The organism is Ferrimonas pelagia (assembly GCF_039543565.1).
GTDB lineage: Bacteria > Pseudomonadota > Gammaproteobacteria > Enterobacterales > Shewanellaceae > Ferrimonas > Ferrimonas pelagia.
The window spans coordinates 57,672-114,881 of the sequence record NZ_BAABJZ010000012.1 but is presented as its reverse complement, the minus strand read 5'-3'; the positions used below and the strand labels follow the sequence as shown (position 1 = coordinate 114,881).

Annotated in this window: 54 protein-coding genes and 1 pseudogene (1 of these 55 cut by a window edge); 19 read left to right on the top strand and 36 right to left on the bottom strand. The window is 58.1% G+C overall.

The genetic code is table 11. The features are described from left to right. Positions 1-217 precede the first annotated feature (217 nt). The 4 genes from ABEA08_RS05260 to epd form a co-directional block, all read right to left on the bottom strand. Positions 218-934, bottom strand: a complete 717-nt coding sequence (locus tag ABEA08_RS05260; RefSeq protein ID WP_345334002.1) for a DUF481 domain-containing protein — start codon at positions 932-934, stop codon at positions 218-220. 174 nt (positions 935-1,108) lie between these two features. Further along, entirely contained in the window at positions 1,109-2,176 is a 1,068-nt protein-coding gene (gene fba, locus ABEA08_RS05255) for a class II fructose-bisphosphate aldolase (protein WP_345334000.1), read from the bottom strand. A gap of 88 nt (positions 2,177-2,264) precedes the next feature. Beyond that, positions 2,265-3,443: a phosphoglycerate kinase gene (locus tag ABEA08_RS05250; RefSeq protein WP_345333998.1), complete on the bottom strand. Its 1,179-nt coding sequence runs from the start codon at positions 3,441-3,443 to the stop codon at positions 2,265-2,267. A 37-nt stretch (positions 3,444-3,480) separates the two neighbouring features. Next, a complete protein-coding gene (epd, locus tag ABEA08_RS05245) occupies positions 3,481-4,494 on the bottom strand; it encodes an erythrose-4-phosphate dehydrogenase (protein WP_345333996.1) in 1,014 nt (337 codons plus the stop codon). 222 nt (positions 4,495-4,716) lie between these two features. Between epd and ABEA08_RS05240 the strand changes: the two genes are divergently transcribed. Both ABEA08_RS05240 and ABEA08_RS05235 read left to right on the top strand, forming a co-directional pair. Further along, entirely contained in the window at positions 4,717-5,406 is a 690-nt protein-coding gene (locus tag ABEA08_RS05240; RefSeq protein ID WP_345333994.1) for a pseudouridine synthase, read from the top strand. 113 nt (positions 5,407-5,519) lie between these two features. Beyond that, the gene (locus ABEA08_RS05235) at positions 5,520-6,353 is read left to right on the top strand and encodes a CvfB family protein (RefSeq protein ID WP_345333992.1); all 834 of its coding nucleotides are present in this window, start codon (positions 5,520-5,522) and stop codon (positions 6,351-6,353) included. A gap of 97 nt (positions 6,354-6,450) precedes the next feature. Here ABEA08_RS05235 and ABEA08_RS05230 read toward each other — a convergent pair whose 3' ends face one another. The 19 genes from ABEA08_RS05230 to rpsB form a co-directional block, all read right to left on the bottom strand. Further along, positions 6,451-8,394, bottom strand: a complete 1,944-nt coding sequence (locus ABEA08_RS05230; protein ID WP_345333990.1) for a cation:proton antiporter domain-containing protein — start codon at positions 8,392-8,394, stop codon at positions 6,451-6,453. A 24-nt stretch (positions 8,395-8,418) separates the two neighbouring features. Further along, positions 8,419-9,774, bottom strand: a complete 1,356-nt coding sequence (gene tilS, locus ABEA08_RS05225; RefSeq protein WP_345333988.1) for a tRNA lysidine(34) synthetase TilS — start codon at positions 9,772-9,774, stop codon at positions 8,419-8,421. Continuing rightward, positions 9,765-10,724: an acetyl-CoA carboxylase carboxyl transferase subunit alpha gene (gene accA / locus ABEA08_RS05220; RefSeq protein ID WP_345333986.1), complete on the bottom strand. Its 960-nt coding sequence runs from the start codon at positions 10,722-10,724 to the stop codon at positions 9,765-9,767. The genes tilS and accA overlap by 10 nt, the downstream gene beginning before the upstream one ends. 39 nt (positions 10,725-10,763) lie before the next feature. Next, positions 10,764-14,261: a DNA polymerase III subunit alpha gene (gene dnaE, locus ABEA08_RS05215; protein ID WP_345333984.1), complete on the bottom strand. Its 3,498-nt coding sequence runs from the start codon at positions 14,259-14,261 to the stop codon at positions 10,764-10,766. Positions 14,262-14,379: 118 nt separating this feature from the next. After that, the gene (gene rnhB, locus ABEA08_RS05210) at positions 14,380-14,958 is read right to left on the bottom strand and encodes a ribonuclease HII (RefSeq protein ID WP_345333982.1); all 579 of its coding nucleotides are present in this window, start codon (positions 14,956-14,958) and stop codon (positions 14,380-14,382) included. Then, on the bottom strand, positions 14,946-16,112 hold the full coding sequence (gene lpxB / locus ABEA08_RS05205; protein WP_345333980.1) for a lipid-A-disaccharide synthase: 1,167 nt from the start codon (positions 16,110-16,112) through the stop codon (positions 14,946-14,948). Before lpxB ends, rnhB begins: the two co-directional genes overlap by 13 nt. Before the next feature lie 21 nt (positions 16,113-16,133). Next, the gene (lpxA, locus tag ABEA08_RS05200) at positions 16,134-16,904 is read right to left on the bottom strand and encodes an acyl-ACP--UDP-N-acetylglucosamine O-acyltransferase (protein ID WP_345333978.1); all 771 of its coding nucleotides are present in this window, start codon (positions 16,902-16,904) and stop codon (positions 16,134-16,136) included. Positions 16,905-16,908: 4 nt separating this feature from the next. Next, positions 16,909-17,358, bottom strand: a complete 450-nt coding sequence (fabZ, locus tag ABEA08_RS05195) for a 3-hydroxyacyl-ACP dehydratase FabZ (RefSeq protein WP_345333976.1) — start codon at positions 17,356-17,358, stop codon at positions 16,909-16,911. Positions 17,359-17,379: 21 nt separating this feature from the next. Further along, positions 17,380-18,417 carry a UDP-3-O-(3-hydroxymyristoyl)glucosamine N-acyltransferase gene (gene lpxD / locus ABEA08_RS05190; protein WP_345333974.1) on the bottom strand — a complete coding sequence of 346 codons (1,038 nt, stop codon included), beginning with the start codon at positions 18,415-18,417 and terminating at the stop codon, positions 17,380-17,382. Between the two features lie 3 nt (positions 18,418-18,420). Then, a complete protein-coding gene (locus ABEA08_RS05185; RefSeq protein WP_345333972.1) occupies positions 18,421-18,924 on the bottom strand; it encodes an OmpH/Skp family outer membrane protein in 504 nt (167 codons plus the stop codon). 54 nt (positions 18,925-18,978) lie between these two features. Further along, positions 18,979-21,480 carry an outer membrane protein assembly factor BamA gene (gene bamA, locus ABEA08_RS05180; RefSeq protein WP_345333970.1) on the bottom strand — a complete coding sequence of 834 codons (2,502 nt, stop codon included), beginning with the start codon at positions 21,478-21,480 and terminating at the stop codon, positions 18,979-18,981. Positions 21,481-21,511: 31 nt separating this feature from the next. After that, a complete protein-coding gene (rseP, locus tag ABEA08_RS05175) occupies positions 21,512-22,855 on the bottom strand; it encodes a sigma E protease regulator RseP (protein WP_345333968.1) in 1,344 nt (447 codons plus the stop codon). Further along, positions 22,855-24,045 (bottom strand): 1-deoxy-D-xylulose-5-phosphate reductoisomerase, encoded by a 1,191-nt coding sequence (gene ispC / locus ABEA08_RS05170; protein ID WP_345333966.1) that lies wholly within the window; start codon positions 24,043-24,045, stop codon positions 22,855-22,857. The genes rseP and ispC overlap by 1 nt, the downstream gene beginning before the upstream one ends. A 3-nt stretch (positions 24,046-24,048) precedes the next feature. Then, positions 24,049-24,897, bottom strand: a complete 849-nt coding sequence (locus ABEA08_RS05165) for a phosphatidate cytidylyltransferase (RefSeq protein ID WP_345333964.1) — start codon at positions 24,895-24,897, stop codon at positions 24,049-24,051. A 55-nt stretch (positions 24,898-24,952) separates the two neighbouring features. After that, the gene (uppS, locus tag ABEA08_RS05160; protein ID WP_345333962.1) at positions 24,953-25,714 is read right to left on the bottom strand and encodes a polyprenyl diphosphate synthase; all 762 of its coding nucleotides are present in this window, start codon (positions 25,712-25,714) and stop codon (positions 24,953-24,955) included. A gap of 91 nt (positions 25,715-25,805) precedes the next feature. Continuing rightward, entirely contained in the window at positions 25,806-26,363 is a 558-nt protein-coding gene (gene frr / locus ABEA08_RS05155) for a ribosome recycling factor (RefSeq protein ID WP_345333960.1), read from the bottom strand. A 30-nt stretch (positions 26,364-26,393) separates the two neighbouring features. Continuing rightward, positions 26,394-27,119, bottom strand: coding sequence for a UMP kinase (gene pyrH / locus ABEA08_RS05150; protein ID WP_345333958.1), 726 nt, complete (start codon positions 27,117-27,119; stop codon positions 26,394-26,396). A 71-nt stretch (positions 27,120-27,190) separates the two neighbouring features. Continuing rightward, the gene (gene tsf / locus ABEA08_RS05145; RefSeq protein ID WP_345333956.1) at positions 27,191-28,063 is read right to left on the bottom strand and encodes a translation elongation factor Ts; all 873 of its coding nucleotides are present in this window, start codon (positions 28,061-28,063) and stop codon (positions 27,191-27,193) included. Between the two features lie 104 nt (positions 28,064-28,167). Continuing rightward, positions 28,168-28,896, bottom strand: a complete 729-nt coding sequence (rpsB, locus tag ABEA08_RS05140; RefSeq protein ID WP_345333954.1) for a 30S ribosomal protein S2 — start codon at positions 28,894-28,896, stop codon at positions 28,168-28,170. 246 nt (positions 28,897-29,142) lie between these two features. Between rpsB and map the strand changes: the two are divergent. From map to dapD, 3 genes and pseudogenes are all read left to right on the top strand, one after another. Then, positions 29,143-29,961, top strand: a pseudogene (map, locus tag ABEA08_RS05135) (type I methionyl aminopeptidase); the annotation flags it as partial. Positions 29,962-29,986: 25 nt separating this feature from the next. Beyond that, the gene (glnD, locus tag ABEA08_RS05130; protein ID WP_345333952.1) at positions 29,987-32,560 is read left to right on the top strand and encodes a [protein-PII] uridylyltransferase; all 2,574 of its coding nucleotides are present in this window, start codon (positions 29,987-29,989) and stop codon (positions 32,558-32,560) included. 22 nt (positions 32,561-32,582) lie between these two features. Further along, positions 32,583-33,407 carry a 2,3,4,5-tetrahydropyridine-2,6-dicarboxylate N-succinyltransferase gene (gene dapD / locus ABEA08_RS05125; protein WP_345333950.1) on the top strand — a complete coding sequence of 275 codons (825 nt, stop codon included), beginning with the start codon at positions 32,583-32,585 and terminating at the stop codon, positions 33,405-33,407. A gap of 46 nt (positions 33,408-33,453) precedes the next feature. Here dapD and ABEA08_RS05120 read toward each other — a convergent pair whose 3' ends face one another. The 5 genes from ABEA08_RS05120 to ABEA08_RS05100 all read right to left on the bottom strand — a co-directional run bounded on the left by ABEA08_RS05120 (position 33,454) and on the right by ABEA08_RS05100 (position 37,680). Further along, positions 33,454-34,785: an IS4 family transposase gene (locus ABEA08_RS05120; RefSeq protein ID WP_345333948.1), complete on the bottom strand. Its 1,332-nt coding sequence runs from the start codon at positions 34,783-34,785 to the stop codon at positions 33,454-33,456. Between the two features lie 108 nt (positions 34,786-34,893). Next, positions 34,894-36,315 (bottom strand): PTS transporter subunit EIIC, encoded by a 1,422-nt coding sequence (locus ABEA08_RS05115; RefSeq protein WP_345333946.1) that lies wholly within the window; start codon positions 36,313-36,315, stop codon positions 34,894-34,896. Beyond that, the gene (locus ABEA08_RS05110; RefSeq protein WP_345333944.1) at positions 36,315-36,791 is read right to left on the bottom strand and encodes a flavodoxin; all 477 of its coding nucleotides are present in this window, start codon (positions 36,789-36,791) and stop codon (positions 36,315-36,317) included. The genes ABEA08_RS05115 and ABEA08_RS05110 overlap by 1 nt, the downstream gene beginning before the upstream one ends. A gap of 169 nt (positions 36,792-36,960) precedes the next feature. After that, a complete protein-coding gene (locus tag ABEA08_RS05105) occupies positions 36,961-37,278 on the bottom strand; it encodes a pseudouridine synthase family protein (RefSeq protein WP_345333942.1) in 318 nt (105 codons plus the stop codon). A 66-nt stretch (positions 37,279-37,344) separates the two neighbouring features. Beyond that, positions 37,345-37,680, bottom strand: coding sequence for a YqcC family protein (locus tag ABEA08_RS05100; RefSeq protein ID WP_345333940.1), 336 nt, complete (start codon positions 37,678-37,680; stop codon positions 37,345-37,347). Between the two features lie 90 nt (positions 37,681-37,770). Between ABEA08_RS05100 and ABEA08_RS05095 the strand changes: the two genes are divergently transcribed. From ABEA08_RS05095 to ABEA08_RS05085, 3 genes are all read left to right on the top strand, one after another. Further along, positions 37,771-38,790, top strand: a complete 1,020-nt coding sequence (locus ABEA08_RS05095; protein ID WP_345333938.1) for a DUF3549 family protein — start codon at positions 37,771-37,773, stop codon at positions 38,788-38,790. 1 nt (position 38,791) lies between these two features. After that, entirely contained in the window at positions 38,792-39,202 is a 411-nt protein-coding gene (locus ABEA08_RS05090; protein WP_345333936.1) for a DUF3301 domain-containing protein, read from the top strand. Between the two features lie 651 nt (positions 39,203-39,853). Next, positions 39,854-40,075, top strand: coding sequence for a hypothetical protein (locus ABEA08_RS05085; RefSeq protein WP_345333934.1), 222 nt, complete (start codon positions 39,854-39,856; stop codon positions 40,073-40,075). Positions 40,076-40,761: 686 nt separating this feature from the next. On the opposite strand, the gene ABEA08_RS05080 is transcribed toward ABEA08_RS05085, so the two are convergent. Further along, complete coding sequence (locus ABEA08_RS05080; protein ID WP_345333932.1) at positions 40,762-41,385, bottom strand: GNAT family N-acetyltransferase; 624 nt, start codon at positions 41,383-41,385, stop codon at positions 40,762-40,764. An 80-nt stretch (positions 41,386-41,465) separates the two neighbouring features. Here ABEA08_RS05080 and ABEA08_RS05075 point away from each other — a divergent pair, with 80 nt between their 5' ends. Then, the gene (locus ABEA08_RS05075) at positions 41,466-41,699 is read left to right on the top strand and encodes a DUF2789 family protein (RefSeq protein WP_345333930.1); all 234 of its coding nucleotides are present in this window, start codon (positions 41,466-41,468) and stop codon (positions 41,697-41,699) included. Positions 41,700-41,706: 7 nt separating this feature from the next. On the opposite strand, the gene ABEA08_RS05070 is transcribed toward ABEA08_RS05075, so the two are convergent. Continuing rightward, complete coding sequence (locus ABEA08_RS05070) at positions 41,707-42,090, bottom strand: DUF3192 domain-containing protein (RefSeq protein WP_345333928.1); 384 nt, start codon at positions 42,088-42,090, stop codon at positions 41,707-41,709. A 157-nt stretch (positions 42,091-42,247) separates the two neighbouring features. Here ABEA08_RS05070 and ABEA08_RS05065 point away from each other — a divergent pair, with 157 nt between their 5' ends. The 3 genes from ABEA08_RS05065 to ABEA08_RS05055 all read left to right on the top strand — a co-directional run bounded on the left by ABEA08_RS05065 (position 42,248) and on the right by ABEA08_RS05055 (position 45,027). Beyond that, on the top strand, positions 42,248-42,547 hold the full coding sequence (locus ABEA08_RS05065; RefSeq protein ID WP_345333926.1) for a hypothetical protein: 300 nt from the start codon (positions 42,248-42,250) through the stop codon (positions 42,545-42,547). 75 nt (positions 42,548-42,622) lie between these two features. Further along, positions 42,623-43,405: a Zn-ribbon-containing protein gene (locus tag ABEA08_RS05060; RefSeq protein ID WP_345333924.1), complete on the top strand. Its 783-nt coding sequence runs from the start codon at positions 42,623-42,625 to the stop codon at positions 43,403-43,405. Between the two features lie 101 nt (positions 43,406-43,506). After that, positions 43,507-45,027 carry an aldehyde dehydrogenase family protein gene (locus ABEA08_RS05055; protein ID WP_345333922.1) on the top strand — a complete coding sequence of 507 codons (1,521 nt, stop codon included), beginning with the start codon at positions 43,507-43,509 and terminating at the stop codon, positions 45,025-45,027. A 4-nt stretch (positions 45,028-45,031) separates the two neighbouring features. Here the strand turns inward: ABEA08_RS05055 and syd are convergent, their stop codons facing one another. Further along, positions 45,032-45,664 carry a SecY-interacting protein gene (gene syd, locus ABEA08_RS05050; protein WP_345333920.1) on the bottom strand — a complete coding sequence of 211 codons (633 nt, stop codon included), beginning with the start codon at positions 45,662-45,664 and terminating at the stop codon, positions 45,032-45,034. A gap of 67 nt (positions 45,665-45,731) precedes the next feature. On the opposite strand from syd, the gene queF reads away from it, so the two are divergent. Then, the gene (gene queF / locus ABEA08_RS05045) at positions 45,732-46,583 is read left to right on the top strand and encodes an NADPH-dependent 7-cyano-7-deazaguanine reductase QueF (protein WP_345333918.1); all 852 of its coding nucleotides are present in this window, start codon (positions 45,732-45,734) and stop codon (positions 46,581-46,583) included. Between the two features lie 175 nt (positions 46,584-46,758). Here queF and ABEA08_RS05040 read toward each other — a convergent pair whose 3' ends face one another. Continuing rightward, a complete protein-coding gene (locus ABEA08_RS05040) occupies positions 46,759-47,616 on the bottom strand; it encodes an HDOD domain-containing protein (RefSeq protein ID WP_345333916.1) in 858 nt (285 codons plus the stop codon). 138 nt (positions 47,617-47,754) lie between these two features. Between ABEA08_RS05040 and trhP the strand changes: the two genes are divergently transcribed. From trhP to ABEA08_RS05025, 3 genes are all read left to right on the top strand, one after another. Beyond that, positions 47,755-49,098 carry a prephenate-dependent tRNA uridine(34) hydroxylase TrhP gene (gene trhP, locus ABEA08_RS05035; RefSeq protein WP_345333914.1) on the top strand — a complete coding sequence of 448 codons (1,344 nt, stop codon included), beginning with the start codon at positions 47,755-47,757 and terminating at the stop codon, positions 49,096-49,098. Positions 49,099-49,100: 2 nt separating this feature from the next. Then, positions 49,101-49,352: a YfhL family 4Fe-4S dicluster ferredoxin gene (locus ABEA08_RS05030; protein WP_345333912.1), complete on the top strand. Its 252-nt coding sequence runs from the start codon at positions 49,101-49,103 to the stop codon at positions 49,350-49,352. 87 nt (positions 49,353-49,439) lie between these two features. Next, positions 49,440-50,738, top strand: coding sequence for an anaerobic C4-dicarboxylate transporter (locus ABEA08_RS05025; RefSeq protein WP_345333910.1), 1,299 nt, complete (start codon positions 49,440-49,442; stop codon positions 50,736-50,738). A gap of 40 nt (positions 50,739-50,778) precedes the next feature. Here the strand turns inward: ABEA08_RS05025 and ubiT are convergent, their stop codons facing one another. Next, positions 50,779-51,180, bottom strand: a complete 402-nt coding sequence (gene ubiT / locus ABEA08_RS05020) for a ubiquinone anaerobic biosynthesis accessory factor UbiT (RefSeq protein WP_345333908.1) — start codon at positions 51,178-51,180, stop codon at positions 50,779-50,781. A 146-nt stretch (positions 51,181-51,326) separates the two neighbouring features. Here ubiT and ubiU point away from each other — a divergent pair, with 146 nt between their 5' ends. After that, a complete protein-coding gene (gene ubiU, locus ABEA08_RS05015) occupies positions 51,327-52,322 on the top strand; it encodes a ubiquinone anaerobic biosynthesis protein UbiU (RefSeq protein ID WP_345333907.1) in 996 nt (331 codons plus the stop codon). Between the two features lie 10 nt (positions 52,323-52,332). Further along, positions 52,333-53,232, top strand: a complete 900-nt coding sequence (locus ABEA08_RS05010; protein ID WP_345333906.1) for a U32 family peptidase — start codon at positions 52,333-52,335, stop codon at positions 53,230-53,232. Between the two features lie 10 nt (positions 53,233-53,242). Here ABEA08_RS05010 and ABEA08_RS05005 read toward each other — a convergent pair whose 3' ends face one another. After that, positions 53,243-53,905, bottom strand: a complete 663-nt coding sequence (locus ABEA08_RS05005) for a hypothetical protein (RefSeq protein ID WP_345333904.1) — start codon at positions 53,903-53,905, stop codon at positions 53,243-53,245. Between the two features lie 327 nt (positions 53,906-54,232). On the opposite strand from ABEA08_RS05005, the gene ABEA08_RS05000 reads away from it, so the two are divergent. Further along, positions 54,233-55,768, top strand: coding sequence for a methyl-accepting chemotaxis protein (locus ABEA08_RS05000; protein WP_345333902.1), 1,536 nt, complete (start codon positions 54,233-54,235; stop codon positions 55,766-55,768). A gap of 77 nt (positions 55,769-55,845) precedes the next feature. On the opposite strand, the gene ABEA08_RS04995 is transcribed toward ABEA08_RS05000, so the two are convergent. Together ABEA08_RS04995 and proB are read right to left on the bottom strand one after the other, a co-directional pair. Next, positions 55,846-57,102, bottom strand: coding sequence for a glutamate-5-semialdehyde dehydrogenase (locus ABEA08_RS04995; RefSeq protein ID WP_345333900.1), 1,257 nt, complete (start codon positions 57,100-57,102; stop codon positions 55,846-55,848). Then, positions 57,099-57,210 carry the 3' portion of a glutamate 5-kinase gene (gene proB, locus ABEA08_RS04990; protein ID WP_345333898.1) on the bottom strand. The gene runs 1,001 nt beyond the window's last position, so only the last 112 of its 1,113 coding nucleotides appear in the window; the start codon falls outside the window, past its right edge; its stop codon occupies positions 57,099-57,101. Before proB ends, ABEA08_RS04995 begins: the two co-directional genes overlap by 4 nt.

Sequence of the window (57,210 nt, the reverse complement as noted above, 5' to 3'; positions counted from 1 at the left end):
AGCAGAGTTCCCAGGGTAAGACACGCGACCTTCACACTTATGCCTGCCGCATTTACGTCCACAGCTTCCGTGTAAGTATTGGGCTTTGAAGATATGGGCCTTCTCACCCACTGTGACCGCCTCTTATCAAGGCACTGCGTGCCATGCCTGGCACACCCATCGCAAAAAGCGCGCCGTTCGGCGCGCTTCTCTCAAACCAATCACATCAAGGCAAGACTCAGAACTTGTACAGCAGGGTCGCCGCCAGCTCAGTATCCGTGCTCTGCTTGCCGTCAACCGGATCGGAGTTGTGCTTGACGTTATAGCCCAGCTTCATCGCCAAATTCCCCACCAGACTGGCACTGACCGAGGTCTCGCTGCGACTGATGGTCGCCCCGCCAAACGCGATATCGGAGGTGAATAACTGCTTAAACTCGGCATTGGGTGAAAATTGCCACCAATACTCGATCTTGGCACGGGCGATCACATCCGATTCGTTATCGGCTCCCGGATTTTCATCCTGATCGACCTTCTTATAGCTGTAACCGGGACCGATCTCACCCACCAGGGTCATGTCGGTTTGCTGAATGAAGCGGTAGCCGTAACCGGCGGCAACCGTCAAAACGTAATCGTAGCCGGAAAATTTATCGATCTCACCACTGCCCATCCCGAAGAAATAGTGACGTCCTGCCTTGGGATAATTGGTTTGCGCTAACGCATAATAGCGCTCGGCCGAGCGGGTGTCGGTATCCTCGGCATACAAGGCTTCCAGCAGATATTGATTGGTAAATTCGCCAACCTCATGAGTGCTGTCGATCTTAGCCTTAATCGACGTGGTCTCGGTATTCCCCGTCACTATGGTCGCGCCCAGCTCCGCCGCGCCCTCGAGCGCCGCTTGAGCTGTAACCGACGCCCAGGTAAACGCCACTGCGGTGGCCAGCTGTACTTTATTCATGCTTACTCCCTGCAATCCATCATTACGCTAGTGCTGCATGCGCCCTATCTCGGTCAAACGAAGGGGCTCCACTGTCCCGCCTCAACCAGACGCAACAACATGGTAACAAAGACCCATCCACCAGGCATAAAAAAACGCCCACGAATGGACGTTTTTTTTCAAACTCTCAGCCGGTTATAGGTTTACTTTCGGATCCAGCTCACCGGTCTGATAGCGCTTATACATGGCCTGCAGTGACAGAGGCTTGAGCTTGGAGCCCTGACCAGCACAGCCGAAGGCCTCATTACGCAGCTCACAGATCTGCGCCATCGCTTCCATCGACTGCTTAAGGAACTTACGTGGATCAAACTCCGCCGGATTCTCCGCCAGGAACTTACGCACCGCCCCAGTGGAGGCCAAACGCAGATCGGTATCGATATTGACCTTACGCACACCAAACTTGATCCCTTCCACGATCTCCTCGACCGGAACGCCATAAGTCTCCGGGATCGCACCGCCGTATTGGTTGATCACCTGCAACCACTCCTGCGGCACCGACGAGGAGCCATGCATCACCAGATGGGTATCGGGGATCCGCGCGTGGATCTCTTTGATGCGATCGATCCGCAGCACATCGCCGGTCGGCTTCTTGGAAAACTTGTAAGCCCCGTGGCTGGTGCCGATGGCGATCGCCAGTGCATCCACCTTGGTCGCCGAGACAAAGCGCGCCGCCTCTTCCGGATCGGTCAGCAGCTGATCTTCACTGAGCACCCCTTCGGCGCCGACGCCATCCTCTTCACCGGCCATCCCGGTTTCCAGGCTGCCCAAGCAACCGATCTCGCCCTCTACCGACACCCCGCACGCGTGAGCAAACGCCACAGTGCGCTGGGTCACCTGCACGTTGTAGCCGTAATCGGCCGGGGTTTTACCATCTTCACGCAAAGAGCCATCCATCATCACCGAGCTAAAGCCCATCTGGATCGAACGCTGGCACACGTCCGGCGAGGTGCCGTGATCCTGATGGATACACACGGGCACATCCGGATACTGCTCCAGCGCGGCGGTCATCAGATAGCGTAAAAACTGAGGCCGGGCATACTTACGCGCCCCGGCCGAAGCCTGAACGATCACCGGTGAGTCGGTCTTTTCCGCAGCCTGCATGATGGCACGCATCTGCTCCAGATTATTCACGTTGAACGCAGGTACACCGTAGTTATGTTCAGCCGCATGGTCGAGCAATTGGCGCAAAGAGATCAAAGCCATAAGTGTCTAACTCCGTGTAAGATAAACGCCCTACCGAGTAGGATAGAGAACAAAAAGGCCGGCTAAAAAGCCGGCCTTGAGTAGTACGTTACTCCGCTGCGCGCGCTTGCAACATGGCAACCGCGGGCAGGGTTTTGCCCTCCAGGAACTCTAGGAAGGCGCCACCGCCAGTTGAGATATAGGAAACTTTGTCAGCAATATCATATTTATCCACTGCCGCTAGGGTATCACCACCGCCAGCAATGGAGAAGGCATCAGACTCAGCAATCGCCTGAGCGATGCGCTTGGTGCCTTCACCAAACTGATCAAACTCAAACACGCCAACCGGGCCGTTCCAGACGATAGTCCCTGCATTTTTCAGGATCTCAGCCAGAGCCTCGGCACTGTCCGGACCAATGTCGAAGATCATGTCGTCTTCGGCGGTGTCGGCAACCGCTTTCAGGGTCGCTTCGGCGCTTTCGGAGAAGGCCTTACCACACACCACGTCGGTTGGTACTGGGATATCGCCACCATTGGCCTTGGCATCCGCCGTCAGCTTGTTGGCCTGTGCGATCAGATCGGCTTCGTACAGAGACTTGCCAACCGGGTGGCCGGCAGCCGCAATAAAGGTGTTGGCGATCCCGCCACCCACGACCAGCTGATCGACCTTAGTGGACAGAGACTCCAGCACGGTCAGCTTGGTCGATACCTTGGAGCCGCCAACGATGGCAACCATCGGGCGAGCTGGGTTGTCCAGCGCTTTGCCCAGCGCGTCCAGCTCACCGGCGAGCAGAGGACCTGCCGCGGCTTGCGGCGCAAACTTACCCACACCATGGGTGGATGCTTGGGCGCGGTGCGCGGTACCAAACGCGTCCATCACGAAGATGTCACACAGGGCCGCGTAAGCCTTGGACAGCGCCTCGTCGTCTTTCTTCTCACCTTCATTGAAGCGTACGTTCTCAAACACCACCACTTCACCGTCAGCCAGCTCAACGCCGTTGAGGTAATCTTTTTCCAGACGTACCGCTGCATCCAGCTTGTCGTTCAGGTAGTTGGCTACTGGCGCCAGCGAAAACTCTTCGGCGTACTCACCTTCGGTCGGACGACCCAGATGCGACATGATCATCACCTTGGCGCCGGCTTTCAGGGCGTGCTCAATGGTTGGCATGGACGCGCGCAGACGCGCATCGGAGGTAACCACACCGTCTTTTACCGGCACGTTCAGATCCTGACGGATCAGAACGCGTTTACCGGCCAGATCCAGCTCGGTCATCTTCAAAATGTTCATGGATGTTTCCTCAAGTTTGTAAGTGAATCGAATTCTTTTATTGTTTTGTCATCGCCAATGCGGTGTCGAGCATGCGGTTAGCAAATCCCCACTCGTTATCACACCACAGCAGTAGCTTGACCAGGTGCCCATCGGACACCCGGGTCTGGGTCCCATCCACCACGCAGGAGTGGGGATCGTGATTAAAATCACTGGAGACCAAAGGGGCCTCGGTGTAATCCAGCAAGCCTTTTAATGGCCCGTGCGCCGCAGCGCGCTGCAGCAGCTGGTTAACACTGGCGATATCGACCCGCCGTTTCAGGGTCAAGGACAAGTCCATCGCGGTCACGTTGGTGGTCGGCACCCGCACCGCAATGGCTTCTAATTTATTGTGCAGCGCGGGCAGGATCCGCTCGATCCCCCGCGCCAATTTGGTGTCCACCGGGATGATCGACTGACTGGCCGCCCGAGTCCTGCGCAGATCCTCATGATAGGCATCGATCACCTGCTGATCGTGCATCGCCGAATGGATGGTGGTGATCGCCCCCCGCTCGATGCCAAAGGCCTCATGCAGCAAGCTCAGTACCGGCACCGAGCAGTTGGTGGTACAGGAGGCATTGGAGACGATCCGCTCCCTCCCAGTCAGCCGCTGGTGATTAATGCCATACACCACCGTCGCCTCCACCGCACTGTCCGCCGGATGCGCGATCAACACCTTACCCGCGCCCGCGTGCAAGTGTGCCTCACACTGCGCCGCCGTTTTAAGCACACCGGTACACTCCAACACCAGATCCACCCCCAACGCCTGCCAGGGCAGCTGCGCGGGCTCCGGCTGATGCAGCAACGCGATCCGATCCGAGCCAATATGCAGGCAGCCCTCGCTGACCGACACGGGCTGACCGAACCGACCGTGGGTGGTATCAAATTGGGTCAGATGGGCGATCGCCGCCGGGGTGGCCAATTCATTGATGGCCACCACAGTTATCCGCTCCTGCAGTCCCCGTTCATACAGGGCCCTCAGGGCAGAGCGGCCTATCCGGCCAAATCCATTGATCGCAACGCGCAGAGTCATAACAGCCTTGTTGTATGGCAGCGAGCGGCACAGCAGTGCGCCGTTCGGATCCGGGACGATACTACACTCTCGCCAGGGAGTCAGTGTGAAGCGGGCGTCATTTTATCCCAGTTTTGGGCAGCGCCCCAAGGCATTCGACCCTTGTGATCGGGTAAAATGGCCGGTGAACCTCATAAATGCGAACTTCAACTCACACCCATTCACCAGCGGATACAGACCCTCATGCGACTCGATCGACGACTTTGCCAGCATCCTCAGTGGAATCGACGCCATGTTCAGTTGCTGCTGGCCCGCGGCGAGGTTCAGCTCAATGGCCAACCGTGCCGCGACGGTACCCGCGCTATTAGCCCCTATTGCCGCATCGAAGCGGGCGGTGAGCTCATCCAGTCGGGCCAAGTGGCGCACTACCTGATGCTCAATAAACCGGCAGGATACCTCAGCGCCACGTCGGATCCACAGCACCCAACCGTCATGGAGCTGCTGCCACCAACGCTGGCGGCGCAACTCCATATTGGCGGGCGGCTGGATCGGGCCAGTACCGGGCTGTTGATCCTCACCAATGACGGGCTCTGGTCCCGGCGCCTGACCGCGCCTGAGTTAAAGAAACCTAAGACCTACCGAGTGACGCTGGCAGAGCCGATCCACCCGGACACCGCCCGCGTCTTCGCCGAGGGGATCCACTTCCCCTATGAGGGGATCACCACCAGTCCGGCTCAGCTCGAGCAACTCGAGCCCTGTGTTGCCCGTCTGACCATCTATGAGGGACGCTACCACCAGATCAAACGGATGTTCGGTCGCTTCCGCAATCCGGTTGTTGCTCTGCATCGGGAGAGCATGGGTCCGCTGCAACTGGGGGATCTCGCCGAGGGGGGATCTCGTCCACTGAGCCAAGACGAGATCGCCGCCATTTAAGGCTGACGGTATCAGAGACATAGCAAGCCAACTATCTTAAAAGACAGCGAACAGGGGAACGGGTATACTCTGCGCCCTTAAAATCACTTCATGTACTGCGACTCGGGGACATCATGGTCAAGATCGGACAAACCAACACCCTTACCGTCACCAAACTGGTGAGCTTCGGCCTCTATCTGGACGGCGATGATCTGGGTGAGATCCTGCTGCCAAAGAAAGTGGCCCCAAAAGACGCCAAGCCCGGCGACGCGCTGGAAGTGTTCATCTATCTGGACTCGGAAGATCAGTTCATCGCCACCACCCGCAAGCCAAAGGCACAGGTGGGCGAGTTTGTTAGCATGAAGTGCATCGAAAACACCCGCGTCGGCGCCTTCCTCGACTGGGGTCTGGATAAAGATCTGCTGCTGCCGCACAACCAGCAAAAGCGCCCGGTGGAAGTCGGTCAGTACACCATGGTGCACCTGTACGTTGACGAGCACACCGACCGCATCGCCGCCAGCGCCAAGATCGACCGCTTCCTCGACGTCACCCCGGCCGAGTACGCCGAGAAAGAAAAAGTCAGCGTGGTGATCGCCGGTAAATCCGACTTGGGTTACAAGGCCATCGTCAACAACGCCCACTGGGGCGTGATCTACTACGACACGGTATTTCGAGATCTGAAGATCGGCCAGCGCATGCCTGGCTACATCACCAAGGTACGCGAAGGCGGCCGTTTGGACGTGAGCATTGCCCCGACGGTGGAAAAGCAGGTGGATCGACTGGGCCAGCAGATCCTCAGCTACCTGGAGAAGCAGCCGAACCGTTTTGCGCCGCTGTACGACAAGACCGATGCTGACACCATCAAACGCGTGTTTGGCGTCTCCAAGGGCGTGTTCAAGCGCACCATTGGTAGCCTGTACAAGCAGGGCCACATCACCATCCTCAAGGATGGCATCGAGCTGAAATAACCCAAGCTGACGGCCCCCAAGCCGGTGCGAGCCGACTTGGGGGCAAGAACCCCGCCAATCGCACTCCTTTCAGCTCATCCGCCTCAGTGCGGACGGCTCAGTAGCCGTCCAGCAAGCGACGTTCGGCCCGCTCCATTTTGTTTGGGGGACCTTGCAACAACAGCGTATCCCCGCTGAGCAGGGTCAATTCCGGCGTCAAGGCTTGCCGTTGCTCGGCGCGGATCACCGCTTCGATGCTGATCTGCCAGCGCTCGAGCAACACCTCATTCAAGCGTCGCCCCACCGACCAGGCATCGGTCGACAGGGTCACCGCATGCAACTGTTCGGGGTTGAGCTCCTCACCGGTAAAGAAGCCATGCAAGGTTCGGTAATGACGCCGGCGCTCCCGCTCCAGCCGCTTTAAGATGATCGGCAGCGGCACATCCAATCGATAAAGCACTTGCGACACTAACATCAAACTGCCCTCCAGCGATTCCGGTATGACCTGATCGGCTCCAGCATCGCGCAACGCCTCCAGTGTGGCGTCATCCCGCGTCCGCACCAAGATCGGCAATTGCGGCGCCAACGTGCGAATGCAATCGAGCTGATTGAAGATGGTGCGTCGGTTGTCAAAGGTGATCACCGCCATCTTGGCCTGTAGGATCCCGGCGTCTTTCAGGATCTCGCCGCGGCGGCCATCGCCAAACAGCACCGGCTCGCCCCCCAGCCTGGCCTCCCGCACCCGCACCGGATCCAGATCCACCGCCAGATAGCCGATCCCCTCGCGCCGTAAAAACCGGGCTAAGGTCTGACCGACCCGGCCATAACCGAGCAAGAGCACATGATCCGATATCCCCTTGTGCTCTTGGGGCGCCGCCTCGGCCGTCAACCTCTCGCCGCCACCCAGCAGCGCCTTCGCCAGATCAATGCAACGATTGATCAGCGCCGGGGCCAGGCTCATCGACAACACCCCAGTGACCACCAGCAGGTTGGCCAACGTCGGCTCCAGCACCTGCCAGGTCAGGGCCAAACCGATAAGGATAAAGCTGAACTCACCGATCTGGGCTAAACAGAAGCCGGTGGCCATGGCGTCCTTGATCTTCTCACCGCCAAGTCGGGCCAACAGGGTGATCACCAGCGCCTTAAACAGCATCACCGTCGGCAGTAGGATCAGCAACATCAGCCAGTGCTCGGCCACCAACGACAGATCCAGCAGCATGCCGACCGAAACGAAAAACACCCCCATCAGCAGATCCCGGAAGGGACGGATATCGGCTTCCAGTTGTTGCCGGTACTGACTTTCGCCCAATAGCATGCCCGCCAGAAAAGCCCCCAGCGCCATCGACAGCCCCAACCATTGCGTAATAAAGCCGGTCGACAAGGCCACCACCAGCGTGGTCAGCACGAACAGTTCATCAGAGCGCGAGCGCGCCACCTCATCGAAGATCCGCGGCAACAAGAATCCCCCCGCCCACAACAGCCCGGTAAACACCGCACCGGCTTTGAGCAGCGCCAGGCCCAGCTCCAGCAGCAATTCGCTGCCGACGCTGTCTGAGCCCAACATGGGGATGGCGATCAACAATGGAATGACGGCGAGATCCTGAAACAGCAGCACACTGACCGACAGCTCGCCGTGGCGCCGATTGAGCCAGCCCAGCTCATCGAGCTGCTTGAGAACAATGGCGGTGGAAGACAGCGCGATCGCCGCGCCGATCACGATGGCGGCACGCAACTCGCTGCCCAAGGCGATCGCCACCAAGCCAGCAAGGATCCCGGTGATCAATACCTGGGCCGATCCCAGCCCAAACACCCGGCTGCGCATCGCCCACAGGCGGGGCAAGGAAAACTCCAGCCCGAGCGAAAACATCAAAAAGACAATGCCAAGCTCAGCCACCAAGTGGATCTGCGCCTGAGTCAGCCACGCCAGCCCCTGCGGCCCAGCCAACAGGCCCAAGCCCAGCCAAGCCAGGATCACCGGCAGCCCCAAGCGGCGCACCAAACCGATGGCGATGATCGCCATGGTGGCCAGCAACAGACCGACGCCCAACCAGCTATCCTGCATCCGAGACTCCTTGTGACGGTTTTCCTAGCTCATTTCGTCTTGCCGTTGTGGGATCACCCCCGGTCCCTCTTGGCACAGCGCATCCTGCTCAAGCCAATAACCGAGGGCCGCTACCACCTTATCATCGTAACAGAGCATCGCCACCTGCGATCGCAGCCAAGGCGGTACCCGATACTCCTGCCACAGCTTCTTCAACGGTCGAGAGCCACTGCGGCCAGCGGGCCGCAAACGGGTGGTACCCGGCAAGCCATAACGTACCGTCAGTCGCTGCTGCTCGGCCGGTGGTTGTAACCGCGGCCCCGCGGACGCCGACTGCAAACGCCAGCACTCGCCGTTGGCAAGGCACTGGGTCTGCCAGGGTTCATCTTCACACGGCAAGGCCGGCTCAGCGCTGAGCAGATAGAGGCCGTCGAGGTAGCGTCGAACCGACCACCCCGCCCAGTCCACCTGAGGCTGACTGTCGGCCCGCGCCTGCCAGATCCGCTCGATCTGCGCCAATTGCAGTCGGCTCGGCATCAAGGCACCTTGCTGCGCCAACCAGTAGCGCACCAGGTTGTTGCGCCGCAGTACGCTAAGCTCGGCAGAGCGAGCCAGGCTGAGCCCATCCGCCGGCAGTTGGCAGCGCGCCAGATCCGTCGCGGCCAACTCGTCGCACAGGGATTGCTGCTCGGCACACAATACCGCACTGCGGGCCAAGCTGGTCTTCACGCCCGGCCATCGCGCCTCCAGCTGCGGCAGGATCCGATGACGCAAAAAGTTGCGGTCAAAGCGAAGATCCGCGTTGCTGTGATCCTCAATATGACTCAGCGCCATCGCCGCCGCAGCTTGCTCGATCGCCCGGCGTGGCAAGCCTAGCCAGGGCCGCATCAATCGTCCGGCGCCAAAAGGCTGGCTTGGCGCCATGGCCGACAGCCCTTTAGGGCCACTGCCCCGTTTCAACGCCAACAGCAGGGTTTCCGCCTGATCATCTAAGTGATGCCCGGTCAGCAGAACATGCTGCGGGTCGATATGGGAAAGGAAGGCCTGGTATCTGGCGTGGCGCGCTGCCGCTTCCACACTGATCCGCGGGCCAAGCTGCAACTCAACGCGGTGCACCGTCAAGGGCAAGCCAAGTTGCTCGGCACTGGCCTGACAGTGTTGCACCCACTGCTCGGCGTCGTCGGATAAGCCGTGGTGAACATGCAGCAAATAACAGGGGATCTGAGGGTGATCCCGCTGCCAGCCGGCAAGCAGTGTCGCCAACAGCTGGGAATCGACACCGCCACTAAACGCTAGCCAGATGGCGGTGGGGGCCGCCTCAGCCAGCGCCTGTGACAGCGCAGAGGAGAGCGCAGCACAAAGTGGGGACTCAGGCTGCGCACATGACTCGGTTAGCGGCAATAGCCATACCCCATCAGCCGCTCATAACGCTGCTCCAGCAGCGTATCAATGGACAGCTCCTGCAGCGCCAACAGATCATCCTCAAGCCGGATCTTCAGGTTCGCCGCCATCGCCATCGGATCGCGATGGGCGCCGCCCATCGGCTCAGCAACCACATGGTCCACCAATCCCAGCTCATGCAAGCGCGAGGCGGTGATCCCCATCGCTTCCGCCGCTTTGGGCGCCTGGGCCGAGTCCTTCCACAAGATCGAGGCACACCCTTCCGGCGAGATCACCGAATAGGTGGAGTATTGCAGCATGTTGACCCGATCGCCCACACCGATGGCCAGAGCGCCACCTGAGCCCCCTTCGCCGATCACGGTACAGATGGTCGGCACCTTCAGGCCTGACATCACCAACAAGTTCTTGGCGATCGCTTCTGACTGGCCACGCTCCTCCGCGCCCACGCCCGGATAGGCGCCCGGGGTATCGATGAAGGTCATGATCGGCAGCTTAAAGCGCTCAGCCATCTCCATCAGGCGCAACGCCTTACGGTACCCTTCTGGTCGCGGCATGCCAAAGTTGCGGCGGATCTTCTCTTTGGTATCTCGCCCCTTCTGCTGGCCGAGCACCATCACCGGCTGGCCATTGAAGCGGGCGGTCCCGCCAACGATCGCTTCGTCGTTGGCGTAAGCCCGATCGCCGGCAAACTCATCGAATTCCGTGAACAATAGATCGATGTAATCCAGGGTATAGGGGCGCTGGGGATGCCGCGCCATTTGCGACACCTGCCACGGCTCCAGATCGGCAAACACCTTGCTGGTCATGGCGCTGCGTTTTTGCTCAAGCTGTTCGATCTCCTGTGCCAGATCGACATCCAGATCGCCGTTTTGCGACACCTTACGCAGCTCTTCTATCTTCGCCTGCAGCTCCGCGATGGGCTGCTCAAACTCCAAAAAATCCAGACTCATATTCCTACTCGCTTCTTGGGGCACGGGACACCCCGGCGGTTAAAAGGTTAAGTTGACGCGCGCCTGCCCCAGCAGCTTCTCCAGCGCCAGCAGCAGCTCATCACCGGGCATCACCCGGTAGCGGTCCCCTAATTCAAATACACCGTGAGCATCCGGGCGCTGGTACTGGATCTGTACCGGGCAGCCGCCGTTACCATGCTCACTGATTAATGTCTTTAGCTGGGCCAGGGTCTCGGCTCCGGCCTGCTGTTGATCCATCTGTAGTACCAGCGCGCGGGCATAACGCTCACGGGCCTGACCAATGTCCAGCACTTCTCTGGCGGACATCTTATTGCCCCCGCTGAACTGATCAAAGCTGACCTCTCCCTCAACCACCAAAATTCGGTCCGTTCCGAGCAGATCCTGGTACTTCTCAACGCCTTCCGAGAATAACATGACTTCAAGGCGACCAGACTTATCATCGATGGTAAAGATCCCCATCTTGCTGCCGCGCTTAGTGATCATGATACGAGAGGCGATCACCAATCCCGCCGCCCGGATGGTCTTACCGCGGCCGGTCGGGCTTACATCCTTAAGGCGACCTGTGGTGAATTTCTTGAGCTCTTTGAGATATTGATTGATCGGGTGACCGGTCAGGTAGAGTCCCAGCGTCTCCTTCTCCCCGTCCAGCCACTCCTTATCCGACCACGGCACCGCCTGAGCAAAAGCGTGGTGCGCCTGCTCCGCATCCGGCGTCAGCGAGCCAAACATATCGTCTATGCCCTGCGCGCTGTTGCGGGCATTTTGCGCCGCCGCCTTGATCGCCTCGGGCAGCGTCGCCATCAGCGTCGCCCGGTGCGGTGCCCCATCCGGCAGGCGCGGACCTAAGTTGTCCAGCGTCCCGGCCAGCACCAACTTCTCGATGGTGCGGCGATTGACCTTTTTCAGATCGATGCGGTTGCAGAAATCGAACAGATCGGTGAAGTTGCCGCCCTGCTCGCGCGCAGCGAGGATCTCCTCGACCGGGCCTTCCCCCACGCCCTTAATGGCGCCAATACCATAGACGATCTCCTCTGCCTCATTGACATTGAACTTGTACAGACCCTGGTTCACATCCGGCGGCAGCACCGGCAATCCCATACGATCGCACTCGTCCACCAAGGTCACCACCTTCTCGGTGTTGTCCATATCTGCCGACATCACCGCCGCCATAAAGTAGGCCGGATAATGCGTCTTCATCCACAGCGTCTGGTAAGACACCAGAGCATAGGCGGCGGAGTGGGATTTGTTAAAGCCGTAACCTGCGAACTTTTCTACCAGATCGAAGATTTTCATCGCCAGTTCGCCGTCGATGCCATTGTTTTTGGCACCTTCCTCAAACGTGGCACGCTGCTTTTCCATCTCCTCAGGCTTTTTCTTACCCATGGCCCGGCGCAACATATCGGCGCCACCCAGGGTGTAGCCGGACAGGACCTGGGCGATCTGCATCACCTGCTCCTGATAGAGAATAATGCCGTAGGTGGGCTCGAGGATCTCCTTGAGCGACTCATGCTGCCAGGTCGAATCCGGGTAAGACACCTCTTCGCGGCCGTGCTTACGGTCGATAAAGTTATCCACCATGCCCGACTGCAGCGGTCCCGGACGGAACAGGGCCACCAGAGCGATCATGTCTTCGAAGCAATCCGGCTTCAGTCGGCTGATCAGCTCCTTCATGCCGCGGGATTCGAGCTGGAAGACGGCGGTGGTTTCCGAGCGCTGCAGCAGATCGAAACACTTCTTGTCCACCAGATCGATGCTCTCGATCCGCACCGGCTCCTTACCGGCCTTCAGCAGTGCAGGATTGAGCATATCCAGCGCCCACTGGATGATGGTCAGGGTCCGCAGACCCAGAAAATCAAACTTCACCAGACCGGCGGTTTCCACGTCGTTCTTATCGAACTGGGTCACCGGGTTCTTGCCTTCATCGTCGCAGTACAGCGGGGCGAAATCGGTGATCTTGGTCGGCGCGATCACCACGCCACCGGCGTGTTTACCGGCGTTTCGGGTGGTACCTTCCAGCTTACGGCAGATATCGATAAGGGCTTTCACCTCCTCATCTCTGTCGTAGGTTTCCTGTAACTGAGGCTCGACATCGAACGCCTTGGCCAGGGTCATGCCCGGCTCGCCGGGGATCAGCTGAGTCAGGCGGTTCACAAAGCCAAAGGGGTGGCCCAAAACTCGGCCCACGTCCCGTACCACCGCCTTGGCCGCCATGGTACCGAAGGTGATGATCTGCGACACGGCGTCGCGCCCATACAGCTCGGCGGTGTGATCGATCACCTCATCGCGGCGATCCATACAGAAGTCGACATCGAAATCGGGCATGGAGACCCGCTCCGGGTTCAAGAAGCGCTCGAACAGCAGATCGTATTCCAATGGATCCAAGTCGGTGATCTTCAGCGCATAGGCCACCAAAGAACCGGCACCCGAGCCCCGGCCAGGCCCCACCGGGATATTGTTATCCTTAGACCACTGGATAAACTCCATTACGATCAAGAAGTAACCTGGGAAGCCCATGTTATTGATCACTTCCAGCTCGATCTTAAGGCGCTCATCGTACTCGCCCCGCACCTCGGCGCGCTTGGCCTCATCCGGAAACAGGAACTCGAGCCGCTCCTCCAGCCCCTCTTCCGAGACCTTAACCAGAAAGTCTTCGATATTCAGATCGCCGGTGGGAAAGTCCGGCAGGAAGTATTCGCCCAAACGCACTTTAACGTTACAGCGTTTGGCGATCTCTACGCTGTTCTCCAATGCCTCTGGGATATCGGCAAACAGCTCGCACATCTCCTGCTCCGTACGCAGGTACTGCTGTGCCGAATAACGCCGTGGGCGGGTGGCGTTGTCCAGTGGGAAACCATCGTGGATACACACCCGGATCTCGTGATTATCGAAATCCTCAGGCGCCTTAAACACCACCTCATTGGTGGCCACCAAGGGCAGATCTAACTCAGCGGCGAGCGCCACCGCTTGGTGCAGATAGGCTTCCTCGTCGGGACGGCCGGTGCGCAGCAGCTCCAGATAGTACCGATCAGCAAAATGGGTCTGGTAGAAGCGAGCTAGCTCAAGCGCCATCGCCTGATTGCCCTTGACCAGGGCCTTACCCACGTCGCCCTCTCGGCCACCCGAGAGTATGATCAGTCCTTCGTTGTACTTCTCCAGCCACGCCTTATCCAATACCGCGCGACCGCCAACATGGCCCCGTAGGTAGGCCTCACTGATCAGCTCCGTCAGGTTGGCATAGCCGGCATTGTTCATCGCCAAGACCGTCAGGCGCACCTGCTCGTCACCCAATTGCGGCACCAACATCCAGAAATCGGCACCGATGATCGGCTTAACCCCGTTCTTGTGCGCCGCGCCCAAAAACTTCACCAGACCACACAGGTTGGTTTGATCGGTCAACGCCACGGCGGGCATCCCCATCCCGGCCACGGCATTGATCAGCGGGCCGGTCTTCATCAGACCATCCACCATGGAAAAGTCGGAGTGAACGCGTAGGTGAACAAACTTTGGATCGGTCATGGACAGCTCTTGCCAGCAACTGGCGTTAGGTGACAAAGGGCGCCAAGCGCCCCATTAAAAACAGAAAGTCAGATATCGCATTATGGCGAAGATCTTGAGGATTGCACCCGGCGCCCGCTCAGGACTCCAGCCCCAGTGCACGACGCACCGGTTTAAAACTGCGCCGGTGCTCGGCGATGGCGCCGTGCTCAAGCAGCGCCGCCATGTGATCCTTGGTGGGGTAGCCCTTATGCTTGGCGAAACCGTATTGCGGGTAGCGCGCATCCAGCGCCACCATCTCCCGATCCCGCACCACCTTGGCCAAGATCGAAGCGGCGCTGATCGCAGGCTCCTTGTCATCGCCCTTGATCAGGGCTTCCGCCGCCAAGCCACCGAAGTCCGGACACCGATTACCATCGACCCGAACCAAGCTCGGCGTCACCGCCAGACCGGCCACCGCACGCTGCATCGCCAGCATGGTCGCGTGCAGGATATTGAGCTGATCGATCTCCGCCACGCTGGCACGGGCGACGTGCCAAGCCAGCGCCTTTTCACGGATCTCATCAAACAGCAGATTACGCTTCTTTTCCGACAATTTCTTGGAATCCGCGAGCCCGAGGATCGGGTTGTTGGGATCGAGGATCACCGCAGCGGTGACCACATCCCCCACCAGCGGGCCGCGGCCGACTTCGTCGACACCGGCGATCAATTCATGCATGTTTCAGCCTCGTTAGGGCGCGGAGCCACCAAAGCCAACACCGCGTCCGCCGCGCGTTCAGACGCATTGCGGCGCAGCTCGTGGTGCAACTCGGTAAACCGCGCGATCAATGGGGTCGGATCCATCGACAACTTCGCTTCCACTTCCGCCACCAGTTGCTCAACGGTGCAATCGTACTGGATCAGCTCCGGCACCAGATCCTCACCGGACAACAAGTTGGGCAGCGCCACCTTATCCACCGACATCATCGCCTTGGCGATATGGTAGGTCATCGGTGAGACCTTATAGCCCACCACCATCGGTCGCTTGACCAGCATCGCCTCCAGTGTGGCCGTCCCCGACGCCAGCAGGATGGCATCTGCTGCCATCATGGCCGTACGGGATTGCCCGTCCACCAACACCAGCTTAGGTGCGTGCTCGGACTCAGCCAGCAGGGCTTCCATCTGTGTCCGGCGATGTTCATTGGCCAGCGGCACCACGATGGTCAGCTGGGGATCGGCCAGCTGCAACCGCGCGGCCGTTTCGATGAAGATCGCCCCTAAGCGACTCATCTCGCCACCACGACTGCCCGGCAGCATCGCCAGCACCTTACCCTGCTCGGGCAAGCCCAGTTGTTGCCGGGCCGGTAGCGGCTCAGACACCAGCGGGATGGTGTCGGCCAGGGTATGGCCGACAAACTCGCAGCTGACGTCGTATTTATCGTAAAACGCCTTCTCGAACGGCAGCAACGCCAGGACCTGATCGGTGGCCGCGTCGATCTTGAAGATCCGCTTCGGCCGCCAGGCCCAAACCGAGGGGCTGACGTAATGTACGGTGGGGATCGCCGCGTCTTTGAGCAATTTTTCAATGCGCAGGTTGAAGTCCGGCGCGTCGATCCCGACAAATACGTCCGGCTTAAGCTCGGTCAGGCGGGCAACCAGCGCTTTTTTGATCGCCAGCAGCCGTGGCAGGCGTCCCAGCACCTCGACCAGGCCCATCACCGCCAACTCCTCCATCGGAAACCAGGAGTCCATGCCCTGCTCGATCATCAAGGGTCCGCCGATCCCGACAAAGCGGGCGTCCGGATGGCGGGCTTTGATCGCCTTGATCAAACCGGCACCTAAAATATCGCCGGAGATCTCTCCGGCGACTAAAGCAATGGTTAGCGGGCGCAATGGCCAGTCCTCTTGCTGCTCCTAGCGCACGATACCGCGGCTGGAGTTCTCGACAAATTCGGCCATCGGCGCCACTTCCGGGTGTTGCTGCGCCATCTCTTTAAGCTGAGGCAAGGCCTCGGCCGTGGTAAAGCCACTGCGGTACAACAACTTATAGGCACGACGTACGGCCAATACCGCTTCTTTGGAGAAGTTACGACGCTTCAAGCCTTCGCTGTTGATGGCACGCGGCGCCGCACTCTGGCCAGACACCATCACGTAGGGTGGCACATCCTGCAGCACCAAGGAGCAGCCCGCCGTGAAGGCGTGAGCACCGATATGGACAAACTGATGCACCCCGGTCATCCCGCCCAGGATCGCCCAGTCATCCACTTGCACATGACCGGCAATGGAGGCGTTGTTAGCCAGGATCACATGGTTGCCCACCACACAGTCGTGGGCCACGTGGGTGTAGGCCATAAACAGGTTGTCAGAGCCGATCTTGGTCAAGCCTTGATCCTGTACCGTGCCACGGTGCACGGTACAACACTCGCGAAATACGTTGTTGTCGCCGATCTCAACTCGAGTCGGTTCGCCATTGTATTTCTTGTCTTGGCACTCTTCGCCGATCGACGAGAACTGGAAGAACTTATTGCCCTTGCCGACGGTGCAGGGGCCTTTGATCACGACATGAGAGCCGATCCAGGTGTCATCACCGATCTCAACAGCGGCACCGATATAGGAGAACGGACCGACGGTCACATTGGCGCCGATCTTGGCGTCGGGGTGGATCACAGCATTGGCATCAATCACGGATTCAGATCTCTCGTTTGGCACACATCAGATCGGCACTGCAAACCACCTTGCCGTCAACCAACGCGCGGGCAGCGTAAAAGCCAATGCCGCGACGCTCTTTTACCGCTTCCACTTCCAGTACCAACGAATCTCCTGGCACCACAGGCTGCTTGAAACGGGCATTATCAATGCCGGCAAACAGGTACAAGCTGTTGTCCGATCGACCATGGGTCTTAAACGCCAGGATCGCCGACGCCTGCGCCAAGGCTTCCAAAATCAAAACCCCGGGCATCACCGGCATATTGGGGAAGTGCCCAGGGAAAAACGGTTCGTTGTACGACACATTTTTCAGCGCCGTCAGCTTCTCGCCTGGGGTGTAATCCAGCACCCGGTCAACCAGCACAAACGGGTGACGGTGTGGCAGGTAATCCAGGATCTCGCGGATCTCCATGGTGTTCAATTGCTCAGACAAAGCGGTTTCCTCAGGCGGTATTCAATCTTTCTCGCTGGACGTGGCAGCCAGCTGTTTCTCAAGGGCACGTAAGCGGCGGTACATGTCATCCAACTGACGCATGCGCACGCTGTTCTTACGCCACTGTTTGGCCTCCTGCAACGGCGGCGGCGAAGCATATTGCCCCGGCGTTTTGATGTTGCCCGTGACGCCGGTCAAGCCGGACACCACTGCCCCATCACAGATCTCAACGTGACCGGCCACCGCACTATTACCACCAAAGATACAGTTACGGCCGATCTTCGTGCTACCGGCGACTACGGTCGCTGCCGCCATCGCGGTATTGGCGCCCATCTGCACGTTGTGACCGATCTGGATCATATTATCCAAGATCACGCCATCCTCGATGACGGTGTCATCCAAGGCGCCGCGGTCGATGCAGGCGTTTGCGCCGATCTCGACAGCATTGCCGATCCGGACAGAGCCCACCTGTGGGATCTTGATCCAGCGCCCTTTGTCGTTGGCATAACCAAAGCCATCGGAGCCGATCACCGCGCCGGAGTGGACAATACAGTCCTGCCCCAAACTCACGCCATGATATAAGGTGACGTTGGCCCACAGACGAGAGCCGGCGCCAATGATAGCGCCCAGGCCAATAACACAACCTGAACCGATCTGGACATTGTCGCCCAATACCGCGCCGGCCTCGATCACCGCATTGGCGCCGATGCTGACGTTCTCACCCAACTGCGCGTCGGGATGGATCACCGCGCTGGGGTGTACCCCAACGGCACAGCGTGGCGTACTGTCCAGCAGGCGAGCGACGGTGGCGTAGCCCACATAAGGGTTGGACATGATCAGCGCATTGCCGGCAAACCCCTCTGCATCCGCTTCAGACAAGATAACCGCACCGGCTGACGTATCCGCCAACTGATTGCGATATTTGCTGTTGGCCAGAAAGCCAATGTGCTGAACTTCTGCCTGCTCTAACGTAGCGACACCCTCAATGAGGGTGTCGGGGTTGCCCTGCAGGCGAGCGTTCAATACGCTCGCCAACTGCGCAAGGGTCATCTTGCTCATCAATTAGTTGCCTTCAGTGACTGCTTCTAGAACCTTAGCAGAAATATTGTGCGCTTCATCAGCAAACACCACTGCACGGGCTTCAAGAATGATGTCGTAACCATTGGCTTCGGCCACTGCATTAATGGCTTCTTGTACCTGCATCAGGATCTTACGCTGCTCGTCGTTCTGACGCTTCTGCATATCTTCTTCCAGTGCCTGACCCTGCAGTTGCAGATCGGCCTGCAGCGACTGACCCTTACGCTCCAACTCAACCTTCTGGGCGTCGGTCATCAGCGCAGCGTCCTTTTGCATCTTCTGAGCCAGCTCTTGCAGCTCTTGCTGCAGCTTCTGCACGGAGGCGATCCGCTCGGCGAAGTCCTGCTCCATCTTCTGGCCAATCGCATCACGCTCTGGGTGCTGAGCCAATACGGCTTGCATGTCGATCACGGCGATCTTTTGCTCTGCGTAAGCGGCCGGGGCCAGGGTTGCCAGCATCAAAGCGGCGGTCGCGATTACTTTTTTCAAGGGTCTTGCTCCTATGACAAATCGTTATATTTAGTATTCAGCTACGTGCTGTGATCAGAAAGTTCGACCGATATTAAATGAGAAGATCTCAGTACGGTCGCCTTCGTATTCCTTCAGTGGCCATGCCAGGCTAAACACCATGGGCCCCATCGGCGAGATCCACTGCACAGACATCCCGTAGGACGCCCGGATCCGACCCGGATCGGAATAATCCTGCAGTTTATCAAACTCTGACTGCGGAAGAACCCGATAAGAATCATAATCAAACTCGGTGTCCCACACATTACCGGCATCGATGAAGAACGAAGTCCGTACCGTATTGGCGTAGGCCTCATCCAGGAACGGCGTCGGGATCACCAACTCAGTGCTCAGCGTCGCGATGGCGTTACCACCGACCGAGCGATTGGTTTCCACCGAGATCCGATCCGGATCCCCTGGGTAATCACAGCTGCCGATCCCACCGGATGGATCCGGCGTACAGGGCACACCGTCACTGAGCACGTAGAATGCACGCGGGCCAACGGAGTTGGTCTGGAAGCCACGCAAAATGGTGGAACCACCGGCGTAGAAATTCTCCCAGAATGGCAGGATCTGCTCATGATCGATGCCATTATTGTTCAGCTCACCATAGCCATTACCGTAGCCGATCCGGCCCCGGGTCAGGAACACCCAGCGGTGATTGCGACTCAATGGGTAATAGAAACTGGTATCAAAGTTCAGCTTAAAGTACTGGGTATCACTGCCGGGGGTCGTAACCTTACCGCTCAGTCGCTGGTTGTTACCCGCCGTTGGGAACATCCCTCGGTTCAGGGTGCTGCGACTCCAGTTGGCGTTAAGCTCGAAGTTATCGAACGCTAGGTTGCCGATCGGATCTTGTGGATTGCCATAGATCCGGCTGAATTTCAGTACCTGCTCGTAGGGCGAGTACTGCGACAGCTCATTGTGGCGATAGCCCACACCGAGCCCGAGTCGGTTGTACTCGTTGACCGGCCAAGACAGATCGAACGACGCCCCGTAGGAATCATTCTTATAGGATTCCAGATAATACTGACCCGCATCAAACGCCGACCAATACACGCTACCGCCGGCACTGACGCCATCTTTGGTAAAGTAAGGATCTTGATAAGAGAGGTTGACGCTCTTGGAGTAGGAATTGGTGTTGACGTTGATGCCAACATTATTGCCCGAGCCCAAGAAGTTAGCCTGGGACAGACCCAGCTGCAGACTCAGTTTACTCTCGGTACCGTAACCCACACCAAAGGTAAAGGAGCCGGAAGGCTGCTCTTTCACCTGATACTCCACATCGACCAGATCGTCCGAACCCGGGACTGGCGTGGTGGTGGATTCCACCGTTTCGAAGAAACCTAATCGGTTCAAACGCTCCTTCGACAGCTCAACGTTACGACTGTTGAGCCAGGTGCCCTCCATCTGACGCATTTCCCGCCGCAACACCTCATCCCGGGTCACGTGGTTACCGGTGAAGTCCACCTTGCGCACGTAGATCCGCTTGCCGGGATCGACATTCACGTTCAACGTCACCAGATTGGTTTCATCATCGATCTCGGGATAGGTGGTCACCGTCGGGTAAGCATAACCAAAGCGCGCGAGGAAGGTGCTGATCATCTCTTCGGTAAAGGTCACTTCCGCCGCGTTGTAGACGCTGCCCTCTTTCAGAGGCACGATCTTTTCGAGGATCTCGCGCTTATCCAGCAGCTCACCGGTCAGATTGATGCCGCCGATGGTGTACTTTTCCCCCTCATCGACGTTCACCGTGACGTACAAGCCTTGCTTGTCCGGTGTCATCGCCACCTGAGTCGAGTCCACCCGGAAACGGATGTAGCCGCGATCCTGATAATAGGAGGTCAAGGTCTCCAGATCGCCTTCCAGCTTCTGCTTCTGGTAGCGGCGATCACCAAAGAGATCCCACCAAGCTTTGTAATCGGTCAACTCAAGACGGGAGATCAGCTCATCGTTGGGGAAGATCTCGTTACCAACGATATTGAGCTGATGGATCTCGGCCGCGTCCCCCTCGTTGAACTCAAATTTAAGTTCAACCCGGTTACGCGGCAGGTTGATGATCTGTGCTTCCACTTTGGCGTTGTATTTACCCACGCCAAAATAAAAGTCCTGCAACCCTTTTTCGATCTCGGTCAGCAACGTCCGATCCAGTGGTTCGCCCACTTTCACCCCGGAGCTGTCGAGACTCTCTTGTAGCTGTTCATCCTTGATGTCCTTGTTGCCATCCAGCACCACACTGGAGATGGTCGGACGCTCACGCACCACCACCACCAGGGTTTTGCCATCTTGCAGCACCTGGACATCATCGAAATTGGAGGATCGATACAGTGACTTAATGGCCTGCTGCAAGGTCACAGCATCCACTTCATCACCCACTTTTACGGGCAAGTTCAACAATGCTGCACCCAGTGCAACACGCTGTAACCCTTCAACTTTAATGTCTTCTACGACAAAAGGCTCGAAGCCTGCCGCCTGGCTTACCCCTGAATAGGTCGCCCCGACAAGCAGCATCGACGCCATGATAGTATTTAGTCTCATAGCCGCGATTTTTTGTTATTCCCTGAAGTCCCTAAAGTCGGGCAACATCGTTGACAATGGCGATGGACATCAACAACAGAAGCAGCGCCGAGCCGATCCGAAAGCCGATCTCCTGTGCCTTCTCTGGCACCGGCTTACCGGTTAAAAGTTCAATAAAGTAATAGAGTAAATGGCCGCCATCAAGCACCGGCAACGGGAACAGATTGATGATCCCTAAATTGACGCTTAACAAGGCTAAAAACCCAAGAAAATACACCAAACCCACCCCGGCACTGGCACCAGCACCTTGGGCGATGGCGATCGGTCCTCCCAGATTATTGAAAGACAGATCACCGGTGATCAGTTTGCCAAACGTTCCCAGCGTCAAAGCCGACAACTCCCAGGTGCGATCAGCCGCTTGCTGCAACGCCCCCAGCAGGCCATATTTCAGCTCTACTCGGTACGCCTCAGGCCAGGCCTCACGCGTGGGAGAAACGCCGATCTGACCGATCAACTGGCCATCTTTGACGACGGCTTTGGGGATCACCTCGAAACCGAGCCGCTCACCACTTCGTTCGACCGTCATTTGCAGTGCTTGTTCCGGCGCCGCCGCGATCTTCGCAACCAAAGGCTCCCAATCGAGCATTTCGCCATCAACATGGGTGATCCGATCGCCCTCGCGCAAGCCTGCCTGATAGGCCGCGCCCTGATCATCCACGTAAGCGAGTACGGTGGTGATCGCCGGCGTCCAGAACGTCAGGCCCAAGCTGTCGGTTAACGGCTGCTTATCGGCATCAAACACCCACTCTCGGGTGTCGAGCGTGAAGGACTGAGCTCGGCCGTCCACATCCAGGGTCAGGCCGATCTGATCGGCGCCGATCTGCGCCGCCAAGGCAAAGTTCAGCGCCTCCCAATCCACCACGGGATCGTTGCCAACATGGGTGACGATGCTGTGCTCAGGCAGTCCAGCCTGGGCAGCGATAGATTGAGGCGCCGGTGCGGTCAATACCGGCTTAACCGATGAGACGCCCAGCAAGAACATGGCGTACAGCAGAACCAATGCCAGCGCAAAGTTCGCCAACGGGCCAGCGGCCACCACGGCGATACGTTGCAACACAGGTTTGCGATCGAAAGCTTGGGATTCCATCTCAGGAAGGAGGTCGTCGACCCGGCCGTCCAGCATCTTGACGTAGCCGCCCAGCGGGATCATCGCCACCACATATTCGGTGCCGTCTTTGCCCACCTTCTGCCAGATCGGCTTACCAAAGCCGATGGAGAAGCGTTCCACCTTAACGCCACAGCGCCGAGCCACCCAGAAGTGGCCGTATTCATGCACCGTAACCAAGAGACCAAGGGCAACCAGAAAGGCCCCCAGATCCCATAAAAATCCAAGCATTATCGTCCTCGCTTGATCCAACCGCTAGCGAGCGATCGAGCCTGAATATCCAGATCGGCCAGTCCCTCAAGACTGAGCCTGGCAGACAGATCTGCCTGCTCCAGACAGTACCCGTTTACCCGGGCAATGTCACTAAAGCCGATACGGTTCTGCAGAAATGCGGCCACCGCGATCTCATTGGCCGCATTAACCACCGTCGTGGCCTCCTGCCCCTGATGACAGGCCGCAATAGCCAGCTCCAAACAGGGGTAGCGCCGATAATCGGGCGCCTCGAAGGTTAACTGTCCGACCTTAAAGAAATCCAAAGGTTCCACCCCGGCGTGGATCCGCTCCGGGTAGGACAGGGAGTGGGCGATGGGGGTACGCATATCCGGCTGACCTAACTGTGCCAATACCGAACCATCCTTATATTGCACCATCGAATGGATCACGCTTTGCGGGTGGATCACCACCTGAATTTGCTCGGCACTGGCATTAAACAACCAGCGGGCCTCGACGTATTCCAACCCCTTATTCATCATGGTGGCGGAATCCACCGAGATCTTCTGCCCCATCGACCAGTTAGGGTGCGCGCAGGCCTCGGCCGGCGTAATGGTATCAAAGGTCGCCAGATCTCGGGTGCGGAACGGGCCACCGGAGCCGGTCAGCAGCAGATGGGAGATCCCGTTCGCCGCCAGATCGCAATGCCCCAGATTTTGCTGTACCGGTTCCGGTAAGCTCTGGAATATGGCGTTATGCTCGGAGTCCACCGGCAGCAAGGTCGCACCGCTTTGCGCGACCGCATCCATAAACAGCTGACCGGAGACCACCAACGCCTCTTTGTTCGCCAGCAGGACACGCTTGCCTAGCTTGACCGCCGCCAAAGTGGAGGCCAGTCCGGCTGCGCCAACGATGGCTGCCATCACGGTGTCCACCTCAGGCAGCGAAGCCATCTCCACCAGCGCCTGCTCGCCAGCGTGGATCTGGGTCGGCACTCGACCGGCCAGAGCCTCGCGCAAGGATCGCGCAGCCGATTCATCCACCATCACGGCGTGATCCGGCACCAGCTCCAGACATAAGGCCGTCATGGCCTCACTGTTACTGTGGGCCGTCAACACCGACACACGGTAATGCTCGGGATGACGGCGGATCACATCCAAAGTGCTGCTGCCGATGGAGCCGGTCGCACCGAAGATCGCCAGATTCTGCATGGGTTACAGCCCGAAGATCAGGTAAAGGAAGGCAAACACCGGCATGGCGGCGGTTACGCTGTCGATGCGATCCAACACACCGCCATGACCCGGCAGCAAGCTGCCACTGTCTTTGATGTTCGCCGCCCGCTTAAACATGCTCTCCAGCAGATCACCCAGTGCCGACGCAAACGCGGTCACCATGCCGAGGATCAGAGCTTCAAACAGCGACAGGGAGTCGATCAACTGCCAACCGATCAGGCTCAGCAAGGCACAGACCGCCATGCCACCCAACAAGCCTTCACGGGTCTTGCCCGGGCTCACCGTTGGGATCAGCTTATTCCTACCGATGGCCTTACCGACAAAATAGGCACCGGTATCCGCGCCCCAGACCAGCAGCAATACCGCCAGCACCAGCCAAGCACCATCGATAGCACCGGGCATGGCCTTCAACACCAACAGCGCGGCGAAGCAGGGCAACAAGGTCAGTTGACCGAACAAGGATTTCAAAAATGGGCTGTCTTGCCAGAAGCGGCTGCTACCAGGAAAGCTCAACACCAAACCTAGGCCGATCACCCACCACAGCACACCGACGACCAACAAGCCGTGATACAGCGGGTGAAGGTGGCCATTGGCCCAAATCAAATCACTGGGTACCAACAGCAGCAAGGCCGCCAGAAGCACCGCCATGGCCGCGCCATAGCTGATCTTGGCCATCTTACTGTCAGCCATCACAAAGGCGCCCCACTCACGGGCAGCCAGCACGAACACCGCTGCGACGGCGATGGCAAAGCCACCGACGGGCAGCATGAAGATCCCAGCCAGAGCTGCCGGAAGCAGCAGCAATGCCGTTAAAACACGTTGCTTAAGCAAACAAACCTCGAACGTTCAAAATTGGATTAAGGGGCAACCGATAAGTGTAGGGGGTTTATTGCGCCACCGTCACATCGGCCACCTGAGCGCCAGTTTTTCCAAACCGGCGTTGGCGGCTGGCGTAGGCATCCAGCGCCTCGGCGAAGGCCGCGTCGGCAAAGTCTGGCCAGAGCGCCTCGGAGAAAAACAGCTCGCTGTAGGCGCACTGCCACAGCAAGAAGTTACTGATCCGCTCTTCACCACCGGTCCGGATCAACAGATCCATCTCCGGCTGTTCCGATAAACACATGAAGCGCTGGAGCATCGACTCATCGATCTGGTCGACCGAGAGCTCGCCTTGCTGAAGCTGCAACGCCACTTGCCGTGTCGCCTGCACAATATCCCAACGGCCGCCGTAGTTGGCCGCCACATTGAGGGTCAGGCCATCACAATCGGCCGTTTCCGCTTCCGCTTCCAGGATCCGCTGTTGCAATTTGGGCTCAAACGCCTGCGTATCGCCGATCACCCGCAGACGTACATTGTTCTTTTTCAACAACTTCACTTCGCGACGCAGCACGGTGATAAACAGCCGCATCAGCAGTGCCACTTCCCGTGGTGGTCGATTCCAGTTCTCACTGGAAAAGGCGAACAGAGTCAGTGACCCGACCCCCGCCTCACGGCACAACCGCACCACTTCCCGCACCGACTTAACCCCGGCGCGGTGACCCACCACCCTTGGCTTACCCTGAGCTTCCGCCCAGCGGCCATTGCCATCCATAATGATGCCGACATGACGGGGAACGACGTCACTCCCCTGCCGTGATACTGACTCAGACATGCATCGCGATCCCGCAAACCATTCTAAAAACACAAACGCCGTGTAGGATACCACTACACGGCGTTTAATCTAACCAACAACGCGTGTTTGATTAGACTTCCATCAGCTCTTTTTCTTTGTCCGCAACGATCACATCGATCTCTTTTACGTACTTATCGGTCAGCTTCTGAACTTCTTCTTCACCACGGCGCGCATCGTCTTCACCGATCTCTTTTTCCTTCTCCAGACCTTTGATGTCGGAGTTGGCGTCACGACGAATGTTACGAACCGCAACACGGCCGTTTTCGGCTTCAGCACGAACCACTTTCACCAGCTGCTTACGACGCTCTTCGGTCAGCGGTGGCAGTGGGATCCGCAGAACCGCACCGGCAGAGGAAGGGTTCAGGCCCAGATCGGAGCTCATGATCGCCTTTTCAACCGCCTGGATCAGGCTGCGGTCAAACACAGTGATCGCCAGGGTACGAGAGTCTTCGGTGGTCACGTTGGCCACTTGATTCAGCGGCGTGTCGGCACCGTAGTAGGAAACCGTAATGCCGTCGAGCAGGCTTGGGTGAGCACGACCGGTGCGCACTTTGGCCATTTGGGTACGGGTCGCTTCCACACTTTTCGCCATACGGGTGGCGGCATCTTTTTGGATATCGTTAATCACGGGATATCGTCCTATAGCTTGAATTGGGTCTTATTCGCTGATCAGGGTGCCGAGTTTTTCACCCATCACCACGCGGCGCAAGGCACCGGGCTCGTTCATGTTGAAAACCATGATCGGCATCTTGTGGTCGCGGGCCAGAGTGAAGGCGGACAAGTCCATCACTTTCAACTCTTTTTCCAGCACTTCTTGGTAGCTCAGAGTATCATATTTCTCTGCATCTGGGTTCTTCACTGGATCATCGGTGTAAACACCATCGACTTTCGTTGCTTTGATCACAACGTCCGCCTCGATCTCCACGCCACGCAGACAGGCAGCGGAATCGGTGGTGAAGAAGGGGTTACCGGTACCCGCGGAGAAGATCACCACACGGCCCGATTTGAGCAAGCTGATCGCTTCAGCCCACTGGTAGTTATCACACACGCCGTTCAGCGGAATGGCCGACATCAGTCGAGCATTCACATAGGCACGGTGCAGCGCATCACGCATCGCCAGACCGTTCATCACGGTGGCCAGCATACCCATGTGATCGCCCACCACGCGGTTCATGCCGGCTTGAGCCAAGCCTGCCCCACGAAACAGGTTACCACCGCCCAGCACCAGACCGACCTGAACACCCAACTCAACCAGTTCTTTAACCTCTTGAGCCATACGGTCAAGAACTTTGGGATCGATGCCGAACCCTTCTTCGCCCATCAGGGCTTCACCACTGAGTTTCAGCAGAATGCGACGAAATGCCGGTTTTGGATTGGTGCTCATAATATTTAAATCCTGGTGCTAAAAGACCGCAGCGAAACTGCGGTCTGAATTTGGAAACAAGTCAGCAATACTTATTGCTTAGCAGCGGCGATCTGGGCAGCTACTTCTGCAGCGAAATCGGTTTCTTCGATTTCGATACCTTCGCCAACTTCCAAACGTACGAAGTTAACAACGTCAGCGCCTTTTTCTTTCAGCAGCTGACCAACGGTCTTGGAAGGATCCTTAACGAAAGGCTGACCGGTCAGAGAAACCTCACCGGTGAACTTACGCATACGGCCTTCAACCATCTTCTCAGCGATCTCCTTCGGCTTACCGGAGTTGACCGCGATGTCTACCTGAATTTCGCGCTCTTTGGCAACGACTTCAGCAGAAACATCTTCTGGCTTAACGAACTGTGGGGAACACGCTGCAACGTGCATAGCGATGTCTTTCGCCAGCTCTTCGTCGCCACCGTTCAGTACCGCTACAACACCGATCTTACGACCGTGAACGTAGGCACCCAGGTTGTCACCTTTCACGATCTCAGAACGACGAACGTTCATGTTCTCACCGATCTTGGCGATCAGCTGAGCACGAACGGTATCAACGTTAGAATCGTTCATTGGCGCAGCCAACAACTCAGCAACGTCGGTCATTTCACCGGCCAGAGCGATGTCAGCAATGCCGTTCGCCATTTCGTTGAAAGACGCATCCATGGCTACGAAATCGGTTTCGCAGTTCACTTCAACCATCGCAGCAACACCGTCGTTTTGCTTAATGATGATCACGCCTTCAGCAGCAACACGGCCTGCTTTTTTCGCGGCTTTAGCCAGACCAGATTTACGCATGTTCTCGATGGCCAGCTCGATATCACCATTGGTTTCTACCAAGGCTTTCTTACAATCCATCATGCCAGCGCCAGTGCGCTCGCGCAGCTCTTTTACCAGGGAAGCAGTAACTGCCATTGTCATATTCCTCTAGACAAACGTCTGATTTAGAAAAAGGGGCCCAGGGGCCCCAATTTAACCAATAAATCTTGGTTCTTTGGGAGGCAAATGCCCAGCCCAAATTACTCGGCTTCTACGAAACCGTCTTGCTCAGCTTGAACAACCAGATCTTGACCACGGCCGTCGCGTACTGCCTGTGCAACCGCACCGGTGTACAGCTGGATCGCGCGGATCGCATCGTCGTTCGCTGGGATGATGTAGTTAACGCCATCCGGGTTGGTGTTGGTATCAACGATAGCAACAACTGGGATACCCAGGTTGTTGGCTTCTTTGATAGCAATGTGCTCGTGGTCAGCACCGATCACGAACATTACGTCAGGCAGACCGCCCATGTCCTTGATACCACCCAGGGACTTGTCCAGCTTGGCCATTTCGCGAGTACGCATCAGCGCCTCTTTCTTGGTCAGCTTTTCGAAAGTACCGTCTTGGGACTGAGCTTCCAGATCTTTCAGACGCTTGATGGACTGACGAACAGTCTTCCAGTTGGTCATCATGCCGCCCAACCAACGGTTGTCAACGAAGTACTGGTCACAGCTTTGTGCTGCTTCTTTAACCGCTTGACCTGCCGCGCGCTTGGTACCAACGAACAGAACTTTACCGTTCTTGGAAGCCACGTTCTGGATGAAAGCCAGAGCTTCGTTCATCATAGGAACAGTGTGTTCCAGGTTGATGATATGAACCTTGTTACGAGCGCCAAAGATGAACGGCTTCATCTTTGGGTTCCAGTAACGGGTTTGGTGACCGAAGTGCACACCGGCCTTCAGCATGTCGCGCATGGAAACAGTAGCCATGATAATTCTCTCTTAATGTTTGGGGTTAAGCCTCCACGTACTCCATAGTCCGACCCCGAAGGGCACCCCGCACTATGTGCCGGTACGTGTGTGGTTTAAAAGTTAATTTTAACGATATAATGACGCTCATTACGCCGTGCCAGCCCCGACAGGGTTCCCGCTGAGGCAGTTTGGACATATGAGAGTCGGCGCGCTTTATACCATAATGCGCCAACAAGCTCAAATGCCCGCGCCGAAAACGGCGACGTTAACCGACTAAAGAGTAGACCAATGAGTATCGTCATCAAGACCCCGGAAGAGATCGAAAAAATGCGCGTGGCCGGCCGTCTGGCCGCAGAGGTGTTGGAGCTGATCGAACCTCACGTGCAAAAAGGCATCACCACCGAAGCGCTGAACCAGATCTGCCACGATCACATCACCAAGGTGCAAGGCGCCATTCCGGCCCCCCTCAACTACCATGGCTTCCCGAAGTCCACCTGCATCTCCATCAATGAGGTGGTGTGTCACGGTATCCCGGGACACAAAAAGCTAAAAGAAGGCGACATCGTCAACATCGACATCACGGTGATCAAAGACGGCTACCACGGCGACACCTCCAAGATGTTCATCGTCGGCAACACCACCCCACGCAATAAAAAGTTGGTGGAGATCACCCAACAGGCGCTGTACGCCTCCATCAAGACGGTCAAACCCGGCGCCTGTCTGAGTGAAATCGGCGCGGCGATCCACCCCATTGCCGATCACAACGGTTTCTCTGTGGTGCGGGATTTCTGTGGCCACGGGATCGGTGCCGCCTTCCATGAAGAGCCACAGATCGTGCATTACCGCAATAAAGCCAAGCTCACCCTGAAGGCCGGCATGTGCTTTACCATCGAACCGATGATTAATGCCGGTGATTACCGTTGCAAGGTCAGCAAAAAAGACGGTTGGACCGCCACCACCAAAGACGGTCAGCCCTCCGCCCAGTACGAGCACACGCTGCTGGTCACCGAAGATGGCTGTGAAGTGCTGACTTGGCGCCAAGAGGAAGAAGGTCAACTGCCCCGGATCATCCAGCACGGCTGAGCCGGTCATTTATTGAGGTCAACGGATGGACAACCAAGCGTTGGTCCGCCACTGCAAAGCGCAGCTGGCGGAGCTTGAGCAGCAACAGCTCAGTCAATTTCAACAAGGCGAAGCCATCGGCGTGCTACTCGGAGCGCGAGCCGCACAGATCGATGGTTTGCTGCAATACGTGTGGCAACAAGGCGGCTTGGACGGCCACCCTGTTGCCCTGATCGCCGTCGGCGGTTACGGCCGTGGCGAGCTGCATCCACGCTCAGACATCGACTTGCTGGTCTTGACCGAGCCCGAGCTCAGCGCAGAGCTGGAGCAACGGCTCGGCGATCTGCTCATCCTGTTATGGGACAGCAAACTGGAGATCGGCCACAGCGTTCGTTCGGTCGCGCAAACCATTGAGCTGGCTCGCGATGACATCACCATCGCCACCAACCTGCTCGAATCCCGCGTATTGTGTGGTGATCCCCACCTCTACCACCAACTCCAACACGCGGTGCAGGCCGCAGACTTCTGGCCCAGCGCCGAGTTTTTCAAAGCCAAATTTGAAGAGCAGCAGGCCCGGCACAAGCGTTCGACCCCATTCGATCTCGAGCCCAACCTCAAATCCTGCCCAGGCGGGTTGCGCGATGTGCAGACCATCACCTGGGTGGCACTGCGCCACTTTAAAGTCGGCTGCCTCGCGGAGCTGGTGAGCCACGATTATCTGACCCCAGAGGAGCTGGAAGAGCTGGGCACCTGTCGCGACTTCCTGTGGCGCCTGCGCTTTGCCCTGCATTCCGTTGCCGGCCGGGCCGAAGACCGTCTGCTGTTTGACCATCAACGCGACGTGGCTGGCCTGATGGGCTACAGCGACGAAACCCAATTGGCGGTCGAGCAGCTAATGAAGCGCTACTACCGCACGGTCCGAGCGGTGCGCGAACTCAATCAGATGCTGCTCCTGCTGTTCAAACAGGCCACCTTGGGCCAAAGTGCGATGCCCGGCGCTCAGCCGCTGACCACGCACTTTTCTCAGCGCGGTCGATTTATCGAAGCGCGCAGTAACGACGTGTTTGAACGTCCCGAACACATCCTTGCGTTGTTTCTTGATGCCACCGCGTCGGCCCAGATCGACACCATCTCCGCATCAACGCTACGACTGCTGCGGGCCGCTAGGCGTCAGCTGAAGGCCCCGTTGTCCGAACGACCTGAGTGCCGCCAACTGTTTATGGCGATCCTCAAGCACCCCGACGGCTTTAAAGCGCTGTCACTGATGCACCGCCACGGCATTTTGGGGGCGTACCTCAAGCCTTGGCAGCAGATCACCGGCCAGATGCAGTTTGACCTGTTTCATGCCTATACCGTCGATGAGCACACCCATCGACTGCTGCAGTTTATCGATCGCTTCTCCAACCCTGAGCATAAAACCATCTTCCCACTGGGGAGTGTGCTGATCGATCAGCTACCGAAGAAAGGCCTCTTGGTGTTAGCGGCCATCTTCCACGATATCGGCAAGGGCCGGGGCGGCGATCACAGTGAGATCGGCGCCGTCGATGCGCTGCATTTTTGTCAGCAACACGGCATGAACGAGCACGATGGCCGCTTAGTCGCCTGGCTGGTTGAGCACCATCTACTGATGTCGGTCACCGCTCAGCGTCGAGACATTACCGATCCCGAAGTCATCGAGAAGTTTGCCAATAAGGTCAAAGATCATACCCAGCTGGCCTACCTGTATTGTCTGACCGTGGCCGATATCTGCGCCACCAACGACACCCTGTGGAATAACTGGAAAGGCTCACTGCTGCGCGAGCTGTACCACGCCACGCGCGAGCGTCTACTCAATGGCATGGCCGTGCCAGTCGACAGCCGGGCGCGGATCCGGGAGCACCAGGCCAAAGCGCGCAATCAGCTGGTGCGCCAGGGCATGGATAACGACGCCTTGGATCGTCTGTGGCAGCGTTTTTCTGCCGACTACTTTCTTCGCTTTAGCCCCGCCCAGATCCAGTGGCATGCCGAGCACCTGCTCAGCCAACCGGACGAGCCTCATCAAGTGCAGTTGTCGGTGCACATGACCCGAGGTGGCACCGAGCTGTTTGTGTACACCCCGGACAGCCAGGGCCTATTCACTCGCGTCATGGCGGTGCTCGACGGCAAGCAACTCTCCGTGCACGATGCGCAGATCTTCACCACCCGGGACGGCTTTGCACTGGACAGCTTTGTGATCCTTGAGCATGATGGCACCCCAGTACAAAACCCGTCCCGCATCGCCAGCATTCGCAAGAGTCTGCTGCAAGCCTTGCGCCGGAACGATTCTCAGGTGCGCCCACTACGAGCCTTGCCACGCCGGCTCCGCTCGTTTTCGGTCCCCACCAAGGTCAAATTCCTCAGCAGTCATCGCAAGAACAGCTCCATGATGGAGCTGGTGACGCTGGATCGGGCCGGGATCTTGGCCCAGATCGGCCAGGTCTTTGAACAATGCGGCGTGGTGATCAAGGCCGCCAAGATCACCACGGTCGGCGAGAAAGCCGAAGACTTCTTCCTGCTGGCAACGCAGGAGGATCAGGCCCTGGATCAAGCCCAACAAGAATCCCTTCGCACCGCGCTGAAACACGCGCTGGAGCAAGATTGAATCATTGCAAAGGAGTCATCCAATGACCGAGCTACAAACACGCATCGAAGCCGCCTTTGAACAGCGAGCCGAGATCACCCCATCCAACGCCTGTGGCGATCTGGCCGCCGACGTCAAACGCGCCCTGGCGATGCTCGACAGCGGTGAAGCCCGAGTGGCCGAAAAAGTGGATGGCGAGTGGGTCGTCAATGAATGGCTAAAAAAGGCAGTGCTGCTGTCTTTCCGCTTATTCGACAACCAAGTGGTTGAAGGCGCGGAGACCAAATATTTCGACAAGGTGCCGATGAAATTTGCCGGTTACGACGACGCGCGCTTCCGTGCCGAAGGCATGCGTGTGGTCCCGCCGGCGTCCGTACGCCAAGGTGCTTTTATTGGTAAAAACACCGTGTTGATGCCCTCCTACGTGAATATTGGTGCCTACGTTGATGAAGGCACCATGGTCGACACTTGGGCGACCGTCGGCTCCTGCGCCCAGATCGGCAAAAACGTTCACCTGTCTGGCGGTGTTGGCATTGGTGGCGTACTAGAGCCTCTGCAGGCCAGCCCAACCATCATCGAAGACAACTGCTTTATTGGCGCACGCTCTGAAGTGGTTGAAGGCGTGATCGTGGAGGAAGGCTCGGTGATCTCCATGGGCGTTTACATCGGCCAGAGCACGCGTATTTTCGATCGCGAAACCGGCGAAGTGCACTACGGTCGCGTCCCAGCGGGCTCCGTGGTCGTGTCCGGCACCCTGCCATCCAAATGCGGAACCTGTGATCTGTACGCCGCCATCATCGTTAAGAAAGTCGATGCCAAGACCCGGGGTAAAGTCGGGATCAATGAACTGCTGCGCAGCGCCGAATAACGCTGGCTAGCCTAAGTTCAAACGGCCACTTCGGTGGTAATGCCAGTCAGTTAAGCTGACTGGCATTTTTCTTTCGTGGCCGCCGAACTGCGTATTTCTGGGGGCGACGCTTCACAGCTCGAGGGTAATGGCGCTCTCGCCGGATTGGCAGTACAAAGGCCGCAGCAATTCCGATGATCTGCCCAATCACACGGGGGATATTTCCCGGTGAAACCATTGGCAACATCTGTAGCTGGCTGATTAAGTAGATCGCAGCACCTTTGAAGCTGATCTGATAAGGCTCAACCCCCTTCAGTGAATAGGCCATCTGCCCCATCAAAAATCGCAGTAAGTTGTAGGCAAGCAATACGCCCCATAGCTCCTGTTTCACCGTATCCGGCTTCTTGCTTCTGACCGTCAACTGGCTGTGAAGCAAATGCTGTTTCATCTCCCGATAGCCCAGTTCGATCTCCCATCGGTGGGCATACAGGTCCACGATATCGGCCGCTGGGTAGCGCTTAGGATCGGTCATCGACGTCAGGATCTGAACACGCTTGCCGTTGACCATCTTGGTGATGAGCCGAGCGGTCATGGTGGCCGGTGCATCACTCCACTTTGTCCGCGCTTGTGGCGAGATCGGCAGTTCTACCAGTTCGTGGCCAGAGCTGATCTTTCTGAGCACTTCATATCGCGCTCCCTTTTTCAACGGGATCATCCAGTGGCGCTCCTCTCCCGTTTTTTGCCAGCGGTGTAGGAGGCCCAAGGCATAGAAGCCCTTGTCGAAGATCGTGAGGGAATGATCCGGTGTCTTGTCGATCAGCTCTGCGGTCAGTGTCACTTCGCTGTTGGAGATACAGTCAAAGGCCGAGGACACCACTAAGTGGCTGGTGAGTTCCATCTGGCATACCATACGGAGCTGTGGGTAATCGGAAGTGGTGGTTTTAGTGCCAGTGCGAGCAAATGCTTGGCTGTTTTCCGGCGTATCCGGTGTGCGCCAGACCACCCCATCAACACCCAGCAGGGTTAAGCCATTCCAGTGTGGTGATGGGGTCTTATCGCGCCACAGGGCTTGGGTTTTCTCAAACACGGCTTTGACAGGTTCAACCCCCAGTCTCTGTCTGGCTTGTACCACGGCGCTAGGCGCAACAAACGGGCGCTTACCGGGAAGGACAATGTCCAGTTGATTGACCACCTGAGACATCGGCGAATTTCGAAACAGCGCCATCCCCACCACGCTCCAAACCATCAGCTCCATCGGCAATCGCCGCTTTCTGAGCGTAACCGTCCCGGTATCCTGCAGACACTCTTCGATCAACTTCGGGTCGAGCAACTCGGACAAGGTGGAAAGGTTGTCAGGGGAGAAGCTATGGAGGGTATCGAGAGCTTGACTGAGAAGCATAAAAAATCCGAGTTCCTGAATGAGAACTCAGATTCTGACATCATCAAAAGATCGGTCAAACGATCCTTAAATGATCGGCATTACCACTTCGGTGGCCGTTTTTTTATATCATCGCCAGCCAGCAGCCAGCCGTAATCGCTCACGGATCCGGTCCGCCTGCGGCCCCACGACCAACTGAACCCCTTCACCATGTCGGATCACCGCCTTGGCTCCCAACCTGTGCAGCAACGCCTTATCCATTCGGTCTGGGTGGTACAACGAAAGGCGCAACCGAGTCAGGCAGGCGTCCAGGCTCTTCAGATTCGCCGCCCCACCGAGCGCCTGCAGTACCAATGCGGCCGGAGCCTTGGCAAACCGCACCGGACGTTTGCGGGTACGGCCAGGCGTCAATACGCTAAATCGAAGGATCGCCCAGCGAAACAGACCATAGTAGAGCAGTGCATACGCTGGCCCCAGCCACAACAGGTTCTCGGCCCCACGGCTCAAATGCAGATACAGGGTGAAATCCACCATCCCCTGCGAAAAGACCATCCCATGATGCACATCGGCAGCAATAACCAGCATATAGGCCAAGCCCGTCAGCAAGGCATGACACAGGAACAACAGCGGCGCCACAAACAGGAAGGCAAACTCAACCGGCTCCGTCACCCCGGTCAGCCAGGAGGTAAAGGCCGCCGACAGCATGATCCCGCCGGTCTGACGTCGCTGTTTCGGTTCGGCACAGCGCCAGATCGCCAGCGCGGCCGCCGGCAGCCCCCACATCTTGATCAGGTAGCCTCCCGCCAAATGACCCGCGTCGGGATCACCCGCCAAAAAACGAGGGATCTCACCGGTTATTACCCCGCCTGGCGGCACCGCGTATTGGCCGATCTCATAGAAAAACGGCAGGTTCCAGATATGGTGAAGACCCAGCGGGATCAACAGCCGCTCTAACACGCCATACAAGCCCCACGCCAACATCGGCTGCTGATACAAGGCCCAATCGGAGAAGCGGTCTAGGCTCATCTGCAGTAACGGCCAAAACAGCGCCAGGATCCCGCCCAGCAACATCCCCGCCAGCACATTGATCAAGGGCACCAAGCGCCGCTCCGAAAAAAACGCAAACGCTTCGGGCAGCGCCACCTGATGAAAATGACGGTAGACCACACCGGTCACCAAGCCGATCAACACCCCACCGAGCACTCCGGTATTCAGCGTGGCAAATCCCAGCACCGCCTGGGTTGGCCACTGATAATGCGCCGCCAGTACCGCCATCGCGGCCAGCATCGCACCATAGCCGGTGACGGCCGCCAGCGCCGCAGTGCCATCTTGATGGCAAAAGGTCAGCGCCACGGCCACCGCAAACATCAATGGCAGAAATTCAAACACCGCCGCCCCGCCGGCGAGCAGAAACTGGGCCAATAGGGGGGGAATAAAGGGGATAGGACTGGTCCCCAGCCCCACCAACAGACCGGCGATCGGCAAGACCGCAACCGGAACCATCAAAGCTTTACCGATCCGTTGCAACCGATGGAACCAAGGGGTGTGCATCAGCTGATCTTAGCGGGCGCCTGTGCGGCCGCCGCCGACAGCCACTCGGGCAGCCAGGCCAAAGCCACACGCTCCGGCTCAAGCGTCTCAATGGCATCGATCTGCAAACGTTCGCCGATCCGGCGCGCGCCCAGATCGGCTAACAAGGCGTCAAACGCGCGACCGGCGCCGCAAAAGGTCTCGCCATAGCTGCTGTCGCCCAACGCGATCACCCCATATTGCAGATGGGGCAGATACGGCGCCTGCTGCTTTAATGTGGCAAATTCACTGGCAACGTTGTCCGGCAGATCGCCGGCGCCCGTGGTGGACGTGATCACCAATAAGATCGCCTCCGAGGGCTCAGCCAAGCGCGTCGCCAGTCCAGTCTCTAGCCACTGGACCTCATGACCTAAACGCGACAACTCGTCCGCCACACACTCCGCGACATGCTCAGCGGCGCCGTAAACCGTCCCGGCAACAAAATAGAACGATGACATTGATGTTACTCACTTGAAAGCCTGTTGTTTCCAACTTACTTTAAGGACACCTAAGGCGCAATATATGCCGATCCAGGAGTCCGCCCCATGCAGCAGCGCAGCTTACGTCGTCGACACCTCCATCGTCAGGTCAGCGTTCGGCGTCGAGTTCGACGCAATCTGTTTTTTGTTACAGAGCAGCGGGAGCAGGCCCCGATGGTGTTGAGTCGCCCCAAGGGCTGATCCCGGCGGCACGCTCAAAGCGTTGAAGCAACGCTTGCCACACAGGCTCCAGCTCACACTCGATCCACACCGGCTCGCCCGTTACTGGGTGGGCAGATCCAAGCGCTTTGGCGCTCAGCCATAACCGCTCGATATCAAATTCATTGCGATACAACTTGTTATGCTGGCGAGAACCCTGGGTGGTGTCACCAATGATCGGATAGCGCAGAGGGGCCATAAGGCACAGCAACGGATGATTACGGCCGGTTTGCGGCTCAAGCTGCATCAGCGTATCGCGCGTGCTTGGGCCGCACCTCAGCGAGATCGACAGCTCAGCGAAGCGTAACACCAATCACTGTTCACGCACTCGCTTACCCGATAACGCCTGATCCAGATCGGCGATACGATCGATCAATGACCGATATTCTGCTCGGCCCTTAAATGCCTCCTCCGCCATAGGACAGATACACACCTGAGTCGGCAAGGGAGCCTGTGCACTCAGCAGCGCCTTTATCCGCGGCAACAGAATAAACTGTAACCACTGCTCAAACGCCAACGTATCGCAACAGAAGGGTTGCTGACTGGCCAACGCCTCGGCACTGGGTGAGCCTGCTTGCCAAAGCTTGAGTTGCTGCATCAGCGCTGCAATGTCATCAAGGATCTTATCAATGGCCTTGGGATCGTGCATAAAGTCTCCGGTTGAAAAAGCTGAGCTTTAGATCATACCATCCGCCCGACAGCCTCCCTATAATACCGCAAACCCTTTGCTGATCCTGTCATGGAATCCATCAATACCTTAGACCAATTCCTCACCCAAGCCGGGACCCAATATCAGGTGTTTGATCTGGGCCGACGCGTGGTTCCCTTTACTGCCTCCCGCTTTCGCCAGTTCGAAGAGGGCACGCTCGCCTACCCTTGGCCCCGCGCAGGTCACGCCTGGTTGGGTGTCGTGTTCTGGCAGCCATCCGCCGAACGCCAACACTACGTGTGGTTTCTTAAACTGCCATTGGATGAACAAGGGTTCCTCAACCCCGCCGCGCGCAGCCAGTTTCTGCAGATGGTGATCGAAGCGCTGGGCCATGAGCCTGCCGCTTCCCTCTCCGCCGAACAGCAGGACAAACTCAGCAACAACCCCTTCACGTTTACGCCGCCGCAAGAGAAGATGGCCATGTTTCACGCGCAGGTTCGGCTGCAGCTAGTGCAACCAGCCAGTGTTTACTATGAAGCGGTGCAACACTACCTAACGGGCCAAGGGGAGTGGTGCCAGTGGCAACATCTTGGTCTGCAAGGGTTTGCCGATCACGCCTGCCGCGCCAGCCAACTCACCGAAGCCGAAGAACGCCAAGCTATCCTAAGCATGCCACTGGCCCCGCTGCAGGCACTGGCCAGCGTCACTGAGCACACCCAAGTGCGCGCCGGGAGCGCCGCTGCCTGGTGGCAACGCGCCCAAACCGCACAGGACGAAAGCGAACGTCTCATCGCCCTGCGCGCCCTCGCTGGCGATCCACTGGCCCGGCAGCAAGCGGTGGACCAACTGCTCAGCGAGCCGACCCTCAGCCAAGAGGCCATCATCGCCATCGCTGCCCGGCTCTGGCAGGGCCTGGATAGCACGCGATTGCACCTTTTCATGGAAAAGCTGGCACTTTATCCCGGTCATCTGTTTAATCAGATCTATTGCGATCTGGTTGCGATCCCGCAATTGCGCCCCTGGGTTTTAGCAACCTTACGCGCGCCCAACCGCTCCGCCGTACTCAAGCACGCCATCGCTCAACTGATGACAGCATTAAGAGGAAGTTAAGATGTTCAACCTGTTCGAATTAATGCTACTGATGGGCTGTGGCCTGATTGGTCTGCTGTTCTGGCAACTTCGTCAGATCTCTGAGGGCGCAGAGTTTCATGCTCGCCGCCTCTGTCAACAGCGTCGATTGCAAATGCTCAACGTCGCCCGGATCAAAGCCCGTCTCGGTAAGATCCCGGGTAACGGGATCGGTTGGCACACCGAGTATCAGATCGAATTCAGCACCGACGGACTCAACAGCCTGACCGCGACCCTCGAATTTCTCGGCAACCGCCTCAAAGACACCAAATTGCCCTTCTACCCTGAACCCGAGTGGCAGGATGCGCCTCAAAGTCGAGGAAGAGTCGGTATGGGCGGCTGTGGTGGCGGCAGCTGTGGGCCAAAGACAGGGTGCAAAACGAACTGCAAATAACAGCCGGCTCATGCACGGGCGTTAACCGCCCAAAATAAAGGAACCGCAACAGTTGCCTGTTGCGGTTCGGGGTACCACGTTTACGCCAACATCCTGTTGAATTGATGCTCCCTGCATCATCCTTGCGTACAACCGCTTCCTAGCGCATTCCTTTAGCTGTTCCGTCAGCTTCCCTGTACTCCAGTGCCCGGCTCCTGCCCTTCACAATTCCTTTGTAAACATGACCACAGCATCCTGCCGCTCCTTGGTCATTGCACTATCTTTGTACTGGCATCCTTTCCACGGCCTGTTCCTTTAGACCGAACCGTCTCCATCCTGGAGAGCTCCTATGCCATCCTTGAAAGTCGAATACCGATATTCACAGCGTCCTGCTGACCGTACCGACATCACGTTGACTGTCTCGTCCTGACAGAGAAGAGTTTAGTTCAGCTGTCTGACGCAACAAGCCCCCCAAAGGCCTATCAAGGTATAACCTGCAGACCCACAGCACCGATATATAAATTCAAGTGACTGAAATAGTAGATAAAAATAACAAGATGAATGGCATTAACGCCATCAAGAAAGGGCATTTTCTTACAGATAACAAAGAGATATTAGACAGGCTGAGAATACCCCGCCCCCGCACACTCAAAATAATGTTAACTTGCTGAAATGGCGCCGTTTGCGATCTTCCCTGCAGACAGCAACAACATCGTGGTCAACCCAAACTGGCCACAGCTCTCAAGTCAGCCCAGCTTCGTCTCTCAGCTCCATTGGCTGTCGCACCAGCCAGAAGCGCTCTGGGGTTATCTCGGTCGTGACGACAACAACGGCGCAACGATGGGCCGGCTATGTACCATCGCTGTGGGAACGCTTAATGACAGCAAGAAATAGCCAAGGCGCATGTCGCCTGATTGGACATAGGGGGAAGTTCAGGCGCGAACACCAACCAGCTTGGGTGCGATGTTATAACGGCAAAGCGGTGTACGCCCCCAAGGGCAGCGCTGAATAGAAGCAATAAAATGGGCCGCAACATTCGTTGCGGCCCTGATGGTGCTTGTTAAGCTTTCCCGCTTAAATTGATGCCGATCCCTGGCCCATCCTTGCGTTATTTTACTGTTCCCTGCATCGTCCCTGGCTATTCCTTCAGCAATCCCTGTACTGACGTACCAACCTTCCTGGCAAGGTAATGTCCCATTACCCACATCATTGTCAAAGACAACGATCTTCCATCCCTGCGGCGGCTCCCTGTCCACCCTAAGTCGGTTACCCAACCCCACTCCCTGTGGCAGCTGTTACCAACTTACCCAACGCTCGACGATCTCAACTCCTTGTCGATGACCGAATGACGTTAGGCACCTAATCCTTTAGATGTCTTCCATTGTAAATAACCGCAGCGCGAGCTCAAGACAGTACGACGACCCTGTTGTGCCGGCTCCAGTTTGTGAGTGCTAATATTTCACATCAATCGACTAATTGTAAAGGATTTTAACAATTCAATTGTAATGTCCGACCCCTTCCCTCTGGAAAAACACCATAAAAAATTAAGGCAATCACACACGCAAGAACGGGTCAATTTCTTACAATTCAGACATTTCAACCCGACACAAACGGCCTTCAACCTGACCGACATGGATGGCGGCGACAGAACGAAAACCCAATCGTTCAAACAGCGTCGTTAACTCGGGCCAATAGTTCAAGGTTGCCAATGCGTGACGGCCGGCCTCCCGCTGCGTGGTCACCACGGATCGCAATAAGGCCTCACCAAAACCCCGACGCTGATAGCCTGGCGAAACCGCCACAAACTGCAGCAGATCGGTGTGTTCATCCGCCAATTGCGCCATGATCTCCTGCTCTCGCGCCATCCATTGACGCGCACCATGCCAGCCTGTTCCCAGTGCCATTTTCAATCGCCAGTTCCAAAACCGAGCCTGCCCGAGAGGATAGTGACCGTCCGACAAGCACGCCACGGCGATCAGCGCCCCATCCAGCTCCAGCCCTATAAACCCCTGCTGTCGCTGCCACAACTCTTGCAGCTCCTCTCGGATCGCCGCCCGCAACCGTTGCTCATACTCCTGTGCGGGAAACACGGCCCGGAAGAAGGGATCATCTTTATAGGCGTTCAATAAGATTGAAGCAGCGATACGTAGCTCTTCGGCCGCCAGGTGGCGGATCAGCGGTGTCGCCTCGGTCTCCGTTGCCATCATAAAATTCCCTTTGTCAGCTTGACCTCACCCAACATCGGTCAAAACTTAAGCTAAATGCAAGCACACTGAGCAAATGAATGATGGATACCACTCCGAAAGATATGACCCACCTGTTTGCACAACTGGGCCTGCCGTGTGAGCCGGAAGCCATAACGCATTTTTTCGCTAGCCACAGACTCGGCGCTGGCCAAAAGCTGGAGGACGCGCCGTTCTGGCGTGGTGCACAGCGCGCTTTCATCATGGAGGAGATGCGTCAAGACAGCGAATGGAGTGAAACCATCGAGAGCCTCGACGCCGGATTACGTAAGTAGAGGGAAATTAGAATGTGATGGCCTGACGGTACGCGGTGTCGCCCCAACCCACCACTTCACCGGCGTGGAATACCACAGGGGTGCACTCGTCTTTGCTGGTAGACCCATCCCCTTTTTGCCGATGCGTTCGGTAGAACAACACCTGTACCGAGTGATCGTCACGCTGATAGACTTCGTTAAAGTCGGCGGTCCCCATGATGCGCCGTACCTCCTCGACCCCCATACCTAACGCGATCTGCTCCAGATTCTTGCGATTTATCTCTTGTTTCTTTTGCCAGGACGAGTGACTCCCCTTGTCCCAATCCCCCCCGCCGCCAACGGATACCACACATCCAGTCAATGCGGTGCTTGCTGCGAACACTAGGGTGGCCAGTACTAAACGATTTTTCATGGATAACTTCCTGTCTCTGCTGTGTTTTCGATATGTACTAAACAAACAGCGTGCCACAAATTATTTTATTTCTAATTCAGCAACTTAGCCTCAAGGGTTGGCGGAGTGTTGGTAAATAGGGCAAACTCTTAGTCAAATTCACCAACCCAGAGAGCCGATGGATACCGCGATCCGCCGAGCACTAACCCAGATGATGGCCCAGGGGATTGAACCCAGCCTTGCCCTGCTGAAAAAGCACACCGGCCATCAATATCCCCTCCCCGTGATGATCCAGGCATTGCGCAGTTGGAAGGCCCAACCCCAACCCCTCGACGAAACGCCGCCTCCGGCAGCGACCAGCCCAACCTCCACCGATCCACTCAGTCTGGCTGCGGTTCAGCAGCAGCTGGAAGCGCTGCAACAACAGGTGACGCAACTGCAAGAGGAAGTGGACCGCCTTAAACGCCGCGATAGTTGACGCAAACAGCGAGATTGGCGAGGGACATCCCGCTCGTTATACTGTCGCCCCTTTTTAGCGCTAGCCGGATCCTCTATGTACCTAATCGAAATTCGATTTGAATGCTTTGCCGACACCACACTGACCGCCGTGGAGCAGGCCATTAACGGCCTGATGGAAGCCTGGCGTCACAATGGTCAGGTACTGGGCCGGGAATTTCCCTTGGTGCAAAACGAGGCCGAGTTTCGCATGCGGCTCATGTGTCCGGGCGAGGACAGCCTGCACACCCGCCACAACTCTCCCTGGGTCACACAAGCGCTCGCTCAGCTGACCGATGCCAAGCTGCTGCAGCCGCGCCCCAAGATGTTGGGGCGCGATATCAATGCCGATCATTGCGCCTCTGAGCCGCCAGCCAACTGGCAGGTGGTGTACACCACCTATATCCACAGCTGCTCGCCGATCCGTGACGGTGACAGCCTGATGCCAGTGCCACTGTACTTACTGCCTGCGACCTTTAATGGCGATCACAAAGCGTTGGTGAAATGGCAGACCGAATGGCAAGCCTGTGACGAGCTGCAGATGGCTGGCAGCGGCGCCGTCGAGTTTGCCGCCCTGAATGAGATCGCCTCCTGCGACAGCGTCCTGTTTCGCCGCGGCTGGGATCTGCGCGGACGCTTGGAATACCTGACCAAAGTCCCGACCTACTACTACCTGTATCGCGTGGGGGGCGAAAGCCTGGCCCGAGAGCGCCAACGCCCCTGCCCACGCTGTGGCAATCCAGATTGGCTGCTGGACGAACCCCTGCATGACCTGTTTGCCTTCAAGTGTGACGCCTGCCGGATCGTTTCAAACCTGTCTTGGGATCTGAAACACGGCTAAGCCCGAATGGGGCTCATTAGACTTAGGTCGAATTAAACTGCCGCTTTTTTGGGCGCAAGTTGGCGAAGTTGCATATCGCCATTGGCCCAAGGAAGACGCATATGATCTACGCCCCGCCCGGCACCGAAGGTGCCCTGTTTCAATTTAAATCACGCTATCACAACTTCATCGGCGGCGACTGGCTCGCCCCGATCGATGGACGCTACTTCGACAACCCGTCTCCGGTCGACGGCTCGGTGATCGCCGAGGTGGCCCGCTCCAATGACAAAGACATCAACAAGGCACTGGACGCCGCTCACGCCGCGCAACAGCAGTGGGGTCAAACACCGGCCGCCCAGCGCAGCAACTTACTGTTGAAGATCGCCGATCGGATAGAGCAGCACAGTGAAACCCTGGCCTACGTCGAAACCTGGGAGAACGGCAAAGCCATTCGCGAAACCCTCAATGCCGATCTGCCCTTATGTATCGATCATTTCCGCTACTTTGCCGGCGTGCTCCGCGCCCAAGAGGGCAGCATTGGCCAGTTGGATCCCAATACCGCCGCCTACCACTTTCATGAGCCCATCGGCGTGGTTGGCCAGATCATCCCGTGGAACTTCCCGCTGCTGATGGCCGCCTGGAAGCTGGCACCCGCCTTGGCCGCCGGTTGCTGCGTGGTACTCAAGCCTGCCGAGCAAACCCCCATCTCGATATTGGTGTTGATGGAGCTGCTGGCCGATCTGATCCCGCCCGGCGTGGTCAATGTGGTCAATGGACTGGGTGAGGAAGCCGGACAGGCATTGGCCAGCTCCGAGCGCATCGCCAAGCTGGCCTTCACCGGCTCTACCGCCGTTGGTCAGCACATCATGCGCTGCGGCGCCGATTCGCTGATCCCGGTCACCCTAGAGTTGGGGGGCAAATCGCCCAACCTCTATTTCGAGGATGTCATGACGCACGGTGACGCCTACCTCGACAAGTGTCTGGAAGGCTTGCTGCTGGGCTTCTTCAATCAGGGCGAGATCTGCACCTGCCCATCCCGAGCCTTGGTGCAAGAATCCATTTATCCGGAATTTATCGATCGGTTGCTGGCACGCGCCAGCACCATCGTTCAGGGCAACCCGCTCGACACCGAGACCCAAATAGGCGCCCAAGCCTCGCAAGAGCAATTCGATAAGATCATGTCCTATATGGAGATCGCCCGCGCAGAGGGGGCCGAGGTGTTGCTCGGCGGACAAGCCGCCAGCGTGGCTCCGGCTCTGCAAAATGGCTTCTATGTCCAGCCCACCTTGCTCAAGGGTCATAACCAGATGCGGGTCTTTCAAGAGGAGATCTTCGGACCGACGCTGGGGCTCACCACCTTCAAGGATGAGGCCGAAGCCCTCCAGATCGCCAACGACACCAGCTACGGTCTGGGAGCGGGGATCTGGACGATGGATCAAAACCTCGCCTACCGGATGGGCCGCGGGATCCAGGCTGGCCGTGTCTGGGTCAACTGCTACCACCTCTACCCGGCGCACGCCGCCTTCGGTGGCTATAAAAAATCCGGGATCGGGCGGGAGACCCACCTCAAGGCACTGGCCAACTATCAGCAGATCAAAAATCTGTTGATCAGCTACGATCCCAACCCGCTCGGCTTCTTCTAAGCCCTCAACCGCGACGGCCCGGCTTGATGTGTTGCCACATCCGCTTCAGCCGGGCCAACAAGCCGAGCTGCTGAGCGCTTTGGGGCGCGACCACCACCGGCAGTTCCACCCGTGGCGCCAACTGCTGCAGCAAATCGTCCAGGCCGTCCGCTATGCGTTGGTGAGGCCGCTGGCCGGGGATCTCCAGCCAAACGCTGCCATCGGCATTGTCCAGCACCAGCATGGCATCGGAGTCATTCAACAGGCCAATAAACAGGGTCGGTAGGTGTTTCAATTGTTGTTTCATCAGCAAATGGCCGATCAGGTTCTCTTGCAGATAGTCCAGATCGGTCTGATCCCACACCTGCAACAACTCCCCCGCCCCAAACGCACTGTCAAACTGCAAAGGCCCCGCATAAAACTCACCATAGAAGCGGGCCAGATCCGGGTGCAAAGTGAGCTCCATCGCCTCAGCGATGTTGCCAAAGCGCGCCTGCGGCGACTGCGGCTGCGCCTGCCACTGGGCCAGCCCCTCTGAGTCTCGCTGCAGCAACGCCGGTCCATCCCGCTCCTTATCACTCACGGGCGCGTGCCCCAGGCCCTTCAGCCAGGCCTGATGATGACGTTCAATAAACTGAGAAAGCGAAGACGCGGACATGATTGGACTCTTTTAGCGACGGAATAGGGTAAAATAAGCGGATATTGTGCCACGAAATGAGATCCCTATGTCACACCACGATCCTTACCAAGGTGCCGACGCCCTGGCAGGCCTGACCCTAGGCCAAGCAACCCAGTACAAAGATCAATACGATCCCAGCTTGCTACAGCCGGTACCGCGCAGCCTAAATCGCGACGCCATCGCCCTGTCCGGCGCACTGCCTTTTCAGGGGGCCGATCTGTGGACCGGCTACGAGCTGTCGTGGCTCAATGCCAAAGGCAAACCTATGGTTGCCCTGGCCCACTTTCGCCTCCCCGCCTCCAGCACCAATCTGGTGGAGTCCAAATCCTTTAAGCTGTACCTCAACAGCTTTAACCAGACCCGCCTCGCCAGCACCGAAGAGGTGCGACTGCGACTCGAGCGGGATCTCAGCGCCTGCGCCGACGGCGCGGTCGAAGTGAGCCTGGTACTGCCCAGCGCCTTCGCTCAGCAACCGCTGGTTGAACTGGCGGGCGAGTGCATCGATGACCAAGACATCGAGATCGACAACTACGACTTTAATCCCGAATACTTGGCCGGCGCGGCCCAAGGACCGGTCGTGCAGGAGCGACTGCGCAGCGATCTGCTCAAGTCCAACTGCCTGATCACCTCGCAGCCCGATTGGGGCAGCGTCCAGATCCACTACAAGGGCCCCAAGATCGATCAAGAAGCGCTGCTGCGCTACCTGATCAGCTTCCGCCAACACAACGAATTCCATGAGCAATGCGTCGAACGGATATTTATGGATCTAAAACGTTACTGCCAGTGCGAACAGTTGACAGTCTATGCCCGTTACACCCGCCGCGGTGGCTTGGATATCAACCCGTTCCGCTCCGACTTCGAATCGCTCCCCGCCAACGATCGATTGGCGCGCCAATAAGCGTCTGTCGAAGCGTCGACAGATGAATCGTACTGCGTCTTTGCACCTTCACGACTCTCAGTCGTTCAGGCGCTCGCCGGGAAGGTGCAAACGTGCGAGAGCCACGTTAGCCGCTCTTTATCAGGAGAATGGGCCGCTGAGGACTTCCTAAGGATAGAGCGGGAAGTGATAGGCCTTAGACGTGTGCTTCGACATTGAAGCTGGCCCGAACCTCGTTAAAGCTCAGGAAATAGGTTTCCATGCCAAAGATCTCGAGATCCGGGATCACCCCTTTGCGGACAAACAGCTCCAGGCTGGAGGAAAGGGGATCGGGCAACACCCACTGACGGGTATACAAGGCGCTCAGGCGCACCAAGTCGAGATAACTGACCGCTGGCGTTTGAAAGCTCATATCGCTCCAGTAGCGGGCCACCTCGATCAGCTCACGGGGAAACTGCCAGTGCTCCAACACCGCTTTGCCCAGCGGCGCCCGCATCAGCTGGATCATCCGCAGCAACTGCGCCTTGTCCTGAAACAGATGCGGGTGCCGCTCTGCTTGCTCCAACACCGGCAGGGCACCGATATTGTGGATCTGACAAGCCAGCAGGAGCGTATCCGCCGTTAGGTGCACCAACTGGCCCCGCTCGTGCTGACAGGCCAGCAACGCCAGGGCACAACAGGCCACATCAATATTGCTCTGCCACTGCTGCTCCAGCACCTCCCAAGTCATCTTATGCTCAGAATAAAACAACTGATGCATGGCGACGGCAGACGCCAGATCTCGGGTTTTTTCCAGTCCCAATCGACTGACCGCAAAGGTCACGCTGTCGGCTTTTATTGATGTACCAAAAGCCGCCGAATTGGCCAAGGCCACCAAGCGCACCGCCAAAGCGGGATCCTTACTGATCTCCTTGGCCAGATCCGCCAGCGAGCATTCATCCTCAAGCGCCAAATTACGGACATTCATCGCCACTTCCGGCAAACTGGGCAACACCAGCCGGTCTTCATTGATTTTCTGCACTAACTGGATCAGTAAGGCCCGTTCCGTCGACATAACAGCTCTTTATCTCATTCCGTGAGACCAATTTAGGGCGAGGTCGAGGGAACCGACCTCGCCAGCCCTTGTCTACATTTGCAACAGGGTCTAGCCAGCAGTAGAATGCCCGCCGCACTAATCCCCTTGAGGACACCCATGTTTAAGCCAGAACTGCTTTCCCCAGCCGGGACGTTGAAAAACATGCGCTACGCTTTTGCGTATGGCGCGGACGCTGTCTACGCAGGCCAACCTCGTTATAGCCTACGGGTGCGTAACAATGACTTCAACCTCGACAACTTGGCAACAGGCATCGATGAAGCCCACCAGCAGGGAAAAAAGCTGTACGTGGTGTCCAATATCGCACCCCACAACGCCAAACTAAAGACCTTTATTCGTGATCTCGAACCGGTGATCGAGATGGGCCCAGACGCCATCATCATGTCCGATCCTGGCCTGATCATGATGGTCAAGGATAAGTGGCCCGATCAAGCCATTCACCTGTCGGTACAAGCCAACGCCATCAACTGGGCCAGCGTCAAATTCTGGCAGAGCCAGGGGATCGAGCGCACCATCCTGTCTCGCGAGCTGTCACTGGATGAGATCGAAGAGATCCGCATGCAGTGCCCGGAGATGGAGCTCGAGGTGTTCGTCCACGGCGCGCTGTGCATGGCGTATTCCGGCCGTTGCCTGCTGTCGGGCTACATCAACAAGCGCGATCCCAACCAAGGCACCTGCACCAACTCCTGCCGCTGGAAGTACGATGTACATCAAGCCAAGGAAGACGCCAGCGGTGACATCGTCGCTGTCGAGCCCACCTTAGGGCAGGGCCAACCCAGCAACGAAGTGGTTCTGTTGCAGGAAGCCAACCGACCGGGTGAGTATATGCCTGCGTTCGAAGACGAGCACGGCACTTACATTATGAACTCAAAAGATCTGCGTGCTATCCAGCACGTCGAACGATTGAGCAAAATGGGGATCCACTCACTCAAGATCGAAGGTCGTACCAAGAGCTTCTATTACGTCGCCCGTACCGCCCAGCTGTATCGCAAGGCGATCGACGACGCCGCCGCAGGACGCCCGTTTGATCCGTCACTGATGTCCGGTCTGGAGTCGCTGGCCCACCGCGGCTACACCGAAGGCTTCTTACGTCGTCATACCCACGACGCCTACCAGAATTACGAGCACGGCTACTCGGTCTCGGAGAAGCAGCAGTTCGTTGGTGAGCTGACCGGCGAACGTAACGCCCAAGGCTTGGCCGAGGTGTTGGTGAAAAACCGCTTTGAGGTTGGCAACCATGTGGAGCTGATGACCCCGCAAGGCAATATCAGCTTCAATCTGGGCCACATCGAGAACCGCAAGGGCGAGCAGGTTGAAGTCGCTCCAGGCAACGGTCACACCATGTATCTGCCGCTGCCTGAGGAGATGGATCTGTCCCACGCCATCCTGATGCGCAACCTCGAGGCGGGCCAGAGCACTCGCAATTCACAAGGCAAAGCGTAACCATGGCACTGAAGATCCTCGATACCTGCATCAACTGCGACATGTGCGAGCCGGAGTGTCCCAACGACGCCATCGCCATGGGAGAGGAGATCTACGAGATCGATCCCGACCGTTGCACCGAATGTGTCGGCCACTATGACAAAGCAACCTGCGTCAGTGTCTGCCCGATCGACTGCATCGATCCCGATCCAGAACACGCTGAAGATCAAGACACCCTCATGGCGAAGTTTTTGATCTTGACCGGTAAAGTCTGAATTTCTCCGCCGCCAACGGCGATCACTGACCATACTAGAAGAGCGTGTGCCAAGCACACGCTCTTTTTTTATGGCAAGGAGGTTGCGATGGCGATACTGGAACTGACGATAGTGCTCTTGGCCATCTACCTCGGCGCACGACTGGGCAGCATCGGTATCGGCTACGCGGGCGGAATGGGCGTGTTAGTACTGGCGCTGATCGGCCTGCCACCGGGCAATATCCCCGTCGCCGTGATCCTGATCATCATGGCGGTGATCTCCGCCATCGCCGCCATGCAACTGGCTGGCGGGATGCACTACCTGGTCACCCTGGCCGAGCGCCTGCTGCGCAGCAACCCCAAACAGATCACCTATCTGGCCCCTGTCGTTACCTACCTGATGACCTTACTCGCTGGCACCGGCCACACCGCCTTCTCCACCATGCCGGTGATCACCGAAGTGGCCAAGGAGCAGGGGATCCGCCCCTCTCGGCCACTGTCCGTCGCCGTGGTCGCTTCACAGATCGCCATTACCGCCTCCCCCGTCTCCGCCGCCGTGGTGGCGCTGTCCGGACTGCTGGAGCCTTTGGGCGTCAGTTACCTGCAGCTGTTGCTGATCACCATACCAACCAGCTTTATCGCCTGCCTGCTGGCCGCCTTCGTCGCCAATCGCCAAGGGGTCGAGCTGGTGAATGATCCCATCTATCAACAACGACTGCAGGAGGGGTTAATTGGCCAGCGGGAAGTCAGCAGCCAAGTCATGCCCCGCGGCGCCAAACGGTCAGTCGCTCTGTTTGGCCTGGCCATTCTCGCGGTCGTGATCTACGCCACCGTGACCAGCCCGGCGGTAGGCTGGTTAACCAACCCCACGCTAGGGCGCGATCACGCCATTATGGTGATGATGCTCACCGCCGCCGCCGCCATCGTCGCCAGTTGCGACATCGATGCCAGCAACATCCTCAATCAATCCACCTTCAAGTCCGGCATGAGCGCCTGTATTTGCGTGCTCGGCGTCGGTTGGCTGGGCGACACCTTTGTCTCGGCCCACATCGAGCAGATCAAAGCGTTGGCCGGCGGGCTGGTCCAAAGCTGGCCATTCTTACTCGCCGTGGCGCTGTTTTTCTGCTCCATGCTGCTTTATTCACAGGCCGCTGCCACCGTGGCACTGATGCCCGCCGCCATCGCCCTGGGGGTCGAGCCACTGACCATCGTGGCGTCCTTCGCCGCCGTCAGCGCGCTGTTTGTCCTCCCCACCTACCCCACCCTCCTCGCGGCGGTTGAGATGGACGATACCGGCTCGACCCGGATCGGCCAGTACGTCTTCAACCATCCCTTTTTATTGGTGGGGATCACCGCCATCAGCGTTGCCGTCAGCCTCGGATTTGTCTGGGGTGAGCTCTGGCTGTGACGGCTCGCCGTATCATTACGCTCGATAAAGCGCAGCCGCTTTAACGCCCCCCGGGCGAGAGCAGCGGCCAGCTCGGCAAGCGAGCGAGCGGATAGCGCGCCAGCAAGCTCTTCACCTCCAACGCCAGCTCGGTATCCCCCTCCATCGACAAACGACGTTGAAAAAACAGCGCATCGCCATCCGCCTGGGCCAAACCCACCTGACACAGCGCCGCCAGCGCACCACTGAGCGTCGCCTCGGCCCGCTCATCAGCCCAGTCCAATTGAAACCGGTCCTGCAGCAAGGTCAACTGTAACGCCCCGGGTAATTCGTAGGCGGAAAACGCCACCGTACGCCCCTGCATAAACGCCAACTCTCCATTCTCCAGCGGTTGGCGAAAATGCCGCAGCAACAGGGGCAGCACTGTCAGACGGAGCGGAGTTAAAGGTGGCCGTAGTTTCAAAACGCTATCCTAATCAATGATTTAATCTCAATGTTAACCAGTTTCTGTCCAATGAAAACTGTCTCACATCAAGAAAGCGCTTCATTTTCCTTGTTAAAGTAGCGCTTAGTCATAACAACAATCTCGACAGGATCAGGGATCGCTCAATGGAATTGCTCGCCCCCGTCGGCCATCCCGCCGGCCTGCTGCCCGCCCTGCAAGCCGGTGCCGACGCCGTTTACGTCGGCCTGAAGGACGACACCAACGCCCGCCGCTTTGCCGGACTGAACTTTACCCCGGCCGAGTTGCATCACGCCACGCAGCAGTGCCATCGGCACCAGCGCAAGCTATACGTTGCCATCAATACCTTTCCCCAGCCGGGCCAAGAGGTACGCTGGCAGCGGGCCGTTGATGCCGCCGCCGCCGCCGGTGTCAATGCCATCATCATGGCCGATCCCGGCCTGCTGGCCTATGCGGCGCAACACTACCCTCAAACCGAGCGCCATCTGTCCGTGCAAACCAGCGCCGCCAACTTGCCCACCCTGCGTCTGTTTGCCGAGCAATTTGGGATCACCCGGGCGGTGCTGCCACGGGTACTGGATATCCACCAGATCGAGCGGATCGCCGCCGATTCGCCGGTCGAGCTTGAGGTGTTTGCCGCCGGCAGTCTCTGCGTGATGGCCGAAGGCCGCTGCCAGCTCTCAACCTGGATCAGCGGTCAATCCCCCAACAGCGGCGGCGCCTGCTCACCCGCCTCATTGGTGCAATGGCGCGAAACGGCGCAAGGACGTGAGATCCGGCTCGGCGGCGCCCTACTGGATCGCTTGCCCCCCCATCGTCCTTCAGGCTACCCAACCGTCTGTAAGGGCCGCTATCGGGTCAATGGACAGCCTCAGCACGCGATCGCCAGTCCCTGCTCGCTCTCCACCCTGCCCTTGCTCAAACGCTTGGCCGCGGCCGGGATCACCTGCCTCAAATTGGAAGGGCGCCAGCGCAGCCCGGTCTACACCAGCCAGATCACCCGAGTCTGGCGCCAAGCACTCGATCAACTCCAACGACAAGGCGATGCCTTTCAACTGGATCCCCGTTGGCAGCAGCAGCTGCGTCAACTCTCCGAGGGACAAACGCTCACCACCGGGCCCTACCTGCCCGGTTGGCAATGAAAGGACGATCATGATCCCCACCCCAATGAAACTCAGCCTGGCCCCCAACTGGTGGCCAGCGGATCGCAACGCCCAGCAGCAGTGGCTGGAGCATGCCGGCGCCAGCCCAGCCCAGCGACTTTATCTGGGCGAAAGCGTCTGTGCCCTACGGGATCGCATGGCACCGCGCACCCTGTTGGCGCTGGCCGAAACCCTCAATAGCATGGGCAAGCAGGTGATATTGAGCAGCCTCAGCTTGGTCGCATCAGACAAAGACTTGGCCCTGCTTAACAGCCTCGGCCAGCAGGATCAATTTGCCATCGAGGCCAATGACATGGCCGCCGTCGCGCTCGCCCATGAGCGAGGCTTGCCCTTTGTTGCCGGCAGTGGCCTTAACATCTACAACCTGGAGGGGATCCGCTGGCTGCTCAGCCTAGGCATGATCGGCTACCAACCGCCGCTGGAGATGGCGGCAGAGACGCTCTCGATCCTGATGGCACAATGCGAACAGGCCGGTCTCAGGCAGCAATTTGAATTGGAACTGATGGCCTACGGCAGCCCACCACTGGCGGTCTCAGCCCGCTGTGCCAGCGCTCGAGTGGCCGGGCGTAACCGCCAACGCTGTGAGAAAAGTTGCCAACACACCGGGGCGCAGCTGGCCAGTACACTGGAGGGCCAACCTATCCTGCGACTCAATGGCGTCCAGATCCACGGTCATGCCCCGATCGATCTGCTCGGCGATCTCAACGCGCTGCGTCAACTCGGCATCGACTGGCTGCGGCTCGATCTCGGCCCAGCGCCTGATTGGGACTGGTTGCCGACGCTGCAACAGGCACTGCAGGAATCGCATCCCGGCGTCACCGCGCCACAACCCGGGATCCAGCACTTCTGGCAGCGCCAAGCCGGGGACGTCGCCCTGTTTGGCGATTAAGCGGATAAGGCTAGTGCCGACGCCGCATCAGGATCAGGGCGTAGAACAGCCAGATCCCGACAAAGAGCACCAACAGCCAGCCGGTCAAAGCGGGCCACCAGATCGTCGGGCGGTCCGCGCCAAATAAGCCATAGGCGTAGCGATCCATCAGCATCAGCTCACGATCCGGATCCAACAGCAACGCCAAGGCACACCCGGCCGCCGCCAACGCGGGTAGCACCCCCCAGCGGGGCGGAATATCCCGTAGGATGGCAAAGCAGTAGAACAGCGCGCACACCGGGGTCATCACGTACAAAGCCGTCATGGCATGACTGTGCAGCGCGCCAACGTTGACCGGAAACAAGCCGCACGCCGCCACGCTGAGCGACAGCAAGATCCCCGAGATCGCTAAGCTCACCGAGATCGGGGTACTGCGACCACTCAGCGCCCGCGAGCTGAAGCTGACCACCAAGGCCAGCCCGCCAAAGAACATGCCGCCGTTGATCAATACCGCCAGTCGAGATGAATCATACCGCCCCAGCTCAGACAGGGTGTGCGTCAAAAAGCTGAACGATTCTCCGGCTTCGCCGCGATAGACCCAGGCCGCCAACAGCGGCGGCAGGATCAACATCAACAACCCCATGATCCCCACGCGGTTCGCCAGCCGCAGCAAGATCTTGTCGTCTGTAGCCACCATTACTCCTTGCAATCCTCATGGCCGGTCTTGCCAGCCCACTCACAGCCTGACGGCACGATCTCCGCCCAAGATCGCGCTCAGGCCAACACAGTGCGCAGCCAGTCACAGCGATCCAAACGCTAAGGGTATCTTCGCTCATGCCAAAACGCAGCTTTTTCTGCCCAAAGTGTGTCACCACAACCGCCCGGTTACCGGATCTGCCCCACATCCAAGCAGAATCAAATTCAGCTTAAAAATTAAGCCTTTATTAGGAAGATTTTAGGTTCTCCCTCTGGTATTTTGTGACCACTGTCAAAAGCCAGCATCATCTGATAGGGAGATCGCATGAGTAGCAAGCGTCGGCATGAGGAGATCGTCGTCGGACCGGACGATGAATTGGTCTCCACCACAGATCCGCGGGGCTACATCACCTATGCCAATGCCGATTTTATTCGCATTTCCGGCTACAGCGAGGCTGAATTACTCGGCAAGAATCACAATCTGGTACGGCACAGAGACATGCCGGCGGAAGCCTTTGCCGATCTGTGGCATCACATCCAGCAAGGCCGCTCCTGGCGCGGTGCGGTAAAAAACCGAGCCAAAGATGGCCGCTACTATTGGGTCGATGCCTTTGTCACCCCGATCTTCGAACAAGGTGAGATCACCGGCTATCAATCCGTGCGGCGTAAACCCAGCGCCAAACTGATCAACAACGCCACTCGACTGTACCAGCGCTTGAAAGACGGCAAAGCCCCGGCCAAAGAGCTCAGCGTTGCCGCGCGCCAAGGGATCGCCGTCGCCCTGTGTGGCGGGATCCTGGCCTGCTCCATGTGGCTGATCTCCCCATGGATCGCCCTTCCTGCCATCGCCATGGTGCTGCTGTGTGGCGCCCTGTTCATCGACGAGTCGATCCGCGTGCCCAAACGCCTGGCACAACTGAAGCAAGAGTATGACAGCGTCAGTCGGCGGGTCTATTGCGGCTCCGGCTCCACCAGCATCCTCAGTTTTCAGCTGTTGCTTGATCAGGCCCGAATGCAGGGCGTGCTTGGCCGCAGTGCCGACAGCGGCCGGCGCATGTCCGGCTCAGCCCAACAGCTGGCCACGATCGCCCACCAGACCCGGGACGGGATCGACCAAGAACATCAGCGCCTGGAGCAGATCGCCGCCGCCGTTGAGCAGATGAACGCCACCATCGGCGAGATCGCCAACCACGCCCAAACCAACTCCGAGCAGGTTCAGCACACCTCGCAAAGCTGCCAGCGGGTGCAAGCCTCCATGCTGACCAGCTCAGAGCAGATCCAAACCCTGGCCGACTCAGTGCAACAAGCCGCGCAACGGGCCGATACTCTCCAGCAGGAAGCCGCCAAAGTGGCCGACGCGATGAAGGAGATCGACGGGATCGCCGAGCAAACCAACCTGCTGGCACTCAATGCCGCCATCGAGGCCGCCCGCGCCGGTGAGCAGGGCCGCGGCTTTGCCGTGGTGGCCGACGAGGTGCGCGCGCTCTCCAGCCGCACGCAACAAGCCACCACCGCGATCCAGGCCAGCGTCCAGGGCATGAACGACACCCTGGCGCAATGGGTGTCACAGATGCAGCGCAACCAGCAACAGGCCAGCCACTGCGCTGAGGAGGCCCAGTCCAGCGCCCATGACGTGGCCCAGATCAATCAGGCGATCCACAACGTCGAGGAGATGGCCTGCCAAACGGCGGTCGCCGCCAGTCAGCAACGCCAGGCCGCGGGTGACATCGCCCACAACCTGGATGGGATCAAAACCCTGACCCACAAGGTGCTGGATCAGGCCATCGATGTGGAGCGCACCGCTGAGGATCTGCAGCGCGAAGTCCATGCCTTGTCACAGCTGCACCGCACCTTCGGCTAGCCGGTAGCGCGCACTGAATGTTGGCCAACAAAAAAGGAGAAGCTTCGGTTCTCCTTTTTTCGTTAGGCGTTCGGCACTTAGCTGCGCGCGGTGTAGTGGCCCTGACCGATCCACTTGTACGTGGTCAAGGCGTCCAGTCCCATCGGGCCGCGGGCATGCAGTTTCTGAGTACTCACCGCCACCTCAGCCCCCAGGCCAAACTGGCTGCCATCGGTAAAGCGGGTGCTGGCATTGACGTAGACCGCCGACGAATTGATCGCATTAACGAAACGCTCGGCCGTGCTCATATCGTCGGTGAGAATGCTCTCCGAGTGCTCACTGGAGTGGGCTCGGATATGCGCGATCGCCTCGTCCACACCCGCGACCAGCTTCACGCCCAGCACCAAGGCCAGCCATTCCTGGCTGAAGTCCTCGGGGCCGGCCACGACAGCCCGCTCCCCCAGCAAGGCGTGGGCTTGCGGGCAAGCACGCAGCTCCACCCCCAGGCCACGCAGCGTCGTCGCCAACGCCGGCAACAGCCGGGGAGCGATCGCCTCATGCACCAGCAAGGTATCCAACGCGTTGCACACGGTCGGCCGCTGCACCTTGGCGTTGACCACCAGATCCGCCACCTTATCCAGCTGCGCCGCCTGATCGACGAACATATGGCAAATGCCGATCCCGCCGGTGATCACCGGAATGCGCGACTGCTCCAGACAGAGGCGATGCAACCCCGCCCCGCCGCGGGGGATCAACATATCCACATGGCTGTCCAACTGCAGCAGCGCCGTCACCAACGCCCGATCCGGGTTGTCGATCAGCTGAACGGCCGCCTTGGGCAGCGCTTGCGTGGCCAGCGCATCGTGGATCGCCACCAGCAGTGCCCGATTGGAGTGCAAGGTCTCCTTGCCACCGCGCAGGATCGCCGCATTGCCGGTCTTCAGCGCCAATACCGCCACATCCACGGTCACGTTCGGACGGGCTTCGTAGATCACCCCCAACACCCCGAGCGGGATCCGTCGCCGCGACAGGCGCATGCCGTTGTCCAGCAATCGACTCTCCAACTCTTCGCCAACCGGATCCGCCAACGCGATCACCGTCTCGATATCGGCAATGATGGCCGCCAGCCGATCGCTGTTCAATAACAGTCGATCCAGCATGGCCCCTTGCAAACCCGCCTGCTCGGCGGCCGCCATATCGATGGCATTGGCGGCGAGGATCGCGGCCTCATGCTGGCGCAATTGCTGACAGATCGCCTGCAGCAACGCGTTTTTCTGTTTGGCCCCCAGACCCAGCATCTGGTAGCTGGCTTCGCGGGCGGCCTGGCCCATGGCCAATAAAGGATTGTCACTCATAACACCACCAAGTCGTTTCTGTGGATAACGGCTGGGCCATAACTGAAGCCCAAAATGGATTCGATATCACTGGAGTGCGCGCCCAGTAAGCGGGCGATATCGGTCGAG

Coding starts and splice junctions, on each gene's coding strand:
- ABEA08_RS05260 (WP_345334002.1), bottom strand. CDS start 934: ATGAATAAAGTACAGCTGGCCACCGCAGTGGCGTTTACCTGGGCGTCG.
- fba (WP_345334000.1), bottom strand. CDS start 2,176: ATGGCTTTGATCTCTTTGCGCCAATTGCTCGACCATGCGGCTGAACAT.
- ABEA08_RS05250 (WP_345333998.1), bottom strand. CDS start 3,443: ATGAACATTTTGAAGATGACCGAGCTGGATCTGGCCGGTAAACGCGTT.
- epd (WP_345333996.1), bottom strand. CDS start 4,494: ATGACTCTGCGCGTTGCGATCAATGGATTTGGCCGGATAGGCCGCTCT.
- ABEA08_RS05240 (WP_345333994.1), top strand. CDS start 4,717: ATGCGACTCGATCGACGACTTTGCCAGCATCCTCAGTGGAATCGACGC.
- ABEA08_RS05235 (WP_345333992.1), top strand. CDS start 5,520: ATGGTCAAGATCGGACAAACCAACACCCTTACCGTCACCAAACTGGTG.
- ABEA08_RS05230 (WP_345333990.1), bottom strand. CDS start 8,394: ATGCAGGATAGCTGGTTGGGCGTCGGTCTGTTGCTGGCCACCATGGCG.
- accA (WP_345333986.1), bottom strand. CDS start 10,724: ATGAGTCTGGATTTTTTGGAGTTTGAGCAGCCCATCGCGGAGCTGCAG.
- dnaE (WP_345333984.1), bottom strand. CDS start 14,261: ATGACCGATCCAAAGTTTGTTCACCTACGCGTTCACTCCGACTTTTCC.
- rnhB (WP_345333982.1), bottom strand. CDS start 14,958: ATGCATGAATTGATCGCCGGTGTCGACGAAGTCGGCCGCGGCCCGCTG.
- lpxD (WP_345333974.1), bottom strand. CDS start 18,417: ATGAGCAAGATGACCCTTGCGCAGTTGGCGAGCGTATTGAACGCTCGC.
- bamA (WP_345333970.1), bottom strand. CDS start 21,480: ATGAGACTAAATACTATCATGGCGTCGATGCTGCTTGTCGGGGCGACC.
- rseP (WP_345333968.1), bottom strand. CDS start 22,855: ATGCTTGGATTTTTATGGGATCTGGGGGCCTTTCTGGTTGCCCTTGGT.
- ispC (WP_345333966.1), bottom strand. CDS start 24,045: ATGCAGAATCTGGCGATCTTCGGTGCGACCGGCTCCATCGGCAGCAGC.
- uppS (WP_345333962.1), bottom strand. CDS start 25,714: ATGTCTGAGTCAGTATCACGGCAGGGGAGTGACGTCGTTCCCCGTCAT.
- pyrH (WP_345333958.1), bottom strand. CDS start 27,119: ATGAGCACCAATCCAAAACCGGCATTTCGTCGCATTCTGCTGAAACTC.
- tsf (WP_345333956.1), bottom strand. CDS start 28,063: ATGGCAGTTACTGCTTCCCTGGTAAAAGAGCTGCGCGAGCGCACTGGC.
- rpsB (WP_345333954.1), bottom strand. CDS start 28,896: ATGGCTACTGTTTCCATGCGCGACATGCTGAAGGCCGGTGTGCACTTC.
- glnD (WP_345333952.1), top strand. CDS start 29,987: ATGGACAACCAAGCGTTGGTCCGCCACTGCAAAGCGCAGCTGGCGGAG.
- dapD (WP_345333950.1), top strand. CDS start 32,583: ATGACCGAGCTACAAACACGCATCGAAGCCGCCTTTGAACAGCGAGCC.
- ABEA08_RS05120 (WP_345333948.1), bottom strand. CDS start 34,785: ATGCTTCTCAGTCAAGCTCTCGATACCCTCCATAGCTTCTCCCCTGAC.
- ABEA08_RS05115 (WP_345333946.1), bottom strand. CDS start 36,315: ATGCACACCCCTTGGTTCCATCGGTTGCAACGGATCGGTAAAGCTTTG.
- ABEA08_RS05110 (WP_345333944.1), bottom strand. CDS start 36,791: ATGTCATCGTTCTATTTTGTTGCCGGGACGGTTTACGGCGCCGCTGAG.
- ABEA08_RS05105 (WP_345333942.1), bottom strand. CDS start 37,278: ATGCAGCTTGAGCCGCAAACCGGCCGTAATCATCCGTTGCTGTGCCTT.
- ABEA08_RS05100 (WP_345333940.1), bottom strand. CDS start 37,680: ATGCACGATCCCAAGGCCATTGATAAGATCCTTGATGACATTGCAGCG.
- ABEA08_RS05095 (WP_345333938.1), top strand. CDS start 37,771: ATGGAATCCATCAATACCTTAGACCAATTCCTCACCCAAGCCGGGACC.
- ABEA08_RS05090 (WP_345333936.1), top strand. CDS start 38,792: ATGTTCAACCTGTTCGAATTAATGCTACTGATGGGCTGTGGCCTGATT.
- ABEA08_RS05085 (WP_345333934.1), top strand. CDS start 39,854: ATGGCGCCGTTTGCGATCTTCCCTGCAGACAGCAACAACATCGTGGTC.
- ABEA08_RS05080 (WP_345333932.1), bottom strand. CDS start 41,385: ATGGCAACGGAGACCGAGGCGACACCGCTGATCCGCCACCTGGCGGCC.
- ABEA08_RS05075 (WP_345333930.1), top strand. CDS start 41,466: ATGATGGATACCACTCCGAAAGATATGACCCACCTGTTTGCACAACTG.
- ABEA08_RS05070 (WP_345333928.1), bottom strand. CDS start 42,090: ATGAAAAATCGTTTAGTACTGGCCACCCTAGTGTTCGCAGCAAGCACC.
- ABEA08_RS05065 (WP_345333926.1), top strand. CDS start 42,248: ATGGATACCGCGATCCGCCGAGCACTAACCCAGATGATGGCCCAGGGG.
- ABEA08_RS05060 (WP_345333924.1), top strand. CDS start 42,623: ATGTACCTAATCGAAATTCGATTTGAATGCTTTGCCGACACCACACTG.
- ABEA08_RS05055 (WP_345333922.1), top strand. CDS start 43,507: ATGATCTACGCCCCGCCCGGCACCGAAGGTGCCCTGTTTCAATTTAAA.
- syd (WP_345333920.1), bottom strand. CDS start 45,664: ATGTCCGCGTCTTCGCTTTCTCAGTTTATTGAACGTCATCATCAGGCC.
- queF (WP_345333918.1), top strand. CDS start 45,732: ATGTCACACCACGATCCTTACCAAGGTGCCGACGCCCTGGCAGGCCTG.
- ABEA08_RS05040 (WP_345333916.1), bottom strand. CDS start 47,616: ATGTCGACGGAACGGGCCTTACTGATCCAGTTAGTGCAGAAAATCAAT.
- trhP (WP_345333914.1), top strand. CDS start 47,755: ATGTTTAAGCCAGAACTGCTTTCCCCAGCCGGGACGTTGAAAAACATG.
- ABEA08_RS05030 (WP_345333912.1), top strand. CDS start 49,101: ATGGCACTGAAGATCCTCGATACCTGCATCAACTGCGACATGTGCGAG.
- ABEA08_RS05025 (WP_345333910.1), top strand. CDS start 49,440: ATGGCGATACTGGAACTGACGATAGTGCTCTTGGCCATCTACCTCGGC.
- ubiU (WP_345333907.1), top strand. CDS start 51,327: ATGGAATTGCTCGCCCCCGTCGGCCATCCCGCCGGCCTGCTGCCCGCC.
- ABEA08_RS05010 (WP_345333906.1), top strand. CDS start 52,333: ATGATCCCCACCCCAATGAAACTCAGCCTGGCCCCCAACTGGTGGCCA.
- ABEA08_RS05000 (WP_345333902.1), top strand. CDS start 54,233: ATGAGTAGCAAGCGTCGGCATGAGGAGATCGTCGTCGGACCGGACGAT.
- ABEA08_RS04995 (WP_345333900.1), bottom strand. CDS start 57,102: ATGAGTGACAATCCTTTATTGGCCATGGGCCAGGCCGCCCGCGAAGCC.